General features: G+C 48.5%; 50 protein-coding genes and 1 tRNA gene. 10 read left to right on the top strand and 41 right to left on the bottom strand.

Annotated features, from left to right (window positions below):
- Positions 1-53: 53 nt before the first annotated feature.
- Complete coding sequence (locus HW447_RS14950) at positions 54-467, top strand: hypothetical protein (protein WP_176255930.1); 414 nt, start codon at positions 54-56, stop codon at positions 465-467.
- A 1,874-nt stretch (positions 468-2,341) separates the two neighbouring features.
- On the opposite strand, the gene HW447_RS14945 is transcribed toward HW447_RS14950, so the two are convergent.
- The 26 genes from HW447_RS14945 to HW447_RS14820 form a co-directional block, all read right to left on the bottom strand.
- A complete protein-coding gene (locus tag HW447_RS14945; RefSeq protein WP_176255929.1) occupies positions 2,342-3,823 on the bottom strand; it encodes a helix-turn-helix domain-containing protein in 1,482 nt (493 codons plus the stop codon).
- 20 nt (positions 3,824-3,843) lie between these two features.
- Entirely contained in the window at positions 3,844-4,191 is a 348-nt protein-coding gene (locus HW447_RS14940) for a hypothetical protein (RefSeq protein WP_176255928.1), read from the bottom strand.
- Between the two features lie 3 nt (positions 4,192-4,194).
- Positions 4,195-5,667: a ParB N-terminal domain-containing protein gene (locus tag HW447_RS14935; protein WP_176255927.1), complete on the bottom strand. Its 1,473-nt coding sequence runs from the start codon at positions 5,665-5,667 to the stop codon at positions 4,195-4,197.
- Positions 5,668-5,994: 327 nt separating this feature from the next.
- Positions 5,995-6,246: a hypothetical protein gene (locus HW447_RS14930; protein WP_243176315.1), complete on the bottom strand. Its 252-nt coding sequence runs from the start codon at positions 6,244-6,246 to the stop codon at positions 5,995-5,997.
- A gap of 23 nt (positions 6,247-6,269) precedes the next feature.
- Positions 6,270-7,145, bottom strand: a complete 876-nt coding sequence (locus HW447_RS14925; RefSeq protein ID WP_176255926.1) for a phosphoadenosine phosphosulfate reductase family protein — start codon at positions 7,143-7,145, stop codon at positions 6,270-6,272.
- Between the two features lie 15 nt (positions 7,146-7,160).
- Positions 7,161-7,313, bottom strand: coding sequence for a hypothetical protein (locus HW447_RS14920; protein ID WP_176255925.1), 153 nt, complete (start codon positions 7,311-7,313; stop codon positions 7,161-7,163).
- Between the two features lie 14 nt (positions 7,314-7,327).
- Positions 7,328-7,588: a hypothetical protein gene (locus HW447_RS14915; RefSeq protein WP_176255924.1), complete on the bottom strand. Its 261-nt coding sequence runs from the start codon at positions 7,586-7,588 to the stop codon at positions 7,328-7,330.
- Between the two features lie 40 nt (positions 7,589-7,628).
- Complete coding sequence (locus HW447_RS14910) at positions 7,629-7,865, bottom strand: hypothetical protein (RefSeq protein ID WP_176255923.1); 237 nt, start codon at positions 7,863-7,865, stop codon at positions 7,629-7,631.
- A 55-nt stretch (positions 7,866-7,920) separates the two neighbouring features.
- A complete protein-coding gene (locus HW447_RS14905) occupies positions 7,921-8,157 on the bottom strand; it encodes a hypothetical protein (protein ID WP_176255922.1) in 237 nt (78 codons plus the stop codon).
- A 262-nt stretch (positions 8,158-8,419) separates the two neighbouring features.
- Positions 8,420-9,274: a ParA family protein gene (locus HW447_RS14900; RefSeq protein WP_176255921.1), complete on the bottom strand. Its 855-nt coding sequence runs from the start codon at positions 9,272-9,274 to the stop codon at positions 8,420-8,422.
- Positions 9,258-9,497: a hypothetical protein gene (locus HW447_RS14895; RefSeq protein ID WP_176255920.1), complete on the bottom strand. Its 240-nt coding sequence runs from the start codon at positions 9,495-9,497 to the stop codon at positions 9,258-9,260. Before HW447_RS14895 ends, HW447_RS14900 begins: the two co-directional genes overlap by 17 nt.
- A 366-nt stretch (positions 9,498-9,863) precedes the next feature.
- The gene (gene lysS / locus HW447_RS14890) at positions 9,864-11,804 is read right to left on the bottom strand and encodes a lysine--tRNA ligase (protein WP_176255919.1); all 1,941 of its coding nucleotides are present in this window, start codon (positions 11,802-11,804) and stop codon (positions 9,864-9,866) included.
- Positions 11,805-11,848: 44 nt separating this feature from the next.
- The gene (greA, locus tag HW447_RS14885; RefSeq protein ID WP_176255918.1) at positions 11,849-12,331 is read right to left on the bottom strand and encodes a transcription elongation factor GreA; all 483 of its coding nucleotides are present in this window, start codon (positions 12,329-12,331) and stop codon (positions 11,849-11,851) included.
- Positions 12,332-12,666: 335 nt separating this feature from the next.
- On the bottom strand, positions 12,667-13,635 hold the full coding sequence (gene dusB / locus HW447_RS14880; RefSeq protein ID WP_176255917.1) for a tRNA dihydrouridine synthase DusB: 969 nt from the start codon (positions 13,633-13,635) through the stop codon (positions 12,667-12,669).
- Entirely contained in the window at positions 13,625-13,987 is a 363-nt protein-coding gene (locus HW447_RS14875) for a DUF6145 family protein (RefSeq protein ID WP_176255916.1), read from the bottom strand. Before HW447_RS14875 ends, dusB begins: the two co-directional genes overlap by 11 nt.
- A 70-nt stretch (positions 13,988-14,057) precedes the next feature.
- A complete protein-coding gene (gene pfkA, locus HW447_RS14870) occupies positions 14,058-15,032 on the bottom strand; it encodes a 6-phosphofructokinase (protein ID WP_176255915.1) in 975 nt (324 codons plus the stop codon).
- Between the two features lie 78 nt (positions 15,033-15,110).
- Positions 15,111-18,596, bottom strand: a complete 3,486-nt coding sequence (locus HW447_RS14865) for a DNA polymerase III subunit alpha (RefSeq protein WP_176255914.1) — start codon at positions 18,594-18,596, stop codon at positions 15,111-15,113.
- Positions 18,597-18,731: 135 nt separating this feature from the next.
- A complete protein-coding gene (locus tag HW447_RS14860) occupies positions 18,732-18,986 on the bottom strand; it encodes an HPr family phosphocarrier protein (protein ID WP_176255913.1) in 255 nt (84 codons plus the stop codon).
- 36 nt (positions 18,987-19,022) lie between these two features.
- On the bottom strand, positions 19,023-19,982 hold the full coding sequence (gene whiA / locus HW447_RS14855) for a DNA-binding protein WhiA (protein WP_176255912.1): 960 nt from the start codon (positions 19,980-19,982) through the stop codon (positions 19,023-19,025).
- Positions 19,983-19,991: 9 nt separating this feature from the next.
- A complete protein-coding gene (rapZ, locus tag HW447_RS14850) occupies positions 19,992-20,861 on the bottom strand; it encodes an RNase adapter RapZ (RefSeq protein WP_176255911.1) in 870 nt (289 codons plus the stop codon).
- 14 nt (positions 20,862-20,875) lie between these two features.
- Complete coding sequence (gene murB / locus HW447_RS14845; protein ID WP_176255910.1) at positions 20,876-21,787, bottom strand: UDP-N-acetylmuramate dehydrogenase; 912 nt, start codon at positions 21,785-21,787, stop codon at positions 20,876-20,878.
- Positions 21,788-21,811: 24 nt separating this feature from the next.
- Positions 21,812-22,744 carry an HPr(Ser) kinase/phosphatase gene (hprK, locus tag HW447_RS14840; protein WP_176255909.1) on the bottom strand — a complete coding sequence of 311 codons (933 nt, stop codon included), beginning with the start codon at positions 22,742-22,744 and terminating at the stop codon, positions 21,812-21,814.
- Between the two features lie 72 nt (positions 22,745-22,816).
- Positions 22,817-24,748: an excinuclease ABC subunit UvrC gene (gene uvrC, locus HW447_RS14835; protein ID WP_176255908.1), complete on the bottom strand. Its 1,932-nt coding sequence runs from the start codon at positions 24,746-24,748 to the stop codon at positions 22,817-22,819.
- Between the two features lie 36 nt (positions 24,749-24,784).
- On the bottom strand, positions 24,785-25,318 hold the full coding sequence (locus HW447_RS14830) for a DUF1653 domain-containing protein (RefSeq protein WP_176255907.1): 534 nt from the start codon (positions 25,316-25,318) through the stop codon (positions 24,785-24,787).
- A gap of 295 nt (positions 25,319-25,613) precedes the next feature.
- The gene (locus HW447_RS14825; RefSeq protein ID WP_176255906.1) at positions 25,614-27,233 is read right to left on the bottom strand and encodes a mannitol dehydrogenase family protein; all 1,620 of its coding nucleotides are present in this window, start codon (positions 27,231-27,233) and stop codon (positions 25,614-25,616) included.
- A 277-nt stretch (positions 27,234-27,510) separates the two neighbouring features.
- Positions 27,511-27,648 carry a hypothetical protein gene (locus tag HW447_RS14820; protein ID WP_176255905.1) on the bottom strand — a complete coding sequence of 46 codons (138 nt, stop codon included), beginning with the start codon at positions 27,646-27,648 and terminating at the stop codon, positions 27,511-27,513.
- Positions 27,649-27,884: 236 nt separating this feature from the next.
- On the opposite strand from HW447_RS14820, the gene HW447_RS14815 reads away from it, so the two are divergent.
- Positions 27,885-28,106 (top strand): helix-turn-helix domain-containing protein, encoded by a 222-nt coding sequence (locus tag HW447_RS14815; RefSeq protein ID WP_176255904.1) that lies wholly within the window; start codon positions 27,885-27,887, stop codon positions 28,104-28,106.
- A 99-nt stretch (positions 28,107-28,205) separates the two neighbouring features.
- Positions 28,206-29,078: a methionyl aminopeptidase gene (locus HW447_RS14810; protein WP_176255903.1), complete on the top strand. Its 873-nt coding sequence runs from the start codon at positions 28,206-28,208 to the stop codon at positions 29,076-29,078.
- A gap of 216 nt (positions 29,079-29,294) precedes the next feature.
- Here HW447_RS14810 and HW447_RS14805 read toward each other — a convergent pair.
- The 11 genes from HW447_RS14805 to HW447_RS14755 form a co-directional block, all read right to left on the bottom strand.
- Positions 29,295-29,367, bottom strand: a tRNA-Ala gene (locus HW447_RS14805).
- A 187-nt stretch (positions 29,368-29,554) separates the two neighbouring features.
- Positions 29,555-31,021: a glycoside hydrolase family 32 protein gene (locus tag HW447_RS14800; RefSeq protein ID WP_176255902.1), complete on the bottom strand. Its 1,467-nt coding sequence runs from the start codon at positions 31,019-31,021 to the stop codon at positions 29,555-29,557.
- Positions 31,018-32,943 (bottom strand): sucrose-specific PTS transporter subunit IIBC, encoded by a 1,926-nt coding sequence (locus HW447_RS14795; RefSeq protein WP_334296812.1) that lies wholly within the window; start codon positions 32,941-32,943, stop codon positions 31,018-31,020. Before HW447_RS14795 ends, HW447_RS14800 begins: the two co-directional genes overlap by 4 nt.
- Positions 32,944-33,218: 275 nt before the next feature.
- Positions 33,219-34,217, bottom strand: a complete 999-nt coding sequence (locus HW447_RS14790) for a LacI family DNA-binding transcriptional regulator (protein ID WP_176255900.1) — start codon at positions 34,215-34,217, stop codon at positions 33,219-33,221.
- A 182-nt stretch (positions 34,218-34,399) separates the two neighbouring features.
- Positions 34,400-37,936 (bottom strand): pyruvate:ferredoxin (flavodoxin) oxidoreductase, encoded by a 3,537-nt coding sequence (nifJ, locus tag HW447_RS14785; RefSeq protein ID WP_176255899.1) that lies wholly within the window; start codon positions 37,934-37,936, stop codon positions 34,400-34,402.
- Positions 37,937-38,213: 277 nt separating this feature from the next.
- Positions 38,214-40,037, bottom strand: coding sequence for a VanW family protein (locus HW447_RS14780; RefSeq protein ID WP_176255898.1), 1,824 nt, complete (start codon positions 40,035-40,037; stop codon positions 38,214-38,216).
- Positions 40,038-40,231: 194 nt separating this feature from the next.
- Positions 40,232-43,744: a DUF4132 domain-containing protein gene (locus HW447_RS14775; RefSeq protein WP_176255897.1), complete on the bottom strand. Its 3,513-nt coding sequence runs from the start codon at positions 43,742-43,744 to the stop codon at positions 40,232-40,234.
- Positions 43,745-43,749: 5 nt separating this feature from the next.
- Positions 43,750-45,885 (bottom strand): SWIM zinc finger family protein, encoded by a 2,136-nt coding sequence (locus tag HW447_RS14770; RefSeq protein ID WP_176255896.1) that lies wholly within the window; start codon positions 45,883-45,885, stop codon positions 43,750-43,752.
- Complete coding sequence (locus tag HW447_RS14765; protein ID WP_176255895.1) at positions 45,882-47,009, bottom strand: VWA domain-containing protein; 1,128 nt, start codon at positions 47,007-47,009, stop codon at positions 45,882-45,884. Before HW447_RS14765 ends, HW447_RS14770 begins: the two co-directional genes overlap by 4 nt.
- Positions 47,006-49,369, bottom strand: a complete 2,364-nt coding sequence (locus HW447_RS14760; protein ID WP_176255894.1) for a DUF5682 family protein — start codon at positions 49,367-49,369, stop codon at positions 47,006-47,008. Before HW447_RS14760 ends, HW447_RS14765 begins: the two co-directional genes overlap by 4 nt.
- Positions 49,357-50,469 (bottom strand): ATP-binding protein, encoded by a 1,113-nt coding sequence (locus HW447_RS14755; RefSeq protein ID WP_176255893.1) that lies wholly within the window; start codon positions 50,467-50,469, stop codon positions 49,357-49,359. Before HW447_RS14755 ends, HW447_RS14760 begins: the two co-directional genes overlap by 13 nt.
- A 278-nt stretch (positions 50,470-50,747) precedes the next feature.
- Between HW447_RS14755 and HW447_RS14750 the strand changes: the two genes are divergently transcribed.
- Positions 50,748-51,605 (top strand): PHP domain-containing protein, encoded by an 858-nt coding sequence (locus tag HW447_RS14750; protein WP_176255892.1) that lies wholly within the window; start codon positions 50,748-50,750, stop codon positions 51,603-51,605.
- A gap of 45 nt (positions 51,606-51,650) precedes the next feature.
- Entirely contained in the window at positions 51,651-51,887 is a 237-nt protein-coding gene (locus HW447_RS14745) for a polya polymerase (protein ID WP_176255891.1), read from the top strand.
- Positions 51,888-52,033: 146 nt separating this feature from the next.
- On the opposite strand, the gene HW447_RS14740 is transcribed toward HW447_RS14745, so the two are convergent.
- Together HW447_RS14740 and HW447_RS14735 are read right to left on the bottom strand one after the other, a co-directional pair.
- Positions 52,034-53,215: an AI-2E family transporter gene (locus HW447_RS14740; RefSeq protein ID WP_176255890.1), complete on the bottom strand. Its 1,182-nt coding sequence runs from the start codon at positions 53,213-53,215 to the stop codon at positions 52,034-52,036.
- Positions 53,216-53,231: 16 nt separating this feature from the next.
- On the bottom strand, positions 53,232-54,407 hold the full coding sequence (locus HW447_RS14735) for an alanyl-tRNA editing protein (RefSeq protein ID WP_176255889.1): 1,176 nt from the start codon (positions 54,405-54,407) through the stop codon (positions 53,232-53,234).
- A 194-nt stretch (positions 54,408-54,601) separates the two neighbouring features.
- On the opposite strand from HW447_RS14735, the gene HW447_RS14730 reads away from it, so the two are divergent.
- Positions 54,602-54,817, top strand: coding sequence for a hypothetical protein (locus tag HW447_RS14730; protein ID WP_176255888.1), 216 nt, complete (start codon positions 54,602-54,604; stop codon positions 54,815-54,817).
- Between the two features lie 177 nt (positions 54,818-54,994).
- On the opposite strand, the gene HW447_RS14725 is transcribed toward HW447_RS14730, so the two are convergent.
- Positions 54,995-55,156 carry a hypothetical protein gene (locus HW447_RS14725; protein ID WP_176255887.1) on the bottom strand — a complete coding sequence of 54 codons (162 nt, stop codon included), beginning with the start codon at positions 55,154-55,156 and terminating at the stop codon, positions 54,995-54,997.
- 146 nt (positions 55,157-55,302) lie between these two features.
- On the opposite strand from HW447_RS14725, the gene HW447_RS14720 reads away from it, so the two are divergent.
- Together HW447_RS14720 and HW447_RS14715 are read left to right on the top strand one after the other, a co-directional pair.
- Positions 55,303-55,728, top strand: a complete 426-nt coding sequence (locus HW447_RS14720) for a hypothetical protein (RefSeq protein ID WP_176255886.1) — start codon at positions 55,303-55,305, stop codon at positions 55,726-55,728.
- A 53-nt stretch (positions 55,729-55,781) separates the two neighbouring features.
- On the top strand, positions 55,782-56,060 hold the full coding sequence (locus HW447_RS14715) for a hypothetical protein (RefSeq protein ID WP_176255885.1): 279 nt from the start codon (positions 55,782-55,784) through the stop codon (positions 56,058-56,060).
- 105 nt (positions 56,061-56,165) lie between these two features.
- On the opposite strand, the gene HW447_RS14710 is transcribed toward HW447_RS14715, so the two are convergent.
- Positions 56,166-56,432, bottom strand: a complete 267-nt coding sequence (locus HW447_RS14710) for a hypothetical protein (protein WP_176255884.1) — start codon at positions 56,430-56,432, stop codon at positions 56,166-56,168.
- 219 nt (positions 56,433-56,651) lie between these two features.
- Here HW447_RS14710 and HW447_RS14705 point away from each other — a divergent pair, with 219 nt between their 5' ends.
- Complete coding sequence (locus HW447_RS14705; protein WP_243176316.1) at positions 56,652-57,005, top strand: ArsR/SmtB family transcription factor; 354 nt, start codon at positions 56,652-56,654, stop codon at positions 57,003-57,005.
- Between the two features lie 31 nt (positions 57,006-57,036).
- Positions 57,037-57,663, top strand: a complete 627-nt coding sequence (locus HW447_RS14700; RefSeq protein WP_176255882.1) for a nitroreductase family protein — start codon at positions 57,037-57,039, stop codon at positions 57,661-57,663.
- The last annotated feature ends 8 nt before the right edge of the window (positions 57,664-57,671 follow it).

The raw sequence follows: 57,671 nt of genomic DNA, 5'->3' as shown, positions 1-57,671 counted from the left end.
CTAAAAGGTTTTCCACATTTCCATGCCCCATAGCGAGGGGGGATAAGGGAGAGGTGACTTTCTCTTTAAACCCCGTAGGGGTGCTCTTTGGCTCTCCCTTGTCCCCCCTTGCGGATGGTCGGAAGTTGTTCCTGTTCTGGGGACAAATGGTATCTTCCGGCTCCTACTTCTATCTGATCGACCGGAACCAGTTACGGCCTCAATGGTTCCGATTCCGGCGGCGGATCGTATCTTCCGGCTCCTACCTGACCAACCGGAACCAGTTCCGGCCTACCAGTTCTTCCAATTCCTACTTCTACCTGATCAACCGGAACCAGTTACGGCCCCTCAGATATTCCTGTTCCTACTTCTACTACCTGATCAACCGGAACCAGTTCCGGCCTACCAGTTCTTCCAATTCCTACTTCTACCTGATCAACCGGAACCAGTTACGCCCCTCAGATCTTCCTGTTCCCACTTCTACCTGACCGACCGGAACCAGTTCCGGCCTCCCAGATCTTCCAATTCCTACTTCTACCTGATCAACCGGAACCAGTTACGCCCCTCAGATATTCCAGTTCCTACTACTCCTACCTGACCAACCGGAACCAGTTACGGCCTACCAGATATTCCTGTTCCTACTTCTACCTGACTGACCGGAACCAGTTACGGCCCTCAGATATTCCAGTTCCTACTACTCCTACCTGACCGACCAGAACCAGTTCCGGCCTCCCAGATCTTCCAATTCCTACTTCTACCTGATCAACCGGAACCAGTTACGGCCCCTCAGATATTCCAGTTCCTACTTCTACTACCTGATCAACCGGAACCAGTTACGGCCTACCAGTTCTTCCAATTCCTACTTCTACCTAATCAACCGGAACCAGTTACGGCCCCTCAGATATTCCAGTTCCTACTTCTGCCTGACCGACCGGAACCAGTTCCGGCCTACCAGATATTCCTGTTCCTACTTCTGCCTGACCGACCGGAACCAGTTCCACCCCTCAGATCTTCCAGTTCCTACTACTCCTACCTGATCAACCGGAACCAGTTCCGCCCCTCAGATCTTCCAGTTCCTACTACTCCTACCTGACCAACCGGAACCAGTTACGGCCTACCAGTTCTTCCAGTTCCTACTTCTACTACCTGATCAACCGGAACCAGTTCCGGCCTACCAGATATTCCTGTTCCTACTTCTACCTGACTGACCGGAACCAGTTACGGCCCTCAGATATTCCAGTTCCTACTACTCCTACCTGATCAACCGGAACCAGTTCCGGCCTACCAGTTCTTCCAATTCCTACTTCTACCTGATCAACCGGAACCAGTTCCGGCCCCTCAGATCTTCCAGTTCCTACTACTCCTACCTGACCGACCGGAACCAGTTCCGGCCTACCAGTTCTTCCAATTCCTACTTCTACCTGATTAACCGGAACCAGTTCCGCCCCTCAGATATTCCAGTTCCTACTACTCCTACCTGACCGACCGAAACCAGTTCCGGCCCCCCAGATCTTCCTGTTCCTACTTCTACCTGACCGACCGGAACCAGTTCCGGCCTTCCAGATCTTCCTGTTCCTACTTCTACCTGATCAACCGGAACCAGTTCCGGCCTACCAGTTCTTCCAATTCCTACTTCTACCTGATTAACCGGAACCAGTTCTGCCCCTCAGATCTTCCAGTTCCTACTACTCCTACCTGACCGACCGGAACCAGTTCCGGCCCCTCAGATATTCCTATTCCTACTTCTACCTGATCAACCGGAACCAGTTCCGCCCCTCAGATCTTCCAGTTCCTACTACTCCTACCTGACCGACCGGAACCAGTTCCGGCCTCTCAGATATTCCTGTTCCTACTTCTACCTGATCAACCGGAACCAGTTACGGCCCTCCCAGTTATTCCGATTCCGAGGGGTACTCCACGCATTCCACCTCTTACTTCTGTTGATTAGTTAAAACCAGTTCCAGCTTCAATTTTCTAAATGGTTTTGTTTATCTCTGAAGTCCCATTTTTTCTTAATATACAATTTCATAATTCGTTTATAGAGATTTTCATGTACAGAATGTACGGCTGTTAGAAAGTTTCTTTTTATGATATTTTCCTCAATTTACAAAGAATTTTAACACTTTAAAACTTATCGATTATTTAAGAAATTATTAATTTTATTATTGAATTTTTCTTAGTCTCTGTTATAATAAATTCCAGGAAAGGTGACATTATAATCAGACATTATAGTTATTTTGTCCTTCTATCTTCCTCCTTCCTGTATATCCTTTTATTATAAAACATTTCCCTGTGTCAAACAATCTCAAAACCACTATTTTTGCAGAATACGCTATGCCTGTTTATTTGTCCTTTTTATTGTCTAATAGTACACATCCTGTTTTAATTGCGCAAACATTCTGATACTTCCAGTCAGCATTGCATCCCAAATGCACGACTTCATATATTGGATTGGATTTTTTATGTTAAAGTTAACACACGCATTATAAAAATTATCCATAGCTGGCTCCGCAAATTCTGATATATCTATATGGTTCTCGTAAAAAATAGCACTCTGATTGATTTTGTCAATTACCTTCGCATAACTGATCTGACATCCTTTTAAGACCATCTTTTCCTCTGTGCACATTTGAATCAGTGCTTCGTTGAAGAGGTTATAAACACGCTGCATCAGAGGATCTTTGTATCCTTTTGGGTATAAAGTATTCCAATTTGACATAAAATGAATTGCTGCAGTTATGTACTGTTCATTTGTCTTATACCAATATGGTAATTTCCTCATGGATAATAATTCTTTTTCTACATCAGCCTGTATCTGCTCCTCCCTCTTTCTCTCGCTGTCAAGAGAGAGGGAAGGATTGTTTATAGTAGAATTGTTTATAGTAAGATTGTTTATATTAGTGTCCTGTTTTACCGTGTCCTGTTTTACCGTGTCCTGATTTCTACAGTCCTGTATCATATTATCCATATCTGCCGTGTCCTGATTCCTACAGTCCTGTATTCTGGTACACGTATCTGCCGTGTCCTGGTTCTTACAGTCCTGTATTCTGGTACACGTATCTGCCGTGTCCTGGTTCTTACAGTCCTGTATTCTGGTACATATATCTGCCGTGTCCTGATTCTTACAGTCCTGTATTTTGGTAGCAATATCTACCTTTTTTACAGCGTTGTCCTTATTTGGCATATCCATAAGGTAATAATCATTTACTTGTAGCCTACCCTCAATATGACGTTGTACGGCTGTGATATAGTTTAATCCGGTAAGTAATGTATAGAACTTGTAGTATGTCTTTTCTGTAATACCCAAGTGATATAGTATCGTTTCTTTCCGTGGAAATGCACTGTTTCCTGAGCCTGTAAAGCTGCAAAAGTACGCATATATTCCCTTAGATTTTATTGGTAAACGTGAGTCTAGCATAACTGCTCTTGGGATGATTCCAAATCCCATGGCCTTCAATCCTGAGAATCTGATCCTACTGTATGTCTGATTAGTATCCTTATCATCCTTTTTCTCAAACTTTTTCGGGTTAGATATGAGTGTATAAATATTTTTTCCAAATGATCCATTTGTGTTTTTTTCTTGATTGACAACAATATAACCATTATCAAGCAATTGCCGAAAATATTTATAGTATGCGTCTTTACTGATTTGTAAATCTGTAAGTATCCTATCTCTTGCTGGAAATGCAGTCTTACCATTTCCAGCAAGACTGCATATATATGCATATATTGTTTTCGCTTCGATTGCTAAATCGTTATCGATCATTACATACTTGGGGATAATTCCAAATCCTTTGCAATTAACTCCCTCTACTTGAAGCTGGTTACTTATTAAATCTCCCATCACGGTTCCTCCCCTTATGATTATTTTAAATCATTTTTTACAAGATTATATAAAATTGCTATGTATACCATCGCCTGTGAACGATATGAGGCTCCAGGTAATGTTTCAATCTGTGATAATGAAAGTTTTTCCAAGTCATCTCTTGACTTTACATTTGCATTTTCAAATATTTTACAAACATTCAAAGCAGTCTTGGATGTGGCTCCTAATTTGATCAATTCCTGATAAGGATACTTACAGAAGTTATCATTATTGCAGATCAAGCGAATGCGTTCTCTTGAAAGATGATATTCTTTGGCCAACATTGCCAATGTTGCTCCTTCTTTCTTTTTTTGGATAATCTCAAAATTTCTTTGCGAAGATATCATTTACTACTCCTCCTTCATCATTTCAACCAGCTTTATGATTCCTCTATTTTCTGTAACGCTTTTCATAACTTCATTCATCTGCTGATCAGTTGCAATGTTCTTATAGTGCTCCACTAACCTAATCAGCTTCTCCGTGATATCAGTAAGCACCGACATCTGTATGTCTATCTCAGTTCTCGCCCTCACTAATGCCGTCATATCATTGTCCTTTTTCGATAACGCCTCTACCCGTCTATTAGCTTCTTCCAATGCCTTTTTTGTATCCTTTAAAGACTTATTCGTCTCTGAAATCATCCGACCAGAACTTTCACGTTCATTAGCTAAATCTTCCTGTAGTTGCAGTATTAACTCCTCATTTTTATCATTAACCGCCCGTTCAATTTCACTTCTGATTGTCTCCTCTCTTTTTTTGGATTCCGATAAAATTTCCCGTATCTCTGTATCCTTTTTTTGTTTGATATCTTCCAATTCATTTTCTAAACGGTTTCTCTCAGCTTCCGCCTCATTACGTGCCTTTTCCGCCGCTTTTACATTTTCTTGATATAACCGGATCTGCTCTGAATCAAGATTTCTTCCCTGCTGAAGAAAATCGAGAACAATCATCTGTTCCTCTTCTGGAAGCGCCGCAATGCCAGGAACCTTATTTATATTGATCTTACCTGCTTCAAACTCTGTGCGGAGTTCCGGAATCAGGTTATCTAGGGCATTATATTTTCTAGCCTGCCTGTCTGAAATCCCTACTTTTGCTGCTATTTCTGTTAAAGCTGGCTCAGGAGCATTATGCCCATATAAAATTCTATTTCTTTCTTGCAACAATTCCTTGGTTTCAGCTAATTGAATAGCCCTTTCTTGTGGTGTAAGATCACGAACCTTCAGGTTCGCCTCCTTAAGGCGGAGTTCAGAATCTATTTCATTTAAGCGTGTTTGTTCAACTGTCTCATCATCACTATCCTGCTCATACCCTCTCTTCACATTGACTGCAAATCCTTTTTCAAAAAAAGGCTTGATATTACGAACATAGTTCTGGTACGCTGTTTTCTCCTCGTTATTATCTTGAAAAGCATTTATATTATCAATGCTACCATATTTTTCATGCAGCATATCGCACGCTCTTACACGACGTTCGCCAGACTCTAATATGTATTTATCTTGATCATCGTCATAATAAGCCACCAGGTTATGCAGCATACCATGCTGGAGCAAGCCGTTGGCTAATTCCTCTACTTCCCTGATATTAAAATTATTCTTTTTATTAAATACGATTTTCTCACGTGGAATGAATTTGAAATTAAAAGCAGAGTTTGATAAATTTGTACCGCCATTTACAGCCTGTCCTAATTCCAAAACAGAATTGGATAATGTATCTTTAGCTACATAGTCTACTTTTTCTTGAGTAGTCTGCATCTCCTGGCTCTTTACATCATCACCAGTAAACTCCGCTTTTTCAGAGTTAAAATTAAGTGTTTTAAATTTCATAATGCTCTATCTCCATTTCTTCTCTATTGGTCGGTTTTTTGACCAATCCAATCTTTGTCCGCAACTCCAACAATACCGCTGTTCCACTGGAACTGGTGCACTGCATATAGGGCAGTCTCCTGTCAATTTATATGTAGCAGTCTCTTTGACTTTGGTTGGATATACATTCTGTACCTCCTGTGCTATCTGTTTTTGCAATGCTTCGTTCGCAGCTTGCAGCGCCTCAAACAAATATTCATTATGAATATCTCTCCTTGCGTTTCCCATAAAATTTTTGATTGTGTTTATGTTTGTGACTGCGCCTCTCATTTATCACTCCTAAATTTTTCAGTTTTGCAAAACATTAAGGCTGTCATCAACCTTAAACAGCTTTTTCCCACAATCGGCACACATAGCATATTTACCAGTATTCTTATGTTGCAAACCGCTATGTAGTTCTGTTGCATCAATGTCTCCGGATTCTAGGTCAACATAGTATTCCCCAACTCCGAAAATTCTTTGTTTTATTTTTAAAGTTGTTCCTCCGCAATATGGACATTCATGCAGTGGAAATTTTGTCGCATCAACTTCACCCATCATTTTTCCTCCATCAAATCTTAATATTACATATCATCCAAAGATAACTGCCCTGGAATATTGTCATCTTCCATCCACCATAGAAATACATCATATCCAGTTTTCCACTTGCTGGGTTTTCCTGCTCTGTGAATTGCCTCCAGCATCTTGCCAAATGCTCTGATATATGCCCGCCTATAAGTCGGAAAATCTGCAAATTCTTTCCAGCGATGTTTCCCTGCCATTGGACACCCTATGCATCCCACTCTTTTATACCCCATGTCATATAGAGGATTGTACAGAACACGTTCTGATCTAATGTAATCCCAGATATCCTTATGTGTCCAATCTACGATTGGATTTACAGCACTTTTGGATTTCAACCGGCAATGCTCTATGAGCCGACGTTTCTCTGAATTATCATTCATTAGGATAATTTCATCATTAATAGCAATCTTGTTTTTCTTCTTTGCTGTAATTCCTTCGTATGCTGTCCTATCTTTACGTGCTGTACTCTCATCCCACCGTACGCCAGTTGCAATATATCTATTGGGGCATCCTGTTTCTTTCAAAACGGAACAGCAATACCGTTTCATTCTTGTTGGTGGAGTTTTCTTTTCAGGTATCAAAGTCCACATACTGCACCGTTGGCCCTTATATACTGGCTTTTCTACTGTAGCCTTAATCCCTAAATTCTCCAACACTCCAAACTTCTGGCGAATATGATATATCGTCTGGGGAGCATCAACCGTTGTATGACTGTTATGTACTTCATACGGTACACCAGAACGCCGAAATAATTCCAAAACTACATCACTGTCTTTACCGCCGGAATAGGTACATACAAGAGGTACCCCATAATGTTGTAATGACATTTCAGATGCAAGCTTGATCCGTTCGATTGCTTTTTTCTCTAAATCCATTTCTTTCTCCAAACCTTAATTTTGTTTAATTGAAAATGTGATATTCACTTTCAGTTCCAAATCTTCAAAAGTGAATTTTAAATCAACATTATCTGTATTATTTTCTTTGCAGCATTCCAACAAATCTGCAATGTCGTGCATAAATCCTTCTGAAAAATCTTTATCCATACTCTCCTCCAGACTTAATTATGTTGGTACGGACACGGAGACCCCAAATAGCACCTGTCCACCCATTCCTCTACCTCGCTGTTCTCCAACGCCTTAACGGCCATCTCATACGCCTGGATCTGTTTCTCTGCGTCTGCGCGGAATGCCAGTTTCTCGTATATGTTATTCCTGACAATTCCAGCGTGTACCATGCGTTCCCAGCCACTATCTGTGATCTGGTTTTTGTATGTGCTGATATGCTCCTGCAATATCTGGATCGCTGTTTTTTTCTCCATTCTCTTCACCTCCGCATTTTAGCCGGCTGCTCCCCAGTCCTTATTTTAATGCAAACCGCTCCAATGATTCTTTAAGCCATTTCATCGCTGTTGTACAGTTTTCTATTCCATATACCGTATGAAAAACTATATCCTGCTGTACATTTTCCAGTGTCAAGCCTTCCAGTGCATAGAATTTAATGAATCCCTGTACGATCTGCATTTCTGACATTTTTTTCGGGTCATGTGCCAGATCAAACAACCATACTTTGTGTAATTCACTGTACCTGTTCTTCATCTGCTCCCCTCTCTTTCCGCCTTATTTTACGGTTTCTCCTTATATCTTCATCATTCTATATCTCTAAAAGGTATTTCATAGTAAGCCTTGCTATATAATTTACCTCACTTGCTTTTTTCACATAGTTGTTGTATGCAGTCTCCACCTGATCACTCAAATCCTCATCTACATAATTCATGTGCTCAGATTGATTTATTAATGTCTTCCATCTATTCCACAACTCTTCTTCTTGCTTTAAATTGTCCCTGTACTCCTCACTTAGTTTCAAAATAATATAATTATTACTATACATTGTAATTCCTCATAGCTTCTACAAAATATGTATTAGCAGCCTCTTAATTCTCCCTTATATTGTTCATATGTGTCTATCATTCTAATAGCAATGTAGGAGTCCATAACTATCATCAGCACGGATATCCCCCCTTTCCAGACCAGGCTAAAGGAGGTTTAATTGGTGGCCTGGTCTGATTGGTCAGAAAGTATTGTGACATATCGCAATCTGAACCCATTGTTATTTATGTATCAACTTCTGTTTTATTTCAGAAGGTAATACCTCACTTATCTTCTCCCATACTCAATTTTAATTTTCTACTTGCATCCCCCTTTAAAACCCCCATCTCTAATAACAGGTTACAATAATCAATCAATGCATTACTGTCAAGGCTATACTCTAACATAGGTACAAAGCTGCTTTCAATCTGTGCAATCTTTGTGTCGCGTCGAATATATGTTTTAAAAATCAACTCTGGGATTGCTTCCTGATAGTCTCTGATCCGCTCCCTCACTGCTATTGTTCTTGGATCAACCTGTGTTAAAAAAGTCCCCAGAAACTTCACGTTCTCCAAATCATGCTCATCCTTGATTTCTCTTATAACATCAAGGATTTCTCTTAATCCTTTTTTTGAAAAACCATCTTCACGAATTGGCGTGATCACATAATTGCTGGCCGCTATGCTGTTGGTTGTAAACCAGTCTAGTGAGGGGGCATTATCAATCAGTACATAATCATAATCATCTTTGATTGACCGCAGTGCCTTATTTAGAACAAATGGCCCTTTATAGCATTCCAGCATTGAACTTTCAATACGTGCAAACCTTTTACTGGATGGAATGATATCAATACCTTTAATATTCGTAGGATATATGACTTTTAATAGTTCTTCCCGGCTTCTCAAACGTTCTACAAATACTTCAAATATATTTTCCTGGGCCGGTGCTGTTCGTCCCATAATGCTGCTTTCAGTTTCTTCTACATATGCGTGAAGTGCCATAGATATATTACTCTGTCCATCCAGATCAACAACCAACACTTTTTGCTCTAAATAGGCCAATAATTCTGCCAAAAGTAAAATTGATGTTGTTTTTCCAACCCCACCTTTATTATTGAGTGAACTAATTACGATACCCATTTTTCTCTCTTCCTTTCTCTCTGTAACCTTTTTCAACCGCTTGGCTTGGATCAATGGCATCGACATAAGCTTTCGGTATTTTCCCTGCAAATGTCAAATACCCATGTTCTGCCAGCTGTAAATTCATACTGCGAATACACCGATATGCCTGCGACTTTGACAATTCAAATTTTTGCATGATATCGTATACATTATAAAATTTACTCTCTTCCTGTTTCCCCATTCTTTTAAAATTCCCCTTACGATTTTCCTTGAAAATTTTTAAACAATATGTTATAATCAACTTGTTATATTTTTCATCACGGTAAGAGTTGCTTCCATTATCAATGGGGGCTTCTCTTTTTTTATCCGCCTCTCATAAGCTTTTCCCCTTTTTGGTGTATAAATAAAATAAAAAAGGATATTTTTTGAAAATACTGTTTCAAAAAATATCCTTTTCATTATTGTTATTACGTAAAGGCAGCTTCCACTTACCTTTACCTTATCCATCTTATATAGAAATTTTATTACATCCCGTTACATCCAATAATAAAAATTTGATGTAGTAAATGATGTAGTAGCACCAATCTCGACGTTTTTTGTTAGCACATCAATACAGTTTCGCACCCGCAGGAATCCGGTCATCCACCATCAGCAAATTCAGTCCTTCTTTGCCATTTTCCTCATGAACAGCAGAGATCAGCATACCGCATGACTCAATTCCCATCATGGCTCTTGGAGGTAAATTTACAATAGCAATGCACGTCTTTCCTATCAGTTCTTCCGGCTCATAATACTCGTGAATACCGCTTAAAATCACGCGTTCTGTGTCGGTTCCATCGTTTAAAGTGAACTTCAGCAGCTTCTTGCTTTTTGGCACTGCCTCACATCCCTTTACCTTTACAACACGGAAATCGGACTTGCTGAACGTCTCAAAATCGACGTTTTCCTCAAACAGCGGCTCGATTTTTACATTGGAGAAATCAATCATTTCAGCGGCTTTTCCGGCTCCAACAGCCATAGAAACAACTGTCTTTTCAGCCTTACCTTCACCCCGCTTTGCGTCCAGTGACTTCATCGTCGGGAACAATAAAACATCTCTGATCGCCGCTGAATCTGTCAGCAGCATACACATTCTGTCAATACCAAAACCGATACCTCCCGTAGGCGGCATACCAATCTCCAATGCATTTAAGAAGTCCTCATCCGTATGGTTTGCTTCCTCATCACCGGCTGCGAATTGCTCTTCCTGAGCCTTAAACCGTTCTCTCTGATCGATGGGGTCATTGAGCTCAGAGTAGGCATTTGCCATCTCCCAGCCGTTCATAAAGAACTCGAAACGCTCTGTATATTCCGGGTTCTCTGGCTTCTTTTTGGTTAACGGAGAGATCTCTATGGGATGATCCATAACAAAGGTAGGCTGAATCAGGTGCTCTTCTACAAAGGCCTCGAAGAACAGGTTTAAGATATCGCCCTTCTTATGGCGCTCCTCGAACTCTACGTGCTTCTCCTTTGCAGCTGCTCTTGCCTCTTCCAGCGTATGGATTTCATTAAAATCCACACCGGAGTATTTCTTAACGGCATCTACCATGGTGATACGCTCAAAAGGCTTTCCAAGATCCATTTCCACACCGTTGTAGCTGATCTTTGTGGTTCCAAGAACCTCCTGCGCCACAAAACGGTACAGGTTCTCGGTCAGATCCATCATGCCGTGGTAATCGGTGTATGCCTGATACAGTTCCATCAGGGTAAACTCAGGATTGTGTCTTGTATCCAGTCCCTCGTTGCGGAATACGCGGCCAATCTCATATACTCTCTCAAGGCCGCCTACGATCAGGCGCTTTAAGTAAAGCTCCAGTGAAATGCGAAGCTTGAACTTCTCATCCAGAGCATTAAAATATGTCTCAAACGGCCGGGCTGCCGCGCCGCCTGCATTGGACACCAGCATAGGTGTCTCCACTTCCATGAAGCCCTCTCCGCCCAGATATTTGCGGATAGCCGCCAGAATCCTGGAACGTTTGATAAAGGTATCCTTTACCTCCTCGTTCATGATCAAATCCACATAGCGCTGGCGGTAGCGCAGATCTGTGTCGGTCAAGCCATGGAACTTCTCAGGAAGAACCTGAAGGCTCTTGGAAAGAAGGGTAAACTCAGTGGCGTGTACGGAGATTTCCCCTGTTTTAGTAGTGAAAACCGTTCCCTTTACGCCTACGATATCGCCGATATCCAGCTTTTTGAATTCCTTATAGGACTCTTCGCCTACACTGTCACGGGCCACGTAGACCTGAATACGGCCTTTGAGATCCTGAAGGTTGCAGAAGGAAGCCTTGCCCATGACGCGCTTAAACATCATACGCCCCGCAATGCTTACCTCTTTCTCCTCCCACTGGCTGTAATTTTCCCTGATCTCCGTGCTGTGAGCGGTTACATCGTATTTTGTGATCTGAAATGGATCCTTTCCTGCTGCCTGAAGCTCTGCCAGCTTATCTCTGCGGGCCTTCAGCACATGATTTAAGTCCTGCTCTGTCTGATTTGCCTTCTGCTCTCCCACGTCTTTTCTGCTCCTTTGTGAAATATTTAACGGTTAAGTATTCCCTATGACACTCTCTGGATCTCCAGAACCTTATACTGGATGATGCCTGCCTGTGTCTCTACATCAACGACATCCCCTACGGATTTTCCGATGAGGGCCCGGCCTACAGGCGCTTCGTTGGAAATCTTGTTCTGCAGGCTGTTTGCCTCAGTGGAGCCTACAATGAAAAATTCCATCTCCTCGTCGTACTCAACATCCAGAAGCTTTACCTTACAGCCGATATTGATCTTGTCTACATCGATCTCGTCCTCGACTACTACCTCTGCGTTCTTCAACAGTTTCTCTAACTCCTCGATACGGAGTTCAATATCTCTCTGTTCATCCTTTGCAGCATCGTACTCTGCGTTCTCGGATAAGTCACCCTGCTCTCTTGCCTCTTTGATCTTCTGAGCTACTTCTTTTCTTTTTACGACCTTCAGATTCTGAAGCTCATCCTCATACTGCTTTAATCCGGCATAGGTCAAAATATGTTTCTTGTCTGCCATGTTTCCTGCTTCCTTCCTTTTTCATTGTGGACTGCTCTTACCATCAGTCTATTTCCCGGGCAGACTCCCCGTCCTGCCCGGATATCCCAAAAAAATTCTCATCTATAGTGTATTTTTATCTCTGTCTGTGTTGTGTAAGATACCCTGACATTCAGTGTATTATATAAGAAAAAATACCCATTGTCAAGTGCGCAGCCAGGGTTTTAACTGGCGTTTCGGTCCGTCCAAAGCCCTGGTTTAGCTGAGTTTTTCACCATACAAACCTCTGAGTCCGATTCCCGGCACCTGGGAGCACGCCTCCTGGCGGCATTTTGCTGCTATAAGCCAGCAATTCTCTATGCCTGGGCCATCCGTTCATCCAGCAGCGCCGCCAATCCTTCCAGAGTTTCCACCTGATTGATCTCGCATCTAAGAGCCGCTGAGTGTTTCATTCCCTTTGTGTACCAGGCCATATGACTCCTCATCTCCCGCATGGCCACATTTTCCCCCTTGTACTCTGTAAGCATCCGGCCGTGACGCAGGATCATCTGCCGGATCTCCTCTGCGGCGGGGCGGGGAAACATTTCGCCTGTTTCCAGATACCTGCGGATCTCACGGAAAATCCAGGGATTTCCCTTGGCTCCTCTTGCCACCATAATTCCATCGCAGCCCGTCTCCTTTAACATCCGGGCCGCGTCCTCTGCCCCGAAGATATCTCCATTTCCGATTACCGGTATCTTTACCGCCTCTTTTACCCGGCGGATCACCTCCCAGTCTGCTGTGCCGGAGTAATACTGTTCCCTGGTCCGGCCATGGACTGCCACCCAGGCTACGCCGCAGCTTTCAGCCATTTTGGCAAATTCCACTGCATTCAGGCACTGGTCGTTAAATCCCTTCCTGAATTTTACTGTCACCGGCTTTTTTACTGCCTTTACCATAGCGGTCAAAATCCGTTCTGCCCGCTTTATATCCTTCATAAGAGCCGAGCCCTCGCCGTTGTTTACAATCTTCGGCACCGGACAGCCCATGTTTACATCTATGGCCGCAAAGGGGCCGTCCTCAATCTGAGCCGCGATCTCCGCCATAATTTCAGGATCCGATCCAAACAGCTGCACAGCCACCGGTCCCTCTGCCGGATCTACCGCCATCAGTTCCCTGGTGTTTTTATTCTTATATAAAATGGCTTTGGCGCTGACCATCTCTGTCACCGCCATCCCCGCACCCTGTTCCCTGCACAGGAGTCTGAATGGCAGATCCGTCACTCCTGCCATGGGCGCCAGTATGATATTGCTGTCTAATACCGTATCTTTAAGCTTAAGCTTCATCCTGATCTCTCCCGCTTTCTTCCCAGTCCACGTCCTCTTCCAGAAAAAAAGTCCGGTAGTACAGCTCCAGAGCCTCCAGCAGATCCCTTTTTTCCTCCTGATACTGCTTGATCTTCAAGACGCTTCCGATCTCATCAAAAAGGTAGTCCCCTTCCTCTGAGGTCACCTTAAATTCCAGATTCCCCCTGTCGTCAAACTCCAGGGTCAGAACACCGCCCACGTCCTCAGTAAACAGAACGCACATAATATGCAGTTCGTTCTGAACTGACTGAGGGAGACTCTTAAATTCTTCATTAAAATAATATTTCTGCTCATAAGAGCTTGCCCCGCAGAGCACCACTGTATCCATCATCCTATTATCTCCACAAAAGTCCGCTGCCCATACACAGACAGCGGACTTTTTCTCTTTGCACCTTTCCTTCTTATCTCACAAGAAGCTTTGCGATATTGAACTGTTCCTCCGAGATATCCTTCGTCATATTCAGCGCTTCCTGAATATCAAAATCAACAAACTCACCGTTCTTATAAGCCACCAGACGATTGCTCTTTCCCTCAACCAAAAGCTCCGTTGCCTTTGCACCCATGATGGAAGCATATACGCGGTCTTTACAGGTGGGAGTACCGCCGCGCTGCATATGGCCCAGAATCGTAGCTCTGGTTTCAATGCCGGTTGCTGCTTCGATGCGCTTTGCCATGGAACCGGAATGGCCGATACCCTCCGCGTTTATGATGATGTTGTGCTTCTTGCCTCTCTTACGATTTTCAATGATCCGGTTGATCAGCGCCTGCTCATCTCCGTCATAACGCTCCGGAAGAAGAATGTCCTCCGCGCCGTTTGCAATGCCGCACCATAAAGCGATATAGCCGGCGTTGCGCCCCATTACTTCCACGATACTGCAACGCTCATGAGAAGTGGAGGTGTCGCGGATCTTATCGATCGCTTCCATGGCTGTGTTTACCGCCGTGTCAAAACCAATGGTATAATCGGTACAGGCAATGTCCAGGTCAATGGTTCCTGGAAGGCCAATGGTGTTGATCCCAAGGGCGGAGAGTTTTCCTGCACCTCTGAAGGAGCCATCGCCTCCGATGACTACCATACCGTCAATGCCGTGCTTGCGGCAGATCTCAGCGCCTCTCTGCTGGCCCTCAGGAGTGGTAAATTCCTTGCATCTTGCGGTATAAAGAATGGTGCCGCCCCGGTTGATGGTATCCGAAACGCTGGTGGATTCCATATCCACGATCTCCTCCTCCAGAAGACCGGCATATCCTCTCATAATGCCCTTTACCTTCAGTCCCTTATTGATCGCTGACCGCACCACTGCGCGGATGGCTGCGTTCATACCCGGCGCATCACCGCCGCTGGTTAATACTCCAATGGTCTTTACTGCCTTTGCCATAGCAATTTACCTCCTTATAGTAAGCACATACATATCTATGCCTGTTTTTCCTCTTTCTAAATCACACACAACGCTATTCTAATGCATTTTCCATGATTTATCAAGACTCTTTTCCACGACTTTGACATTTTTTTCACCAACTTTACAATACAGAGCCTTTAATAGCTCCAAATGTGCTTCCACGTTCCAGTTGGGAGGAAGAAGCTTTTTAGCCCTTTCCTTTTTAAGATAAATCACAACCTGATCCTTCCCCTCGTTTAAGCGGAGTACATCCATTACCTCTTTCTCTCTGGACTGGTACGCTTCCATGTCCTCAAACTGGAGCCACAGCTGCCTGGGTACGGCGTCAAAGGGGATCACCTGCTCGCAGACCAGCTTTCCCACCGGCTCGTCTCCCAGGGAAACGCGGCCCCGGATAAAAAGCTTCGCATCTTCTGTCAGCAGATCCCGGTTGGCCTCATAATCCCTTGGAAACACAATAACCTCCACAGATCCCATAAGATCCTCCAGAGTGATAAATGCCATCAGCTGGCCGGTTCTCGTAGTTTTTACGGTCTTTCCTGTCACCAGACCGCCGATCACCGCCTTCACGCCGTCCCTTACCACAGCCTCTTCCGTATCCTCGTCTACGATAAAATCAGAGGCGGCAGCCGTGATATTTTTCCGCCACAAAGGTTCATAATCATCCAGAGGATGGCCGCTGATGTACACGCCCAGAATCTCCTTTTCAAAAGCCAGAAGTTCCGCCTTGGCGTACTCACCCACATCGGGAAATGTAACCTGAAATTCCTTTTTTTCCTCTTCTCCCGCAATATCAAAGAGGCTTAACTGGCCCTCAAAGGCATTCCTGCGCTCCTTGGCCTTGTTATCCAGCAGAACAGGAGCCACTGCCATTTTCTGGCGTCTGGTTCCGGGAAGGGAATCCAACGCCCCGGATTTGATAAAATTCTCCAGGGTACGCCGATTGACTTCCCGATGGGTCATACGGTTGACAAAATCCTCCATGGTAAGAAATACGCCGTTTTTGCCCCGCTCCTCCAAAATTGCATCCACCACCGGCTTGCCCACGCTCTTAATTGCGGACAGGCCGTAGCGGATACCGCCGTCTGAGACGGAAAAGCCGCTCTCTCCCTCATTGATATCAGGAGGAAGGATGGCAATATTCATCATACGGCGGCAGTTTAAAATATATTCGGAAAACTTGTTTACATTCTCCATCACCGAGGACATGAGCGCCGCCATGAATTCCTTCGGATAGTAATATTTCAGATAAGCCGTCTGATAAGATACAACGGCATAAGCCGCGGCATGGGATTTATTAAAGGCGTACTTTGCAAAGTCGATCATTTCATCGTAAATGTGATTGGCCGTCTTTTCATCGATGCCGTTGGCAATACAGCCCCTTACTCCTTCCGCCTCATTGCCATAGACGAAATTCTGGCGCTCCTTCTCCATCACAGCCGTCTTTTTCTTACTCATGGCGCGGCGCACAAGATCGCTTCGGCCCATGGTATAGCCAGCCAGATCCCGGACAATCTGCATGACCTGCTCCTGGTATACAATGCACCCATAGGTAGGGCTTAAGATCGGCTCTAACTGAGGGCATTCATAGGTAATGGAGGTTTTATCATTTTTTCCCTTTAAATACCTGGGTATAAAATCCATAGGGCCCGGACGGTACAGGGAAATTCCGGCGATGATGTCCTCCAGATTCTCAGGCTTCAGCTCCTTCATAAAGCTCTTCATCCCGCCGCTTTCTAACTGGAACACGCCCTCTGTCCTTCCGGTTCCAATGGATTCCAGCACCTTCTTGTCGTCAAAATCAATATGGTCAATGTCTATGGAGATGCCGTAATCCTTTTCTGCCAGACGCACGGCGTTCTGGATCACCGTCAGAGTACGCAGACCCAGGAAATCCATTTTTAAAAGGCCCAGTTCCTCGATTGTGGTCATGGTAAACTGGGTGGTAATGGTGCCGTCTGCGGCCCGTGAAAGAGGCACAAATTCATCAATGGAACGGCTGCCGATCACAACTCCCGCTGCGTGCATGGAGGTGTGCCTTGGAAGCCCCTCCAGACGTTTCGACATATCGATGAGATACTTCACCTGCTGATCCTCATGGTACAGCTTTCTCAGATCCGGATTGGCTGCTATCGCCTTATCCAGCGTCATTCCCAGATCGTTGGGGATCATTTTGGCAATGGAATCGCAGAGCGCATAGGGCAAGTCCAGCACGCGGCCCACATCCCGGACCACACCCTTGGCCGCCAGTGTACCAAAGGTAACGATCTGCACCACCTGGTCTTTTCCGTATTTTTCCACCACATAGTCGATGACCTCCTGCCGCCGCTCATAGCAGAAATCCACGTCAATATCCGGCATGGATACACGCTCCGGGTTTAAAAACCGCTCAAAGAGCAGGCTGTAGCGCACAGGGTCGATATTTGTGATTCCCAGAGTATAGGAGACAACGCTTCCCGCGGCAGAGCCCCGGCCTGGCCCCACCATGATATCCTTAGAACGGGCATAGTTGATAAAATCCCACACGATCAGAAAATAATCCACATACCCCATGGTGCGGATCACATCCAGCTCATAATCCAGACGGCTGCTTAAAGTACCGTCATCCTCCGGATACCTTGTCCGAAAACCCTCCCGGCACAGATGGTTCAGATACGTCCAGGAATCAAAGCCTTCGGGCACCTCATACTTTGGCAGTTTGGTGACGCCGAACTCGATCTCTACATTGCAGCGCTCCGCAATTTTATGAGTATTGTCCACTGCCTCCAGCGCATAGGGGAATAAGGCCCGCATCTCTTCCTCGGATTTGCAGTAATACTGACCGCCTTCATAGCGCATCCGATCCTCGTCTGCTGCCTTTTTGCCAGTCTGGATACAAAGCAGGATATCATGTGCCTTTTCATCCTCAGCAAAGGTATAGTGGATATCGTTGGTAGCCACCAGCTCGATCCCAGTCTCCCTGCTCAGACGCAGAAGTCCCTGGTTTACCATCTTCTGCTGAGGCAGGCCGTGATCCTGCAGCTCCAGAAAGAAATTGTTTTTTCCAAATATCTCCTCATACCGTCTGGCAGAACGCATGGCCTCCTCATACATTCCGCGGGCCAGATATTTCTGAACCTCTCCCGCCAGGCAGGCACTGAGAGCGATGATTCCCTCGTGGCAGGCTTCAAGAACCTCGTAATCCACTCTTGGCTTGTAGTAAAATCCCTCCACAAATCCTTTGGAAACGATCTTCATGAGGTTTTTGTAGCCCTCATCATTTTCCGCCAACAGCACCAGATGGTAGTAGCGATCCTCTCCTCCCGTGCTTTCCCGGTCAAAACGGGAGCCGGGAGCCACATAGACCTCGCAGCCCAGAATAGGCTTGATCCCCGCTTCCCTGGCTGCCCGGTAAAAATCAATAACGCCGTACATAACGCCGTGATCCGTAATGGCCAGGCTGTCCATTCCCAATTCCTTTGCCCTGGCCGTCAGCTCTTTTATCTTGGATGAGCCGTCTAACAGACTGTATTCTGTATGGACGTGCAAATGTGTAAACGCCATAAAACGCCATTTCTCCTTTCTGCTGCAGCCGGCTCCAAAGCCAGCTTTCTTTTCTATCGTAAAAAAACCAGGCAGCCTCTTATACCGCCTGGTTTCCAATCGTCCTTTTTGTCTCTCCGGAATGCACTGAGGGGCTTATGCGTTGATCAGATACTTCTCGATCTCAGACACTGCCTGATCCTCATCTGCGCCGTCAGCCTCCACCGTGATGGACTGACCTGCGATCAGACCTAAGGTCATCATACCCATAATACTCTTTGCGTTCACACGCTTGGAGCCTGACTCCAGATAGATCCTGCTGTCATACTGGCTTGCAACCTGCACCAGCATAGCGGCGGGCCTTGCTTCTAACCCATCTGCCAGTTCAACCGTGATTATTTTTTTCTTCATCATTATCCTCCTCATTTCTGCGGATGGAGCGTTTCCTTACTGTTCCGGGAAGTTTTCCCTTAAATCCTCCGCCATAAGGCTGAGCTTTCTCAGCCGGTGATTTACACCCGACTTTCCAACCGGCGGCTCCAGAGCCTCCCCAAGCTCCTTAAGCGTAGCCTCCGGCCGTTCCAGCCTTACTTTTGCCATCTCCTGAAGATTCTCAGGAAGCGACTCCAGCCCTATGGTATCACGGATATATCGTATGTCCTCCATCTGCTTTACTGCTGCCGAAACCGTCTTGTTAATGTTCGCAGTCTCGCAATTTACCTGACGGTTCACACTGTTGCGCATCTCCTTGACGATCCGGATATTTTCAAGTTCCATTAAAGCCACCGGCGCTTCCATGACCTGAAGGAGCTCTACGATCTGGCTTCCCTCCTTCACATACACCACAAAATAGCGCTTGCGAAGAACGATCCTGGCTTCCACATCAAAGGAAGCCATCAGCCCCTGAAGCTGCTTCGCTTTTCTCATAGAGGCGCAGGCGATCTCAAAGTGATAGAACTTCTCAGGATCGCTGATAGAGCCAGCCGCAAGGAAGGCCCCGCGGATAAATGCCCGCCTGCAGCAGACATTCTGCACCACAACATTGTGTACCGGCGAAAGATCCTCGGCAATCTCACCATATGGGTCTAAGAGTTTGGCCGCCTGCAGGACCCGAAGAGCATCCTCATGCTCCCGCACTGCTACTACATATGTCCGGCTCCGTGCGGGCACCATGCCCTGCCGGATTGAGACATCCGTATTTATATTAAATGTTTTTTTCAATAATGTAAAGTATTTTCTTGCAACTGCCAGATTTTCTGTGTGAATCTCAATGGCATAGCGGTCTGCGGCCGAGATCTTCACCCGCCCGCAGAGGCTTAAGACAGCCGCCGTTTCCGCGATCTGGCAGTGCCTTGCAGGAGACCACTGCCTGGACAGTTCCTCCTTAACTCTGGAAGAAAATGACATGGCGCCCTCTTACTTTCGTTTGTTATCCTTGTCAATATCCCGGTGATCCATGCGGATCCCATACTCGCCATGGCTCTTTAAATGCGCATAAAGTGCCTTTGCCACAGTGACAGAACGGTGTTTTCCGCCGGTACAGCCTATGGCGATAACCAGCTGGTTCTTGCCCTCATTGATGTAATTCGGGAGAAGAAAGTCAATCATATCCTTCAGCTTACAAAGAAAAAGCTCCGCCGTATTTCCCTGCATCACATAATCCCGCACCGACGAATCCTCTCCTGTAAGAGGGCGCAGTTCCTCCGCATAGTAGGGATTTGGCAGGAATCGCACGTCAAAGACAAGATCCGCGTCCTCAGGAATCCCGTACTTAAAGCCAAAGGACATGACGGTGATAAACATATTTTTGAAGTCTTCCTCTTTCTGGAAGATCTTCTCCAGCTCCTGGCGCAGCTCTCTGGTCAAAAGCATACTGGTATCGATGATAAAATCGGCTTTTTTCTTTAAAAATGTCAGCCGGTCCCTCTCCTTTCCGATTCCCGTTTCCAGCCGTCCTCTGCCTGCCAGAGGATGTGTCCTCCTGGTTTCCTTATAGCGCTTGATCAGGGCTGCATCGCTGGCGTCTAAGAAGAGGATTTTTATGTCCATCTGCTGAGAACGCCATTTTTCTGTCACTTCCTCCAGCCCGTCAAGGCCTTCGCCGTTTCGGATATCGATTCCCAGAGCCGCCTTTTTTATATCGCCGCCGTCTGAGACCAGCTGTACAAATTTGTCCACCAGGGAAACCGGAAGATTGTCCACACAGTAAAAGCCCAGATCCTCCAGCATTTTTAAGGCTATGGTCTTTCCCGCGCCGGACATTCCCGTGACGATCACAAGTTTCATTTTATCCACCTCTGTCAAAATTCCCCCAGCGTTTTTACTTCCATCTCCAGCTCTACCCCTGAACGCGCCTTTACCTTCTCCCTTACCTGCCTGCAAAGCTCCATCACATCCGCAGCCGTAGCACCGCCCCGGTTGATCACAAAGCCGCTGTGCTTCTCTGATACCTGTGCTCCGCCTACGGTCAGCCCCTTTAAGCCTGCTTCCTCGATGAGCTGTGCCGCAAAATGGCCCTGAGGCCGCTTAAAGGTACTGCCGGCGCTGGGATACTGAAGGGGCTGCTTTTCCCGGCGTTTCTCTGCCAGTTCCTTCATGGAGGCCTCAATAGACTCCTTATCCCCCTTTTTCAGGAGAAAGCAGGCTTCCAGCACCGTATATTCCCTGAATGGAATACAGCTGGTGCGGTAGCCAAGGCAAAGTTCCCCCGGCCCCAGCGTCAGGATCTCTCCCTCCGGCGTCATAACTCTGGCAGATTCCAGTATATCCTTCATCTCAAAGCCGTACGCTCCTGCATTCATCACAAGAGCGCCTCCCACGGTTCCAGGGATCCCGGCCGCAAATTCAAAGCCCGTAAGCCCCTCCTCCAGAGCCCGTCTGGCCGTGCGGCTAAGGAGCTGCCCTGCTCCTGCAAAGATCCTCTCCCCCTCTGTCCTTAAACTCTGCCAGCACTCGGTCATGGAAATAACCACGCCCTTAAATCCGGCGTCACTGACAAGAAGGTTGCTTCCGTTTCCCAGGATCCGGTACGGGATCTGCTCCCTGCGGCAGAAATCAATGACATTTTTAAGGTCTGTCTCTCCCTCAGGGCAGACAAAGGCTACAGCCGGCCCCCCGATGCGGAAGGTGGTATGGCTGCTCATGGGTTCCATAAAGCGGCACACAGAGCCTTCCTGCGCAAGAAGGGCCGTCAGTGTTTCTCTCAATTCCATCTGATTCCTTTCCTCCGGTCAGCCTCAGTCATTCTGACCGTTCTTTAAATTGGCCTGCACGCGGTTGTACAGCTCCTGAGCCGCGTTATAGCCCATCTTCTTCTGGCGGTAGTTGACGGCCGCAGACTCCACGATAATCGCCAGGTTCCTGCCGGGATGGATGGGAATGGTATGGCAGACAACCTGATTGCCTAAGAATTCCGTATACTGATCCTCTAAGCCCAGCCGGTCATACTCCTTATCCTTGTTCCAGTCCTCCAGCTTGATCACCATATCGATAGACTGGGTATCCTTTACGCTCTCTACGCCGTAAAGGGTCTTTACATCAATGATCCCGATGCCCCGAAGCTCGATAAAATGCCTCGTAATATCCGGCGCGCTTCCGATCAGGGTCTCATCGCTGACCTTGCGGATCTCCACCACATCGTCCGTTACAAGACGGTGCCCTCTTTTAAGAAGCTCTAACGCCGCCTCGCTCTTTCCGATGCCGCTCTCGCCCATGATCAGCACGCCCTCGCCGAACACGTCTAACAGCACGCCGTGAATACTGATACAGGGCGCCAGCTTTACATTGAGCCAGCGGATGATCTCAGCCATCAAAGAAGAGGTGGTCTTATCGGATACAAGACAGGGAACACCGTAATAATTGCAGTATTCCAGCAGATCATCATCGGGATTCTGGCCCCGGCTGAATACAAGGCAGGGAATCTGACTGGAAGTCAGCTTATCATACATCCTGCGCTTAACTTCCCGATCCATGGTGTTGATATACGCCTGCTCCACATATCCGATGATCTGTACTCGCTCTCTGTCAAAATGGTCGAAAAAACCGGTCAGCTGCAGCGCCGGACGGTTCACATCCGGATGGGTCAGAACGATCTTGTCTGTGTCGATCTCCGGCGTGGTATTGCGAAGCTTCATTTTCTCAATGAGCTCACTGATAGTTACTCCATGCATGGTACAATTACCCCCTTGTGTTTACCCTCCGCACATGGATGCGGAGAGACTGTCTGGTTAAGATACATACTATCATAAATTCTGTGGGTTGTCATGTGTTTTTGCAGAAGGCGGCCCGCCGGCAGGGAAAGTTTCCCTTTCCTTTCCGCGGAAAAATCCGTAAACCGCTTCCGCTGCCCTCCGGTTCATCTGGGGCGTATCTGCCAGTTCTTCCATGGAAGCATTTCTTACGGCCTCAATGTCCTTAAACCGGCGCATCAGCGCTTTTCTCCGGGCCGGCCCGATTCCGGGAATATCATCCAGCACTGATTTTACCTGTCCCTTCCCCCTGAGACTTCTGTGATACTCGATCGCAAAACGGTGAGCCTCATCCTGGATGCGGGTGATCAGCCGGAACCCCTCGCTGTGGCGGTCAATAGGCACCTCTGCATTGTTAAAATACAGTCCTCTGGTACGGTGAAAATCATCTTTTACCATTCCGCATACGGGAATGGTAAGACCTAAACGCGTGAGCACGGAAAGGGCAATGTTCACCTGCCCCCGGCCGCCGTCCATCATGATCAGATCCGGGAATCTGGTAAAGCTTCCCAGGGAAACATCTTTTCCATTTTCTTCCAGTTCTTTTGTTTCCTCCATTCCATGAGAAAAACGTCTGGTAAGCACCTCCTCCATGGAGGCATAGTCATTTGGCCCCTGGACGGTGCGGATCTTAAACTTTCTGTAATCGCTGCGCCGGGGTTTTCCATCCTCATAGACCACCATAGAGCCTACTGATTCCACACCACTGGTATTGGAAATATCAAATGCCTCCACACGGCGGATGGCACCGATTCCGATCAGTTCTCCGATCTGGTTCATGGCTCCGATGGTGCGCAGCTCCTCTCTCTTGATCCGCTCCTTATCCTGTGACAGCACCAGGGCCGCGTTTCTGGCCGCCAGCTCCACCAGCCGTTCCTTGTCCCCTTTCTGAGGCACCACCAGCCTTACCTTCTGCCCCCGTCTGGCGGTAAGCCACTGGCCGATGACCTCGCCGTCCGCCAATGGATACTGAAGCCACAACTCCCTGGGGATAAAGGGCGTGCCTGCATAAAACTGCTTCACAAAGCCGTCTAAAATCTCCTCCTCGCTCTCCGCTGCTCCGGCTGATATATGGAAATGATCCCTTCCGATCAGTTTTCCTTCTCTTATGAAAAACACCTGCACCACCGCATCCCGGTCGTCTCTGGCCAGAGCCACGATATCCCGGTCCTCCATACTGCTGCTTGTGATCTTCTGCTTCTGGGCTACTTGTTTTACGCTGTTTAACAGTTCCCTGTATTCAATGGCCTTTTCAAACTCCATTTTTTCAGAGGCCTCTTCCATTTTTCCTTTTAAAGTGCGCAGCAGTGGGTCATAATGACCTCCCAGAAAATCCAGAGCCTGACCAAACGATTTCTGATATTCTTCCTTTGAAATATATCCCTGGCAGGGCGCATCGCACTGCTTTATATGGTAATTTAGACAGGGCCTCTCCTTTCCTGCATCTCTGGGGAGATTCCTGCTGCAGGTGCGCACCCGGTACAGCTTGTGGATCAGTTCCAGCGTATCCTTCACCGCCCCGGCGCTGGTATAAGGGCCGAAGTACCGGCTGCGGCCGTCCTTTTTCATATCCCTGGAAAACAACAGTCTGGGAAAATCCTCTCCCACTGTGGCTTTAATATAGGGATATGTCTTATCGTCCTTGAGCATGGTATTATACCTGGGCCGGTGCTCCTTGATCAGGTTGCATTCCAGCACCAGAGCTTCCAGTTCCGAATCTGTAAGAATGTACTCAAACCAGGCGATATGAGACACCATCTGCTCAATCTTGGCCGTCTTATTCCGGCTGCTCTGGAAATACTGGCGCACCCGATTTTTCAGACTGATTGCCTTTCCCACATAGATGATCTCATCCCTGTCATTGTGCATCAGATACACTCCGGGACTGGAGGGAAGCTTTTTTAACTCTTCTTCCAGATCAAACATTATTTCGTTCTCCTTTTGAACGTGTATAAACAGTTGCTAGCGCAGCCGCGTGCCGTCATACCGGCGCAGCAGCTGGACATACCGGCGAAGGGCCTGGATCTGCTCCTTCACATCCTTTTTGGGCTCCGGCTGTAAGTCCATGGAAAGAAACATACAGTCCAGCTCCCGCCTGGTAACGGTTCCCTCCATCTGTTTTAAAACAGCCAGCTTGTCCTCCGGACGGTCTGCATCTAAAAAACGCTCCAGCCAGGGGCCGGGAAGTTCTTCTTCCTCCGGCAGGCTTTCCCCGGCACCTTCTTTCTGTGTCTGAAAACTAGGGCTTTCACTCCCCGGCCACACGCGTTCAAACCGATACTGCTGCTTTACATTCGGGTATTTTTCCCGGTCCACCGGACTCATAAACATATCCAGAGGCCGGACGTAGACCCCATAATCCCCATACAGAGCCTGATACACCACCATGGGTTCCCCCGTTTCTGAGTGGGCTGCTACTGCAACGATCTGATACAGCTTATTCTTAAAATGCCTGTAAAATGTCCCCGGCACTGGTACAGATTCTCTTTGATCCAATCTTTACACACCTCTTTCCTGCCCGGACAAAGCCGGATCTATTGTGTTCATCTATAGAGTATACCATATCTCATTTTACAGTCAAAGGGCTTTTCAGTTCCCGCTTACCAACTGTAAGAGCAGCCGCCAGGAAAGCTTTTTTCTGCATATAAAACGGCCGGACAGCATCACCTGCACTGTCCGGCCAGCCTTTCTGACAGCAGACGCTTAGACTGCCTGCTGTCATTGTCATATATTTATGATGTTAAGATCCAATGGCCCTAAACTCTCCTGGGAGAAAATTTTACAGCCCGCCTTATACCTTTGCCAGATGCTTTTTAAGGGTTTGTCTTACTGCACCCTTTCCTGCAATCAGTTCTGCAAAGACAGCCTCTGCGTACTCCCCCAGACCTGCCTCATAAAGGTTTACGCCAAAGATTGCGGCATCACTGAAGATCGGCTCCAGAACCGCGTGGACGTCACAGTTCTCTCCCACCTTTACACCTGCCAGCTTAGCCGCCAGTTCCCCGTACATAGGATCGGGACTAACAGTAAACGGATTAAGCTCATCATCCACTCCCAAGAGATAACGGCACCATCCTGCCTGTACCATGGGGATAAACTTTAAGGACTTTACATCCAGCTCGCTGCTTGCCAGGTATGCCTTGATGGTCTCGCCGAAACGAATGGACAGTTTCTGAGAGGTATCGCAGGCAATACGCTGGGGGGTGTCAGGCATAAACGGGTTAGGCACACGAACCTGAAGCACCTCATCGATGAATTTTTTCGGAGAAAGGATGCCGGGATCGGTTACAACAGGAAGTCCCTCCCTATAGCCGATGGTTTCTACCAGCTTTACAAGATCCTCATCCTTCATCTCGTCGCTGATCTTTGTATATCCTAAAAGGCAGCCGTATACCGCCAAAGTAGTATGAAGGGGATTTAAACAGGTGCATACCTTCATGCGCTCTACGCGCTCAACCGTCTCTCTCTCCGTAAACATAACCCCTGAATTTTCCAGCGCAGGGCGGCCATTGGGGAAGGCATTTTCAATGACAAGATACTCTGCCTCCTCTGCATTTACAAAAGGAGCCACATATGTGTTTTTGCTGGTAACAATATTTTCCGTGTCTGTAAATCCGCACTCCTCCAGCATCTTCTTTACACTGTCATCCGGACGCGGGGTGATCTTGTCGATCATGCTCCAAGGGAAGGATACGCACTCCGGATTCTCAATATAAGCCAGAAAACCGTCCTCTGCCTTTCCATTCTCAGTCCAGGCCTTCGCATAGGCATCTACCGCCGCAAAAAGCTTGTCCCCATTGTGAGAGCAGTTATCCATACTTACCAGAGCAACCGGAGCGGCGCCGTGGGTATATCTCCAGTAGCACAGAGCTGCCAGCTTTCCGATATAGCTGTCTGCGCCCTCAGGTCCGGCCTCAAAGTCAGCCGCTACATCGCTGCGGAAGGAGCCGTCCGGCCCTGTGATGCTGTAGCCCTTTTCCGTGATGGTAAAACTTACCATCTGAAGGCTGTCTGCGGCAAAGATCTCCTGAAGGCGGTTCCAGTCCTCAGCGTCATGGCGGTCTACGGTAAGAGATTCAGCAAGGCTTCCGATCACGGTCTTTTCAATGGTGCCGTTTGCTTTTAAGGTTACTAAAAGGCTCAGATCATCCTGAGGGCGGTAAGCTCTTCTGATGATCTCATAGTCATATCCCTCTGCCACGATAATGCCCGTCTTTTCGATTCCTTTGTTTAACAGGTTCTGCTGCAGGGCGGCCGGGAACGCGCGGAAAATATTTCCGGCTCCAAAATGGATCCACTGAGGGGTTTCCCTTGTCTTTGCCTTCATCGCCTCTCTGTCAAATTCCGGCAAGGCGATCCCTGCCTTCTCCCACTGCTCTTTGTTTTTTAATTCACTGTCAAGTAAATGCATAGCCGATTCCTCCTCGTTGATTGCGTGTACCAAAAAAGCCTGTAAGGCACACCATGATAGTTCATGCTGCACGTAAACCTATGGCTTCATCTTACCACGTCCATCTGAAATAATCCATATGCGTTTTTGTTTATTGTATTGCAAAAGTTGCGGTGAAAATCATAGGACTGCCAATGCTGGTTCTTTGTTTTTGAGAACATGAAAATATGCCCCGCACCTTTGCTCTCTGCTCTGGTACGGGACATATCTTCCTGCTCTGAAAAGGTATCTTTTTTGCCTATCTTACTGTTTCCTTCACTGCATACTGCTCCTGGATGGAAAACTCCTCTGCATTCGCCGCGGCAGCATTGATAAGGATCAGCGCGGCAGCCAGAATCACCCATGCAAAGCTTCCTAATACTTTTTTCAGTTTCATATTCCTCTTTTCCTCCTGTGGAGCACAGGATGTATGTCCATATGGCTATACACTGTGTTCCGATTCACATTATACCTTTTTTTTACAAAAATGCAAGGCTTTTGAGCATTCAGGAAAGTGCCCTGTCCTGAATCGTTACATAATTTCATTTTTTTTACAAACCGGCGGGGAATTTTCTTTTTTCAAACGTTTATAAAATATACGGTCATATACTTATTGATAAAGGGGGATTTTTTATGATCAGCTACAAACCGTTCTGGGAAACTTTAAAGAAATCATCTGAAACTACCTATACCCTGATCCACAAATACAATATTTCCAGTGCTACCATTGACCGCCTGCGCAGGGACAAACCCTTAAGCACCATTACCATTGACGACCTGTGCCGGATCCTTCACTGCGGCATTGAGGGTATTGCCACATATGTGCCCCAGAAAGAGGATGCCGGTCCGGCTTAACGATAAAAAGCAGACTGGCCTTTCCCCTGCTACCGTGCTATACTTACATACAGCCCCAAACGTCTTTGGGCGCGCAACAAACAAGAGGAGGCCTTCGTTATGCCAAAAATCGGAAGAAATGATCCCTGCTGGTGCGGTAGCGGTAAAAAATACAAAGACTGTCATCTTTCATTGGAAGAAAAGCTGGCGCAGTACCGCCGAAACGGCGTGAAAACGCCGGTCCGGTCCATGCTCAAAACAAAAGAACAGATTGAAGGAATCCGACAGAGCGCTAACATCAATGTGGCAGTCCTTGATTATGTGGCTGAACATATTGGCCCCGGCGTTACCACGGAGCAGATCGACCAGTGGGTCTATGAGCAGACTACCCATCTGGGAGGGATTCCTGCTCCCCTGGGCTATAACGGTTTCCCCCGAAGCGTATGCACCTCCTTAAACGATCAGGTGTGCCATGGCATCCCCTCCGCTGATGATGTGCTGAAAGAAGGGGATATCATCAATGTAGATGTTTCTACTATTTACAAGGGATATTTTTCCGACTCCTCCCGTATGTTCTGTATCGGAACTGTCTCTGAAGAGAAAAGAAAGCTGGTGGACACAGCCAGACAATGCCTGGAAGTAGGCTTAAAAGAAGTTCGTCCCTGGGGATTTTTGGGAGATATGGGGCAGGCCATCCACGACTTTGCCCGTGAAAACGGCTATTCCATCGTAAGGGAGATCGGCGGCCATGGCGTCGGCCTGGAATTTCACGAAGAGCCATGGGTCAGCTATGTATCGAAAAAGGGATCTGAGATGCTCATGGTGCCCGGTATGTGTTTTACCATCGAGCCCATGGTCAATATGGGACGCCCTGATATATTTGTGGATGCTGACAATGACTGGACCGTCTATACCGACGATGGCCTTCCCTCCGCCCAGTGGGAGATTCAGGTGCTGATCACAGAAAATGGATACGAAGTACTGGCATGGTAGCATTGGCAGCGCTTTGTATGCGGCGGAAGGACTGCATCCATACAGATGGGCCACTTCTGTAAACAAAATGCGCTCTCCCGGAAAAGCAGTACGGGAAAGTGCATTTTTTCGCTAACCTTTTCTGATAAGTACAAAAAGACAGTTTTTACAGCAGACACCTATTCTGGCAGGCTATACAGCACACAAAAAAGTCCCGTAGATACAGGACTTTTAACATGGAGATAGTGGGATTCGAACCCATGACCTCTTGCATGCCATGCAAGCGCTCTCCCAACTGAGCTATACCCCCATTGGAATAAATTATCAGCAACTGCTGACTTGATGATAATACCATATTACCAGAAATAAATCAAGCATTTTTTACTTTTTGGCCCGTTTTTCAAAAATCCGAAAGTACGGGATGCCGTATGCCCTTTATCCGGCACATTTTTGGCATCCCGCCTTCCGTTTACAGCAGTACTTCAAAAGGCAACTGCCTAAGAAGTTGCTTTCCTGTATTCCAGGCCTGCCAGATCATATACAACCACCTGTACCTTTCCATCGCAGTCCAAAGACAGTCCGCTTTCCTGGCCATACACTCTGGTGGTAAAAACTTCTCTTCCTTCGTTTATAAATATTTCCAAAGAAGTTGTGTCTGAAAAAATATGCAGCTTGTTTAAACGCTCTATTTCCACCTTTCTGGTGTCTCTTCCGCTTCCGCAGACTCCCAGCTTCAGGGAAAGAATATGGTCTTCCCAGGTGAGCCATACCCCTTTTCGCAGTTCCAATTTCATATAAGTGCAATCTGTAAAATCTGCAAGAATTTCACAGCAGAGCGCGTGCTCCTCTTTCAGGCTCTTTCCGTTTTCGTAGCTGCGGCAGCCTTTCCGAAGCGCTTTCAGCTCTTCCATGGGTTCCTGGATCAGGCGGTCTCCTTCCAGATGGAGCTGCCTCGGCAGAGTCAGGGCGTGCTGCCAGCCCTTTTTCACCGTGGGATTGGTATAAGAGGCATCGGGAATCCCCATCCATCCGATCAGGATCCGCCGCCCCTTCTCATCCTCAAAGGTCTGAGGGGCATAAAAATCAAAACCCCGATCCAGCATATGAATCGCTGTCCTGTCTGGAAGCTCCCAGGTTCCCGGTCTGAAATCATAGTCTAAAACCACAGCGGTACACTGATGCACATTCCAGAAATCCAGTCCGCTCTTCTCTACTCCCTGAGGGCAGCAGATCAGACACAGTTTCCCGTCCAGCAAAAAGAGATCCGGACACTCCCACATATAGCCAAACGCCTCTTTTGTCACGATACGTCCATGGTATTCCCAGCGTTCCAAATCCTGAGAACGGTATACCAGCACCAGACCCCGGCTGTCTTCATCTCTTGCGCCAAGAACCATATAGCAGCCGTCCTCCCGGCGAATAACCTTAGGATCCCGGACATGAGCGCTGATATCGGAAGGATAATCCTTATTGCTCATAAGAAGCTGCTTGGGGGAGAAATGAAAGCCGTCCCTGCTGGTCACATGAAGGGTATTGCTTAGCCGCCCGGCCATGATGTAATCGTAGTCCGGCCGATCAAACAGCTTTACATTGCCTGTGTAGAAATAGTGGATTGTATCTCCTTCTGAAAAAGCAGATCCTGAGTAAACTCCATGGGCATCCTCATCGCTGTCTGGAAACAGCACCGGCTCGCAGCTGTCAAAGTGAACGAAATCCCTGGTGCGGTAATGCCCCCACAGCTTTAATTCCCCTGTAGGTTCAAACGGGGTATACTGATAGTAAATATGATACTCTCCCTTAAACTGGCACAGGCCATTGGGATCATTGAGCCAGCCGGTTTCCGGCATCAGATGGTAGGAAAGACGGTCGGGATCTGCCTTAACTTTATTCCGATAGGCCTCATTTGCGCGATACCATTTCTCATAATCTTCCCGAAATACTTTTTCATATTTCTTAAATGTCATCTCTGCGTTCTCCTTACCTTGGCAGCCATTGTTTTCTCATCTCCCTGCTCGTTGGCATATACGGTCACTTCCAGATCCTTTCCCTCAGGAAAGATCATCATAGTCTGAGGATTATAGCCTTCTGCATGAATCCGGTCAAGATCTGCACAAATGAGCCGGTCGCCCCGGCAAACCCTTGCGCCCTGCTCTGTAAACGCTTCAAAGCCCTCTCCTTCCATCTGAACTGTATTGATACCGATATGTATCAGTACCTCCACCCCCGTATCCGCTTTAATGCCGATGGCATGGCGGGTGGGGAACAGAAGGCTTACGGTGCCGTCACAGGGTGCGTATACCGTGCCGTCCTCCGGATCAACGGCAATCCCGTCTCCCAGCATCTTTGCAGCAAACATTTCATCGGCCGACTGCTCTACCGGCATCACCCGGCCCTTCATAGGAGAAACAAACACGGAAGCATCCGGGACATCGGACTGTTTTTCTGCCGGCTGCGTTTGATCAGCTTTATCCTTTTTTTCTGCCCGTTCTGCTTTATCCAGTCCAAACTTTTTCCAGAATATTACAGTCAATAGAAAAGATACGCCCATGGAAAGAACCAGTCCAATGGCAAAATGTCCGTATTCCTCCGGCTTCATGGAGATAAAGCCTGGAAGGCCTGCAGCGCCCAGGGCCTGCGCCAGTGTCTTTGTCCACGCCAGATAGGCACTTCCCACGCCGGAACCGATGATAGCCGCATAAAATGGATATTTCAGTTTTAAGGTTACGCCAAACATAGCCGGCTCTGTGATGCCAAGCAAAGCGGAGATTCCTGAAGCGGAACAGATAGATTTCATTCTCTCATTCTTCGTAAGCAGTAAAACTGCCAGAACTGCCGCGCCTTGAGCCACGTTATTCATACTGGCCGTAGTGAAGATAAAGCTTCCGCCTGTGTGTACACTGTCTGCCAGAAGCTGTGTTTCAATGGCAATAAAGCTGTGATGCATCCCTGTCATGGTAATCGGCGCATAGGTCAGTCCGAAAAGGGCTCCGCCGACAGGTCCAAGGGTATTGTACAGCCAGGTAATGCCTGATGCCAGAAGATTTCCTGCCTCCCGTAAAACCGGTCCCACAAAGGCAAAAGTCAGAAAGGAGGTGATCAGGATCGAAAGCAGAGGCGTAGTCAGATTGTCCAGCCAGGACGGGGTAACCCTGCGGAGCCGTTTCTCAATGTTGGCGATGATCCACGACACAGCCAGCACAGGAAGAACGGTTCCCTGATAGCCGATGGCAGCTATTTTAAATCCCAGAACGTTCCACACCGGCGGCTCTGCGACACCGATCTGATAGGCATTTAACAGATCCGGATGAACCATGATCATCCCCATAGCAGCTCCGAGGAAGGCGTTTCCGCCAAACTTCTTTGCCGCACTGAAGCCGATGAGCACTGGCAGGAAGGTAAACGGTGCGCTGGCGAAGGTATTGATCGCCGCTGCAAGCCCCTGCCACTGTGGATATGTCTGTATCACAGACTGTCCATGAAGAAGAGGCGAGGTCAGCAGATTATTTAGTCCCATCAAAAGACCTCCTGCTACAATGGCCGGAATGATGGGCACGAAAATATCACTGAGCATCTTGATAAACCGCTGGAGCGGATTGCCTTCCTTTTCTTCCCGCTCATCCTCTTTCACCTCCAGTGTCCCCAGCTGCTTCTGCACCTCGGCAAACACAAGATTTACGGTGCCTGAGCCAAAAATAATCTGAAACTGAGACTGCGTAAGGAATACGCCCTTTACGCCCTCTAAGCCGCTTATGGCCTCTTCATCGCGCAGATCGTTATTTCTTAACTGGAAACGAAGGCGCGTAGCACAATGGGCCACTGACTTGATATTGTCTTTTCCGCCCACATATTTGATTATCTGTTCTGCTGTCTTTGCGTAATCCATGATTTTCCCCTTCCCTTATTATACTGCAGCACTCTGTCCGGCCTCTCTCATCCATCCCTTTCCCTCCGTGGGGGACAAAAACCAGGATTCCATTCAGAACGAACTGCATTTTGTGCAAATATTCCAATCCGGCGCCTTTTGGTCCACACATAGCCTTTTTTGTTTTGACACCGGTTCCACGCATTAATCTTACACCTTGTGTCCACTTTTGTCAATATATCATTGGCACCGGTTCCATTTTTGCTTGTAAAAATTCATTCGAGATTTTTGTGTATAACTCACAATCCTTCAGCTAATTTCCGAACACTCCCCCCCTCAATCAGCTGATATCCCACAATCTGTTTTTTCGGCACCGGTTCTTTCCGTATTTCTTTTAAAAGCGTCTCTGCACCCAGATATCCCAACGCATAGGAATCAAACCGCAGGGTAGTCAGCTGAGGATGAAGCAGTTCGCTCTCATCATAGCCTCCAAAAGCTGCTACAGACACCTGATCCGGGATCGAGATCCCATGACTTCCCAGAACCCGATAGGCTCCAAAAGCCAGCCGGTCTGTAGCGCAGATCACAGCGTCCACCTTTCCCTGCCTTAAAACCTGTTTCATCATATCCTGGCCGCTCTGATAGCTGTAATCCCCCAAAAAGGTGATCACGTCACGGATCCCTCTTTCTTTCAATCCGTCCATGACACCTTGTTTTCTCCATATTCCCACAGCAGCGTCCCTCACATCTACGCCCAGATAAGCCACCCGGCCTCGGACGCGTTCTCCCACATACCGTCCCATGAATCTTCCGGCCCCGTAATCATCTACCATTACCGCAATCCCGTCTTCAAATTCCTGAGCCAGCACTACCACCGGTACCGGGCTGGACTGGATAAGCCTGCGCAATTCTTCCGTAACAGAGATGGCGCTGCAAAGAATACCGTCTACATTCCGCCCCATAAGCCTCTGGATATTCCGAAACTCCAGTTCCGGACTGTGATCGGAATCCTTGATCAGTGCCTCATAACCCTGGTTTCTCAGATACCGTCCGATGCTGGTGACGACCCGGCTGGTAACCTTGGAATTCAGAGTAGGAACTACCACTCCGATCACATTGCTCTCTCTGGCCTTTAGCCTCGCGAACGTATTGGGTTCATAATTGTGTTTTCGGATCACAGTCTGTATCTTCTCTCTGGTTTCCTCCTTGATGCTCCCTCCGTTAAAGTACCGGGATACAGTGCTTTTTGTTACGCCCGCCATCCTGGCAATATCCGCCATGGTAATTTTTTCTGTCATAGTTCCTCTTTCCCCTCTCGGCTTTCGCGGCATCCGGAAGCCTTCCGGCATTGCCCGACTCTTTTGCTTTTTCTGTTATTCTATATAGTTTACCACATTTTCCCAAATACGCAAAGGCTCCCGGAATGCTTTCACATTCCAGGAGCCCTTCTATCATTCAATATACATTTTCACTGCAGAAATTAGTCATTTCCATACAGAGCAACCAGCTTGGAAAGGTACTCATAACGTTCCTTAGCCTCCTGCTCGTTGCGTGCGAACAGCTCTGCTGCTCTTGCAGGGTTCTTCATGGTCAGAGACAGGTAACGAACCTCGCCCTTTAAGAATTCCTGATAGTTCTCCATCTTAGGAGCCTTGGAATCCAGAGTGAACTTCTTCTCTGCTGCCGGGTTGTAACGGAAGTTATTCCAGTAACCGCACTCTAATGCCAGCTTCTCTTCTGTCTGAGCCTTATTCATGCCCTTCTTGATACCATGGTTGATACATGGAGCATACGCGATGATCAGAGATGGGCCCGGATATGCCTCAGCCTCAGCCAGAGCCTTAACAGTCTGCTGCATATCGCCGCCCATACAGATCTGTGCAACGTATACATAGCCATAGCTCATGGCGATGCCTGCAAGATCCTTCTTCTTTGTATCCTTACCGCCAGCTGCGAACTGAGCAACTGCACCGGTCTTGGTAGACTTGGAGGCCTGACCGCCGGTATTGGAGTAAACCTCAGTATCGTATACCATGATGTTGATATCCTTACCGGAAGCCAGAACGTGGTCTACACCGCCGAAACCGATATCGTAAGCCCATCCGTCACCGCCGAAGATCCACTGAGACTTCTTAGCCAGGAAATCCTTGTTAGCTACGATGTCCTTGCAGGTTGGGCAGTCAACGCCGGATAATACAGCAACCAGCCTGTCAGTTGCAGTTCCGTTTAATGCGCCGATTCCATAGGTATCTAACCACTCCTTGCAGGCAGCCTTGATCTCTTCTGTTGCCTGGTCATTTGCCATTACGCTCTCAACCTTGGCCTTTAAACCGTCTCTGATTGCATTCTGAGCCAGCAGCATACCGTAACCGAACTCAGCGTTATCCTCGAACAGAGAGTTGTCCCATGCAGGACCCTGGCCCTTAGCGTTCATGGTGTATGGTGTGGAAGGTGAAGAGTTGCCCCAGATAGAGGAACATCCAGTTGCGTTTGCGATGTACATTCTGTCACCGAACAGCTGAGTAATCAGCTTTGCGTAAGGAGTCTCGCCGCAGCCTGCACACGCGCCGGAGAACTCAAGCAGAGGCTGCTTAAACTGGCTGCCCTTTACAGTGTTCTCCTTGAACTTTGCAACAACCTCATCCTTGATGGATACCGTCTGGCCAAAGTCAAAGATTGCCTGCTCGCTGAGGCTCTCTTCCAGAGGCTTCATATCCAGAGCCTTGTTGCCCTTCATACCTGGGCAGACATTTGCACAGGAACCGCATCCGGTACAGTCAAGTGCGGAGATGGTCATGGCAAACTTGTAGCCTGGCATACCGGTCATATCCTTCATCTTCATATCGGCAGGAGCCTTCGCAGCTTCATCAGCTGTCATGGCTACTGGACGGATAACAGCGTGAGGACATACATAGGAGCAGAAGTTACACTGGATACAGTTGTCAACATTCCATACAGGAACATTTACAGCAATACCGCGCTTCTCGTATGCGGAGGAACCGGATGGAGTAGAACCGTCAACGTAATCCTTGAATGCGGATACAGGCAGGTTGTTTCCTTCCTGAGCATTTACCTTGGACTGGATATTGTTTACGAAGTCAACAACATCTTTGCGTCCCTCAGTAACTACCTTGTAGTCAAGGCCTTCATCCTCGCAGTCAGACCAGCTTGCAGGAACCTCTACCTTGTGAACGCCCTTAGCGCCGGCATCGATTGCTGCCCAGTTCTTCATAACAACATCCTCGCCCTTGCGGCCGTAGGTTGCCTTTGCAGCTGCCTTCATCAGTTCATTTGCCTTCTCAGCAGGAATGATGCCTGTCAGCTCGAAGAATGCAGACTGAAGGATGGTATTGATACGGGTCGGGCCCATGCCGGTCTCGATACCGATCTTAACGCCGTCAATGGTGTAGAAGTTGATCTTGTGGTCTGCGATGAACTTCTTAACCTGTCCAGGCAGATGCTTCTCAAGGCCTTCCATATCCCATGGGCAGTTTAACAGGAAGGTACCGCCGTCAACCAGCTCCTGAACCATGTTGTACTTGCGTACATAGGAAGGATTATGACAGGCAACGAAGTTTGCCTGACGGATCAGGTAAGTGGATTTGATACGGCTGTGTCCGAAACGCAGGTGAGACATAGTAACACCGCCGGACTTCTTGGAGTCGTAATCAAAGTATGCCTGAGCGTACATATCTGTGTTGTCGCCAATGATCTTGATGGAGTTCTTGTTAGCGCCTACGGTACCGTCAGCGCCAAGGCCCCAGAACTTACAGTTGGTTGTTCCCTCTGGAGTGGTAACTAACGGAGCACCGATCTCCAGGGACAGATTGGTAACGTCGTCCACGATACCGATTGTGAATGGGCTCTTTGTCTCATTCTCAAATACGGCTACGATCTGAGCAGGTGTGGTATCCTTGGAACCTAAGCCGTAACGGCCGGTCTGGATCTTAACCTGATCGAATCTGCTGCCCTTAAGAGCTGCAACAACGTCCAGATACAGAGGCTCGCCCATGGCGCCTGGCTCTTTGGTTCTGTCTAATACAGTGATGGTCTTAACAGACTCGGGAATTGCGTCGATCAGCGCCTGTGCGCAGAATGGTCTGTACAGACGAACCTTGACAACGCCAACCTTCTTTCCCTGTGCAGCCAGGTAATCAATGGTCTCCTCAATGGTATCATTTACAGAACCCATGGAAACGATGATATGCTCTGCATCAGCAGCGCCGTAGTAATTGAACAGCTTGTAGTTCGTGCCGATCTTGGCGTTTACCTTGTCCATGTACTCCTGAACGATAGCAGGAAGAGCATTATAGTAAGGATTGCAGGCCTCTCTTGCCTGGAAGAAGATATCTGGGTTCTGAGCGGAACCTCTGTGGCATGGATGGTTTGGATTCAGAGCGTTCTTGCGGAATGCTGCAATGGCATCCAGATCAGCCATATCCTTCAGATCCTCGTAATCCCAGGTCTCGATCTTCTGGATCTCATGAGATGTACGGAAACCGTCGAAGAAGTTGATGAAAGGAACTTTGCCCTTGATTGCTGCCAGATGAGCAACGGGAGTTAAGTCCATAACCTCCTGTACGCTGGATTCACACAGCATAGCACATCCGGTCTGACGACAGGCATAAACGTCGGAATGGTCACCGAAAATAGATAACGCATGGCTTGCCAGTGCACGGGCGGATACGTTAAATACGCCTGGCAGCTGCTCGCCTGCGATCTTGTAAAGGTTGGGGATCATCAGTAACAGACCCTGGGAAGCAGTATAGGTGGTGGTCAGCGCACCTGCTGCCAGAGAACCGTGTACAGCGCCTGCTGCACCAGCCTCAGACTGCATCTCTGTAATCTGAACCTCATGACCGAAGATGTTGGTTCTTCCGTCTGTTGCCCACTCATCTGTGGCTTCAGCCATAGGTGAAGATGGGGTAATCGGATAAATAGCCGCTACATCAGTAAATGCATAGGAAGCATGAGCTGCTGCATGGTTACCATCCATGGTTTTCATTTTTCTTGCCATTTTGATTTCCTCCTGCAATTAGTGAAATATGTATATGATAGTATACATTTAAGTCCGCCTGTAGGTCTTAGCCCCACGCAAACTGACCTGTATACTATTATAATCAATTATTTAACAAATTGCAAATGCTTAATTGCCATTACTGCAAAAAATACAATGTATACAGTATAATTTGTGCAGGTAGCAAAGAAACAGTCTCCCAACCGCTCTTATCCGAGAACGGTATGGGGACTGTTTCTTATTTTTTCATGATTTTTTATTGTTTTTCACTAAAACCCTATTCTGGTTTCACCGGCACTACTACCGGTGCCTCTCCTGGACCGGAAGCGGCTGTTGTAGCCGCCGTTTCTGCCTGGGACGTGGGGGCCGGGGCCGCCGATGACTCTGACGGCTTGGTGCTGCCCGGTCCGCCCGAAGAGGCTGCCGTTGTCCCGGTACTGCCTCCCGGCTGAGTTTCTGCAGCGCTGGAGGAGGGGGTATAGCCGTCAGGCATTCCGTCCACAGTAGGAGTAACTGTAGTCGCCTGGGTAGTGGTCTCTGCGGGATTTAACACTACGCCGCTGGTATTGCGGTGAACCACAGGCTTATGCCCCTTATAGGTAGTCTTGTGATCCAGTTCTCTGGAAATCTCCTTGCCATCCTTATAGATCACCTTATAGGTTTCCCACCGGCTGCCGGAACTTCCGCTGCTGACCGTTTTCTCTACTCCGGGTTCCAGTGTCTGATCCTCTACATACTCCGGCTCCGGCACTCCCAGATCCTCTACCTTTTTGGATTCCAGATCCCAGGTGATGCCATCATCCAGAATAGGAATACCGTATACGGATACGGTCACCTTCTGATCTGCGTAGCTTGCACGCAGGCCGATGGCTGTACTTGAGTTATTTATAAACTTAAAATCCGGCTGATCCCAGCTGACCGTAGCATCCCGTCCCGGTGTCACATAGCTGGGCTCAAAGGTGTGAGATCTGCGGGAGCTGATCTTCAGGCCGGCCTTGAACACGGCATTATAGAGGGTGGTGGAAACCTGACACACGCCGCCGCCGATCTCCTGAACCACCTCGCCGTTATTATAGGCGGCCGCACCCTTATAGCCCTTTGCCTCCGTACGCTGGCCAACCGTGCCGTTGAAGGAGAACTCCTCTCCCGGCTTCACTACTGTTCCGTTAAGTGCCTCCGCTGCCAGACGGATGTTGGTATTGCGGTTCTTATTTGACGTAGTCGTAGTAGTAAATGTACCGATGGTCTTATACTTCTCTTTTGCGCTTGCCGCTGTAATCTCCGGGGCCGTAACACTGCCGGAAGCTTCGATGCTGGCGTCAAACTTCTTTTCTGACAGGGCTTCTAAAATGTCGGAAGCCAGCTTATCCTGGTCAATGGCAAAGCCATTTTCCTCGCCGGAAAAAATAAACTTGCCGGAAGATGCATCAAATTTGTCAATGGAACCATTTTTTGCCTTTTTATCCCACTTGGCTGCGCAGGCTGCGGCCTCCGCTTTGGCCTGTTCCTCCAGTCCAGCAGTGTCAAGACTGTAGCTTTCCTGAGGTTCTCCGCTGTAGATCTCTTCTAACAGAGCGTCCACCTTGGCCTCCATCAGGTCGTTTACCTCATAAACATCTGATCCATAGGAAACAGTCATGCTCCATGGAAACTGCTTTAAAATTGCTTCCCTTGCCTGGCTCTTTGACATACCTGTAATGGAAACGCCGTCTACCGACACCTCCTTTTCCATCTCCGTCTCAGTCACAGATTCGGTCTGGCTCTGGGTCTCGGTTCCTCCGGTTTTCTTTTCCTTGAACGCCATGGCAATACAGGTAATGACTACAATCAGAATCACACCGGCAATGGCAATGACCTTGTAATTAGGCCCTTTTCTTCTGTGATGGCTGTTGCGCCTTGCGTTCTGCATGGCATTCATCCTGCCTGCCTGGCCGGAATGATAGGATGATGAGCTCCGTGAACTGCCGCGCCCTGCGTTTCCCGCCCCAGTGTTTCTTGAGGTGGTTCCCCGTGAGGCGCCGTGCCCTCTATCTGAACCTTTCGCGCGGCTTCTGCCTGCAGAAGAGCTGCGGTTCCTGCTGTTGTTTTCTAACTGATTCATTTTCCTCACACCTTGTTTAAAATACTTTTTCGTTATTCACAGCTTGTAGTATAACATACTTTACTCAAAATGGAACCGCCTTTTTATATTTTTTTCCTGCGAGTTTCTTCATTTATGAATTTACTGTTACCATATATAAATGAAATATTATGAAACTGTTACCAAAGTATTTCGGAGACTTTTTAACGCTTGATTCATCCCTTGTTTCCATCTGTTTCCAGGCGGCTGCCGGACGCCGTCGCCTTTGACAGCTGCAGCACGATCTCGCTGAAATACCGGGCAGGAACATGGTCCAGAAAAAGCGCCTTGTTATCATCCGCTTCATCGTACACATAACTTCCCCGCTTCACCTCTCCCGCACGGTAAAACCGGACGCTCTCTACCGTAACCTCCTCGTTCTGCCCGGCTATATAGGTACCTGAAAAGTGAAGCTCTGCTCCCAATTCTCTGTCCTCCCGGTAAAATTCAAAGAAGCAGCCTGCATCCTGAACGGAACCTGTATACCAGCCAAGAGACTGCATTTTTCCTATCAGAGAAAGGTCGTTCATCTGTATGCCCTCAAAGCGCTCCAGAGATTTTTTCCCTTTTTCTTCCTCTTCCAGCCGGTACACCGGCCGGTCTAACTGGGAAATAGGCTGAATGATCTCATAGTCCTCCAGCTGCCCCTTCCATGCCTCCAATTCCTCCTTCGTAAGTTCCACGGGATGAACCAGGCCGATCCTTGCCTCCTTCGGCAGCTCATATTCCTCCTCATCTGCTGTGTTTAGGGATCCGTCCTCCATGTAGCGGAAACTGTCGGTCAGCGTTTCTTCCTTATATATTCCCCAGATCAGGCCAATGGCAAAGGGGTGCATCACAGGCTTTTTCGTAAAGAGAGCCAGCCAGTCTTCCTTCTTCCACAGACGCTTGGCAGAAAGCGCCTGTTCCAGCCGCTGTTTCTGATTGGAAACCACAGCTTTCATCTGCTTTTTCATGGATTTAAATTCCTCATAGGCCAGCGCCGCTTTCTCCTGCTCATCACGCTTACCGGGAGCCGGCATATTTTTAAGCTTTTTGCCTTCCTGATCTCTTACCTGTATCTCCAGCTCCGGGGTAATGGTTACAATAAATGACCTTGACCCATAGTCAAACTGCCGTTCCATCCGCTCATCAAATCCCAGATCCGGCACAATCCGGTCAGAGAGTTCCTCTCTGGTCATCCCAAGCTGGGAAGCGGCAAAATCCAGGGCATTGGAGGCCGCGGCCCTGATCTGGCGGAATTTAAATTTTGAAGCGATGCTGTCTACCTTTAAAAGCGCCTCCGGTTCTGGACTCAGGGCAAGTGCGCGGACGGCTTCACAGGCCATGGCTCCTCGTGCATTCGCCGGCCATTCCTGGATCTGATGGGACAGTTTTTTAACCATCAAACTGCCGCCATGGACAGATGCTGCATACAGAACCCATTTTTTCTTGGCCTCCGCCCCCTGCTCCATCCAGCGGTCGAACAGCTCATTGACATAAACAGCAAGCTCTGTTTCATTTAAATCCTCTGCCAGAAAAGCGGCGTCCTGGCTGACTCCAGGATTCGATCCCATACCGGCATAGCTAAGAAGGAACGCCTGAAGGTACTCATCCCCGGCGGTTTCTCCATTCTTTCGGCGCACCTGAGGAAAGGGGGTCTCAAACGCCCAGGACAGCGTCCGTTTTTTGCCGCCTTTATGAAGATTTTTCACCAGTTCCTCCTTCTTTAACGTCCCGCCTGCGGCTGCACCTGTGCCGTTCTCCTGCCCGTCTTCCTGAGCCAGAACCTGAAGCAGAAGCTTTCGCACCTTGGCATTTTTTTCCTTTTCCAGGGCCGTTTCCAAATCAGGACGGTCCTCCGGGTCGTTCCAGGCTGCCAAGGTGCAGACGGCCATTTCCCTTGGCCCTGCTTTTTTATCGGAAAGAAGGGCTTTTATATCCTCTCTCCACTCTCTCTTTTCTTCCAGAATATGTAAAAGCTCTGAACGGACGGTTTTGGCCGTATCCTGGGTATAGGAAAGAATCTCTCTGCGGCAGGTTTCCGGCAGCAGGGCCATGGTCATCAGGCCCAGACGGCGTCCCTCTGCCTCCGACCGGCGGAACGCCTCAGCGACAGCCTGGGGATCTTCCTGAAGCTTTGGAAGAAATACCTTGCGGGAAGCCATATCATAACAACGCGTCTTTGCATCCTCACTGTAAAGTGATTTTAAATTCAGGACAAAGGTCTTGATCAGATGCAGAGCGTCCATTCCGGCATCCTCCATATCCTTGAAAAATTCGGCAAAAGCGGCCTCATCATTTCCCAAAAAAGGATTGCCTGATGATCCAGATGCAAAATAATACCCCTCCTGCCGCAGGAAAATGCAGGCCATACAGCGTTTCACAAACGCCCTGTTTTCCGGTTCCGCTTCACATTGTGCTATCTTATCCCTTAAGCGGTAGCCCCGGTAATAATTTGCATTTTTTACCATATCTTCCTCATAGGGATACAGCGCAGACAGCGGGGCGCTGCCCTGTAAGTATTCCCTCAGCACTGCCGTCTCCGGGCCGTTATCACCTGTCAGCGCCTCTATAACCTCAGCGTTTCTTTGGCGGTTCACCTCAGGCTGGAGCTGCCTATACAAGGCTGTGTCCTTTTCGCGGATCACCTGCATTAAACGGCCAAGCCTGTCCATGTCTGCCCTTTTCAGATATTCCAGATATACTTCCCTGTTCTGCCTGAACTGATATTTTAAGATATTACTGTAATTTTTTAAAGCAGCCCAGGCAATATATGCGCCTGTATCCAGATGAAAGACCTGGTCAAAATCACCGCCCCGCTGTCTGAGGTCTCCGCGGATATCCATTTCCTCCATAGCCATAAGAGCCTGCTCCATATTGGAAGCGAGAAACAGTTCTGCCGTTCTTTTTAAACAGGGAGAGCATTTCATATTTACAAACGCTGTGCCGCATATGATCCGGGTCAGAAAATCATCTTTTGCTATGGGACCGGCCATGGAGCAGACCGCCTCGGTCAGCGGCCCCTGCTCTAAGGCTGTACAAACCTGATTTTTCTGGCTTTCCGAGAGGGACGGGGGGAGCATACTTTCCACCGTTGATACTGCGATTCTCTCATAACGCCTCATAAGCTCCCCGTCCTGCTCATCCATTTCCTCTGACTCTGTTTTCGGATACCGCATTATGAAATAGATTGCTAAGAGAATCAGGCTGCCATTGCTCCATTTTCCTGTGCAGAAATCCAGGGCTGTTTTGATTATTTCAGCAGTTTTTGCCTCCTTCCGCATCCGATCCATCCAGCGGGATGTGAGCATATATTTGTTTCTTCCGATCACTTCCCCTGCCACAGACAGCCATTCTTCCTGCTTAAGTCCCCAGTAATAGCCGTATGTCTTCATAAAGTCGATACCCCAGTAATTTATGGCTGCCATGGCTGCGCAGGTCGACTGTCCCAAAGCAAAAAATACGCGGATCAGCTTTTCGGCTTCTTCCTTCCGTTTTTCACTGATACTGCAAAACAGCTGGCTGCCGGGTCTTACACACTCAGAAGGGAGAGTATAAAAATCCCGTTTTTCCAGGTCATCCAGGACTTCCTGCCCCTTTTCCCCGGAAAGGTATGCCTCTACCTGCTCCCTTTCCTTTTCAGACAATCCGATGGGTTCCAGACTCTCCATGATCTTATCCGTATAGGATTTCTGTGAATGTATCATAGTATTTATCCTCCTTCGCCCGCTTCATAACCTTTGAAGCGTTTTTTCCTGATGTAATAGGCTTCTGCCAGGTCAAAGTCTGTTTTCTGCTTTGCCAGATACAGGTATTCCGTCAGTTTCGTGTATATTTCCATATCCGGGCCATGTTCCGGGTGAAGGCTGTGTCTGAGGGCTTCAAGCTGAACCTCCAGTTCCTTCAGCTGTTCGCCAAGAACGCTTAACCCGCTCTGTTGCGCCTGTTTCTCCCAGCGTTTCAGTCCTTTTATAGTGCTGTCGTGGACGGTGTCAAACCCGCTCTGATAGAGATCTTCCAGCTGCTGGCGGACATTATCTAAAAGTTCCCTTGTCTGGTGAATGGCCTGCATCCTGAGCAGGGCCTTTGTATCCGGCGGCGCTTCTGTATCCGATATCTCCCCTCCTTCCATTCCTTCGCTGTCCGGCGGTTCTTCAGAAACCGGCTCCCACCAGAACAGCTCCAGCGGATGCAGGCACAGCCGTCCGTCCTTCAGATACAGTTTTCCCGCGATCACAGGCGGGGCTGATTCTCCCTGTCTTTCTACCTGTGCAGCAGTCCGTTCCAGATAACGGATGTTGGCATCCTCCTGTTTATCATAAGCCAGTTCTACCAGAAGCTCCCGGCCCGCCTGATCCATAACTGCCATGGAAAATTTCTGTTCTGTCCCGGAAAACTCTGCCCGGCCCCAGATGGCGGCGCGGATCAGCACTACCCGTACCCGCTCTTCCTCCGGCTGCAGCCAACCGCCCCGAAACGGACACTGTTCTTTAAAAAGCCGGCCAAAATCATCGTAAACCCAGGATTGGCCATCCGTGGCCTGAAACCCGTTGTTTCCAGTAATCCGGGCCTGAGTGTCCTGGCTGGATGAAAGACGCCCCGTTTTTCCTGCTTTGGCCTGTTCCAGACAGAGCCTTGCGCCTGCCAGCTGTTTCAAGGTCAGGGGAAGCCCCCAGGGAACGGCTGCTTTTTCCTCTCTCCCCCGCTTTTTCCCACTGTCATAAAAAACAGGACGGGCGCTGGTATAGGTGTACCACTCCTTTGTTTTCTCCTCCAGAAAATATATGGTTTCTCCCTCATATCCGTTTTTACTCTTAAAATATTCCGCCGTAAGCCCAACCAGATGCAAGGTTCCTGCAGGTTCATACTCCATTCGGAACACTCCCCCCAGCTCCTGCGCCTCCCTGGCTGTCCGGACCCGGCTTAAACGGCAGAGACGGCTATACAGGCGGGCGCTCTCCTCCATGAGGGCGGCAGCACTTACCGATGCCCGGCGGCGAAAGTATGCCTCATAGCCCGTGTGCAGGCTTCTAAAGCTGTCCTCAAAGGATGCCAGATCCTCATTATGGCTGATTACAGCCAGCCGTTCCAGAGAGTCCGCACTCTGAAAAGCGGTGCGGGAAAGGCCGGATGCAAATATATCCTCCAGCACTTTTTTCATTTCCAGCGCCCGCTCCCGGATGCGCTCCAGATCCATCCCTTCCGTCTCCTTCTGCTCAAACTCTTCCTCATGAAACTTCTCCGCTTCCAGACGGCACCAGATGGCTGCTGCTGCTCTGTGGGGACAGAAATCCTTTTTCCGGCAGCTGCAGGACGAATATTCAAGCGGCCAAAGAAATCTGACCCGGATATCGGAGTCGGGAAGCTCTACCGTCACCACACTTGAACGAGTGATGTGAGCCCGGACTCCCGTCCGAATTTGCCCCAGTACCTCCTTCAGGCGGCGGGGGCCTAATGTGCGGATGAGTCTGGCGGGGGGAATATCTATGACGGCTGACCAGACCCGCTGTGAGGAAACGTCCGGCGTCTCAGAAGGTTCTTTGGAACTGTCTTTCTTTTCTCCCCCCTGGGCATCCGAACTATAGAGTTCCCTCAGAGCCAGCACTGCCTGCACCATATGCCTGCATACAGACCGCGAAGGACAGCTGCAGCTGCTTTCTGCAAGCACCGGCTTTACCGCCACCTCTTCTTCCCCTGTTTTTACCCGTATTTCATTTTCCCCGGTTTCCAGAACCTGAACCGGGATGGTTTCCATATCCTTATGAGCCCGTTTGACGGTGCCCCTGTTGCTGATGCCGGACAGATATTCGTCATCTGCCCCGGCCAGTATCGTCTTCCAGTCTGTCATGCTATGATCTTTCCCATCCATTCTGCCAGCTGCTCCGGCGTCATGGCTCCTACATGAGCCCCCAGCCGGGCCATATGTTCTGCCGCATTTCTGTCATATACAGGCTCTGCTTCATGATCCAGCGCAGTCAGGGCAACAAACTTCGCCCCGCTTTCCACGATATCTTTTACTGCGCCGAGCATATTCTGATAGCTGCCGCCCTCATAGAGATCGGATACCAGCACCATCACTGTCCTTGCAGGACTTTCCATCAGCGTCTCGCAGTAGCGCAAAGCCCCTCCAATGTCCGTTCCTCCCCCCAGCTGGACGCTCATTAACGTTTCTACCGGATCCTCCACATATCCGCTTAAATCCACCACGCTGGTATCAAAAATCACCAGCCGCACATCCATTACCGGCAGTCTGGCAAAAATTCCGGCCATCACGGCGCTGTGGATCACGCTGTCCAGCATGGAGCCGCTTTCGTCCACACAGAGAATCACCCTCCAGGGGCTGTGGCGTTTGAGCCTGCCGTAAAAATATACATCTTTTAAGAGCAGCTGTTTTTTCTCTGTATCATAATGCTTCAGATTCATCCGTATGGTCCTTTTTATATCCAGATTGCGCACAGAGCGCACCGGGCTGCCGGACGAACGGTCAATGCGTCCCGTAAGGGCGGGGCGGATCTCCTGCTCCATCTGCTTTGCAAGCTCCTGCGCCACTTTTCTTACCACTTCCCTTGCCATCTCAAGAACCGGCCCCTTCATCATGGATTTCAGCTCCAGAACCATTTTCAGGAGTTCTCTGTTGGGCTCCATGCGCTTTAATACCTCAGGATCTGTGAGAAGTTCTGTCATTCCATATTTTTCCAGAGCATGGCGCTCCATGATTTCTGCGGTTGATTTCGGAAAGAGACGACGCAGCTTTTCGATCCAGGAAGGCACCGTAAGCTCCGACGCTCCGGTTCCTCCCCTCCGCTCCTTTCGTATGTCCTGATCTTCCCCATATTCTCTGGAATAGAGAAAATCCAGAACCTGATCCATTTCCTCATAGGGCAGCTTTCCCGGCGTGAAGCCTACGGCCCCGTCAGAATACCTCCCCAGGGCCAGACGCCACCGGTTCAGTATCTCCTTTTCATCCCTCATCCTGTTTTTTCCTCCATGGCCGTTTTTACATATTGTTCCAGTTCCTTTCCATAGGATAATACTCCGGGAAGCACCGGCTGTCCGCCTGTTTCCAGTCGTTTTTCACCATGAAGTCCGGCTGCAAGGCTGCCGATCCGGCGCAGCTCCCCTGGAGTAAAGCAGCCGAAAGCCAGACGCAGCTGGGGAAGCAGTTCCATAAATTCGCCATCTTCAACCTCTCCGAAAAAATAATCCAGCATAGCGATAAAACCATTTTCCGCAAATACAAGATCCCTGGCCGTGAAGAAAACACCTCTGAAAAAAAGCGCCGTCTTAAGAAGCCTGTCGCGGGTACCTGACAGGTATCCTCTTGCAGCCTGCTCTGCCTCCCCGGCCTCCTCTCTCCCGCTTCCGTACAGGATTCCGTGAATACAGCCTTCCAGCCCCGGATGAAGGTCTCCATCCTCTCTCATCCGTCCCAGCGCATCAAAATAGTCCTCACGGCTGCAGCCAGGGCGTCCTCCGGTCTGGTACAGCAGCTTCAGGGCTTTCATGGTCATATCCAGATCCTCTTCCCTGATTCGGGTCATAGAGGGAAGAAGAATCACCAGCTTTTCATAGCAGCCCTCGATCAGCTTCTCAAAGGGGAGGAACACACGATAAAGCCCCTGCAGTTCCTGCAGCATACGCAGGCGGGACAATGCCTCTGCCACCGCATAAAACCGGGTGTCCTCCAAAATAATCCGGCTCACTGTCTCATAAACCGGCTCCATCTCCCGCTCCAGCCCCATTTCAAAGGCAGACGTTAAAAGGAGCGCCGCCTTTTCGGCATCCTGTTCCTGCTTCAGCCGTTCTCTTGCCAGGCTGACCGCCGCCTCTTCTATGGTGGCTCCATGAACCGATACGTCCATAAGGGCCGCCCCTGTGGAAGGCCGCCAGCCATAGACCCAGGTTTCCCGCATCATATTCCGGTCGCGATTCAGGCGCAGATCCGGCCCTCTTGTCTTTCTGGCAAAATCAGCCCCAAGAAACAGAAGGCGGTTGAAAAACTTGCTCTCATCTCTGTGCTTTTGATTGGAGAAGGGTGTCAGGATCCGTTTGGCCTCCAGAGCCGACCGGCTGCGGATCCCAAAGCCGGCGCACTGGCGCTCAAAATCCCGGATCAGAGGCGGAACCTGCGCCTGATCGCAAAGCTTTCCCAGACGTGTGCCGGTCATACGTTTTTTAAGAATCCTCAGCGGCCGATCCGTGGAAAGCGTACATTCTCCCTTTATAAAAGAAGCCAAAACAGCGTCCTTCAGTTCCCAGGCTCCCGGCTCTTTCTTTTCGCGGAGCATGGCCAGACCTCTGGCCTGTTCTAAGGCGCAGATCTCGTCATAAGCAGTAGGAACGCCCTCCTTTTGCCTTCCCTCCCGACCGGTCTCGATCAGAAAGTCCAGAACAGCCTCTTCATAGACGCCGTTTTCAGGGCCGATATGTTCCAGTTTTTCCCATATTTTCTGATAAAATCCGGGAAAAGGCATACCGCTGGCATATCCGCTCCAGGCATCGGTTTCCTCCATGGAATAGGGCATAAGGTAAACGCCTTCCTCCCCGTTCAGACCAGAGGCAGCACGGTCGGAAGTTTTTCCTGTCAGGGCTGCCGGTTCCGTTTCTGATACCCTTTCCTCCCTGGATTTTCTAATGTATTCCTCCAGGCCTGGCGTATGGAATCCGCCCGTTACCGCCAGCACCCGTCCATTTTCTCCCAGTTCCCTGGCCTTCTTTAAAAGCTTTCCTGCCATGAAGCGTTCTCTGGCTTCACAGCCTTCGCTCCTTATCTGTTCTGGGGGCGTATCCTCCCGGATGATCCTGCAATAGCCAAGGAGCATTTGAAACCATTTCTCATCCTCCATCCTAAGGCCGCGGATCTCAAAATACTTCTCCCAGAATTCCTCAAAGGAACGCAGTCCCGTCCGCTCACAGAGCCGGTCCCAAAACTGACTGCCCGATAACAGCCTGTCCCCGCTGCTTCCCTTTGTGCGGCTTTCTTCACAGGCTGCCAGGATCTCCCGGTAGGGCAGATCCATAAAACAGCTCTCGATCCCCTGTGTCTTACATTCCCGCAGGGCCGCCAGTTCCGGCGAGTAGTCCAAAAAAGGGTAGTAGCATTTATAATATCCCTCTTTGTCCCCGATCTCCCCTTTTATATCCTGGTAGGAACAGTACACCGCAAAAGGCGCTTTTGTTTCTTCATGGGTCATCACAGGAATCAGGGACTGTGCATTTTCAGGCCCTTCGATCAGCACCGCATCCGGTTTCAGCCGCCGGATCATCCTTCTTATATGCCAGGCACAGGCGGGACTGTGATGCCGCACAGGAAGAAGGATTATTTCAGCCATTTCCTTGCTTCGTAGTATCTGCTCCATATTCCGCCCTCTCTGCTGCTCTTATCCCGGATCACGGTAGAAAAATATGCTCTCACCTTCTCCAGGTCGTCCTTATTTTCCTTGGAAACAGCGCCTGTCAGGTTCTGAACCAGACAGTCCACATCCATCGTACCGTCCCCGTAATAGTACCCGGAGATCATGGTCTGATAATACACGGATACCGCCTCTGCCGTACTCATCACAGCTGCCGGCCGGTCGATACGATGACCTAAAGACGAAACGCCCTCCCGCAGTTCATGATAGGTAGACGCTAAAAGTTCCGCCGCATCCTCATCAGGCTCCATTTCCACATGATTTTCCCTTGCAAGGCTCTCCACTTCATTTAAAATAATCTGTTTTTCCATGGCAGCCTCGCGGATCGGCTGAACGGTTTCAAAATTGAAACGGCGTTTTAACGCGCTGCTCATCTCATTGACGCCCTTATCCCTGGTATTGGCCGTTCCAATTACGTTAAAACCGGGAGCAGCAAAGAGGAACCCCTCGTCTCCCAGCTCCGGGATATTTAACAGCTTGTCGCTCAGTACACTGATCAGGCTGTCCTGGATTTCCGCCGGTGTACGGGTGATTTCCTCAAAACGGGTGATGATCCCTTTTTCCATCCCCGTATAAAGAGGCGCAGGAACCAGCGCCCTGCGATCCGGCCCATTTGCCAGCAAAAGGGCGTAATTCCAGGAATATTTGATCATATCCTCCGTGGTTCCGGCAGTACCCTGAATGGTATTTGTACTGACACCGCTGATAGCCGCAGAAAGCAGTTCCGACAGCATGGTCTTTGCAGTACCCGGCTCTCCTACCAGCATAAGGCCCCTGTTTCCGGCCAAAGTAACGATGCTCCGTTCCACCAGGGCATCATTGCCGAAATACTTCCTGCAGATCCGGCAAACGCCGCCGGAATAATGGATTTCCTTCTGGCTTCCCAGAATAAACGTCCGTACTGCTTTTGGGGAAAGTTTCCAGTTCTCAGGGCGGAGGCCGCTGTCATTTTCCCTCAGTGCCTTGAGTTCTTCCTGATACCGGGTTTCTACCGGCGGTTTGATCCATTTCTGCTCCATCTGTCGTGTCCTCCATCTAAACTGTAAGCAACGATTCAGCCATGCCGTCGTCTTGTTTTCAAAAAGCATGAAAGCAAGAAGCTTTGGCTATCCTCCCTATGTCAATTTGTACAGAAATATGCTTATGTAAGCCAGCTTGCAGCACATAGTTTTGCACAGATTGCCCCATGGCTGAACAGTTACAACGGTAATAGGAAATATATGTCTCAGTATAGCAAATTTCTCCATACTGTGCTACTATATAATAAGTAAAAGAAACAAAAAGGAAGGGAAAACCAATGGGGCTTATTGATCTGCACGTTCACTCTGACGCTTCTGACGGAAGCTTTCCCCCAGCCCAGGTAGTGGCTCTGGCGAAGGAGGCCGGCCTTAAGGCCATAGCTTTAACAGACCATGATACTACGGCTGGGATCCCGGAGGCTTTAAAGGCTGGAGAAGAGTCAGGGATAGAAGTAATACCCGGCATCGAGGTATCCAGCCATTATGAGGGGCATGAGATCCATATTCTGGGATTGTTCGTAGATCCATCGGATCAGGGACTGGCGGATTTTCTCCAGGAGATGCGCAGCCGCCGCGGCTGCCGCAACGAGGAAATGCTTCACAGGCTGGCAGCGGACGGCATTTCATTCACAGCCTGCGAGCTTTACGGGAACAACCCTGATACCGTAATCACAAGAGCGCATATTGCCCGGGCCATGGTTCAGAAGGGAATCTGCTCATCCGTGGAACAGGCGTTTAAAAAATACCTGAATTATGGCGGCCCCTACTGTCCGCCCAAGGAGTACATGGAACCGGAAGCCGTGGTAAACATACTCCTGAAAAACGGAGCATTTGCAGCTTTGGCCCATCCGTTTTTATATAAGCTGGGGGATAAGAAAACCGAGGCTCTCATCGCCCGCCTGGCAGACATGGGTATGAAAGGCCTGGAGGTCTACCACTCCTCCAACCACAGGTCAGAAAGCCGCAAGCTTCAGGAAATGGCGTATCGATACAGTCTTTTTCCCACCGGCGGCTCTGATTTTCACGGAACCTGCAAACCCGATATCGCTATTGGAAAAGGCCGGGGCGGACTGCGGGTATCTGAACTTCTTCTTAACGACATCAAACATTGTATTTCTTGTAACGGTCTGGTATAATCGGGCTGTGGGGCATATTACCCGGACAAAAAAGGAGGATGCTGTATGAAAGTCCAGAATGTTACAGATGTAGAGAAATTTTTTAAAGTGATCGACGAATGTAAGGGAACCGTAGAGCTGGTATCTCCTGAGGGCGACCGCATAAACTTAAAATCAAAACTGGCCCAGTACCTGTCCATTGCCTCCATCTTCGCCAACGGCTATATCAGAGAGCTGGATCTGGTGGCCCATGAGAAGGAGGATATTGAACGGCTGATCAAATTTATGTATCAGGGCGAGTGAAAAAACGAGCAGGATTAAACCCCAAAGGCGATACTGTCAAAGGTATAAGCCTTTGGGGTTTTATATATCAAAAACAGACCTCCATCAGCCAATGCATGGATTAAATACATACTTTTTTCGGCTGATAAAGATCCGTTTTTAAATTCCTATCCTATATTATGCTCCCCGTCTTCACTCACCGTTACAGGACATTGTGTCTCTTCTTTTTCTTTCCGCTTCAGTCGTTCATTCACCTCATCCCTCAAAAGGGTATAAAGCACTGAACAAAGGGGGATAAAGATCAGCATACCGGGAACTCCCATCATGCTGCCGCCCAGGGTAACGGCGGCAAGAACCCAGATGGATGGAAGTCCTACTGAGTTTCCTACCACATGGGGATAAATCAGATTTCCTTCGATCTGCTGAAGTACGAAAAATACCACGCTAAAGAGCAGAGCATCCATAGGGGAGGTGATGAGCATTAAAAAAGCTCCTATTCCCCAGCCGATAAAAGCTCCGAACACCGGGATCAGCGCCGTAAAGGCGATGAGAACACCGACTAAAAGCGCGTAGGGCAGATCCAGAATCATAAGGACAGCAAAAAACATTGAACCCAGGATCACCGCCTCCACACACTGGCCTGCAAGAAAACTTGAAAATGTCTTTGAGGTCAGAGCGGCGATCCGCAGAGTCTCTTCTACTACCGATTCCGGCAGAAACGCCCTTAAAAGCTTCTTCATCTGACGGCTTAAATTTTCCTTTTGAAGCAGAATATACATGGAAAAAATAAAGCCGATCAGGAAGGTAGACATCCCGCTTACAATGGAAACAGCGGCGGAAACAGTGGTATCCAGCATGGAACTGGCGCCATTCTTCAAAAACAAAAGGGTCTCATTCAGAATCTTTGGCCAGTCAATATGCACCTGTTCAATCTGCGTCAGTATCTGAGGATTTTCCGCAAAAAGCCGTTCCAGCTGTTCCCTGACCTCCACAAAAAATACGGGGATGCTGTTTTGGAGGCTCCAGAGCGTCCGAACCAGCTGGGGCATCACAACAAACATGACCAGAAACAGCACACCTGCTACGAAGAGGATCGAAGCGATCAGGCTGAGAGGGCGTTTTAAGCGGCTGTTCTTTTTAAACACCCGATCCAGGCTTGTCTCAATCCAGCGCATGGGCACATTCAGGATAAAGGCAATAACTGCGCCAAGTATGAAAGGGGCGGCCATGTGTACGGCAGAAGCCAGAAGCTCCAGCACTCTTGTATAATTGATGCCTACAATGACTGTTACCACAGTAAAAAGGATCAGTCCCCGAATTTTATTGATAGTATCACGATTAAATTCCATTCTTATTTCCTTTTCTTTATAATTTTCCTGTTTCTTCCAGGAAAACAAGGCGGATCTGCTCTCTTGTTCCTTTAAAGGTTCCCTGAGCCATCAAGGCGCTGCCCCCGCCCCGGCCGTCAAGCCTTGCATTCATGGCTTTGCTCAAAGCCCTCATATCCGCCTGACTGCTGCCAAGAGCATACTGATAAATGCCATCGGAGTCATTTCCGGAAAATACCCCTGCGATCTTCCCCTTATTCTGCTCATAAAGCAGAGTGGCAAACTGACGCAGCTGCACCGGCTCCATGCCTTCCTCAAAAAACTCCTCGGCCCCCTGGCTCTCAGGACATACCGCCAGCTTTAACCGGAAGATCTTCTGCCACATTTCCCCAATCTGTCCATCTTTGTGCTGACCTTCATTTTTCAGCTTCTCCACTGCCTCCGGCACCAGCGCTACCTTGGCGGAAAGCAGGTTGGAAATGCGGATCTCATCCTTTAAGCGCTCTCTGTAATCAAGAAGGGCCAGACGGCCGCAGAGCATGGAAATGCGCACGCCGCCCTTATAGTGGATCATAGTCCTTGTCTTAATTATACCCACCTCGCCGGTGTTTTCTACATGGGTGCCGCAGCAGGCGCATACGTCCGCGCCGGGGATCTCTACAATCCGCACCTGGCCTGTGAGCTCTTTTTTGCTTCTGTAATCCAGTGCATCCAGCTCCTTTGATTCGGGATAGAGCGCCTTAACCGGCACGTTGGCATAGATGATCTCATTTGCCTCGTCCTCCAGCGCTTCCAGCTGCTTTTGAGTGAGTACGCCGTTAAAATCAATGGTGACTTCCTCTGTCCCCATATGGAACCCCACATTGTCATAGCCATAATGCTTATGCACAAGGCCGGACAAAATATGCTCCCCCGTATGCTGCTGCATCAGGTCATAACGTCTTTGCCAGTCGATCACTCCCTCGGCCAGAATCCCTGTCTCAATGGGAGCCGCCAGTTCATGTATAATCTCCCCTCCGCGCTCATGTACGCTTAAAACAGGGATGCCGTTGACTGTTCCCGTATCATAGGGCTGTCCGCCTCCTTCAGGATAAAAAGCGGTCTGGTTAAAGACGGCTTCCCAGGTGCCTTTCTTTGAAGCTGTGCATTTTAACACGGTACACATAAAACTTTTTACATAAGGTGATCCGTAGTATAAACGGTTTTGGTCCATTTTTCCTCCTCCGGTCCGATCTGTTGTTCCGGTTTCTTTACACTTTTGCCCGGAACAGGACTCTAACCGATTATACTACATTTTGTCAGGCTCTTCCATTTAATTTTTTCTAAAATTTTTCCTTCTGATCAGAAACATGAGCAAGCTTTCCTACATATGATACATTGTAATCAAACCTTTATGGAGGAACAACAATGAGTGATGTAGCAGCAACAAATTGCGGATGCGACTGCGGGTGCGGATGCCAGTCGGGAGGCGGCTTTAATATTATCTGGCTGATCCTGATCCTGTGCTGCTGTGGCGGCGGTGGCTTTGGAGGCGGATGCTGTGACAACAACCGCGGCGGATGCGACATCATCTGGATCCTTTTGATCCTGTGCTTCTGCGGCGGCGGAAACAGTTTCTGCTGATTCCACAGTATGTCCTAAGCCAGCACCGGAACCTTTTGTTCCCCGAACATAAGGCCGACGGCCGACGGATGCGGGTATGCGTCTGAAGGCCGGCGGCCTTGTTCTTTTGCCTTACCAGGAACTGTCAAGCAGTTTCCTCAAAAAAAAAGCCGGCGCAAGTGCCGGCCTTTTTCATTCCTACTCTCCCATAGTCTCTGCCGGCCACGGCCCTGCCGATCCAGGGTTTTTCCTGTCCCGGTTTTTCCCGCCCCGTTTTTTCTTATCCTGATTCTGCCTTAAAAGACAGGCCTCATCGATTTCATAAACTGCATTTCCATCTATAATAAGCTTTGCATACATTTTCCGTCTCCCCTTTTCTTTTGCCGGATGCGCACGTTCGCTCCGGCACATCAGGGCCAAAGCGGCTGCCCTGCTATAATATATGCATGGGACACAAGAGAGCCGCATATGTTTAAAACAAAGTATGGAAACAGGTGAAAATGCTTATGGTTTCCTCTGAGGAAAACAGCGATTATAAACTGACCGATCTGGACTATCTCATCGGCGACCACCATCTTCAGATGATAAAAGCGGCTCTCCCCTTTTTTGACGTGCCGCAGCAACGGGCCGTATCTGTATTTGTAAAGTTTCAGGAGCTGAAAAAAACGTTTGAGCTTTTTGAGACAGAGGAAGTGGCTTCCATGGGAATCTGCTCTCTGGAACAGCCTCAGTCCCGCGGCTCCGTCCGGGATCTTTTAAAGGCCATCCGCCCTTATGCCAATCCCATGGAGCAGGATCTGATCGATATGACCGGAGCGTTTATGGAAGGGCAGACGCCCATGGAACAGCTGCGCCGTTTTTTATCTCCGGAGCAACAGTCCCGCTTTGAGACCATGCAGATGGTGATCACAGCTCTGCAGGCCATGGCATAGCAGTATAAACGATTAAGGTTTGGCACTATCAGCCGGAAAGGATTACATAGCCTATGGATAACAGTTGGAAAAATGATCCGAGACTAAAAGCCATGGATAAGGAAAAACTGGATCTTCTGACCCGCTTTGCAGATCAGGTAAGCCAGTCAGAAAAAGAGCAGCTTCCCCAGGCTCTCATGGCCATCCATAGCGAGGCCAGAAAGCAGGGAATCCGCTTTAACGACAAGGAAACCGCTCTCCTTGTCAATATTCTCAGTGCCCATATGGCGCCCCAGGAGAGAAAGAAGATCGATCTCTTAAAAATGCTGTCAAAGAAAATAGTTGGAAAATGAGTGCTGCAGGAAATAACGGACGGCAAAAACAGATGCAGCCGCCCGTTATTTCCCTGCGCCCTTTCATTCTCCATTTTTCGGGCAGGCACCGTCTCCTGCAACGCCTCATTTTTTGGTTCCATGTAAGGCCTGACGTATAATATAGGATGCCTGATCCGCTTCCTTTTTGTCCGCATAAATATAATATGTGTCCAGCCGTCTAAGCGTATCTCCCCACGCCGTGGTTCGCCCTCTGCCCATCACATTCATACTGGCTCCATTTTCCAGTTTAGTTTTAAACGGAATCCCCTGCTCTCTCAGGGCTGTCACTGCGCGAAAATACTGTTCCTGATCCATTGTCACAAAAACTTCTTTCTTCTGAAATCCAAACATGAAAACCTCCTTTTCCGATTTTGTTTCTGCGCTTATATCCTTATATTATATCATGTCTTTTTTATAAAGTCTCTTATATTCTCCTTTTGAATATCCATGTATATTTCCTTTGAAACCGTCTCGACTTTCTTTACGGATGTGCCGCCCGGCAAAAAACATGATATAATGCCATATGTTTAAGCGCTTAAACAGACCGGAGGTAAAATAATTTTGGAACATATGAAACAGGATATCTCACGACTGCAGTATGAATTCAAAGAGTGTCAAAAACTGTTTACTGCATTGGGAGATGAAACGCGCCAATATCTCTTATGCGTTCTGCTTAACTGTGACTGCCAGGGAAGCAGGGTGATCGAGCTGGCGGAAAAGACCCATTTGTCACGGCCGGCCATTTCACATCATATGCAGATCTTAAAGGATGCAGGCATTGTAAAGTCCCGAAAGGATGGAACGTGTATTTACTACTATTTAGATCCTGATAAGCAAAAAATAGGGCAGATGGAGCACCTTTTTTCTGAAATCAAACGGATCGCAGGACAGGCTCCTGACAGGAGCGGAACGGACAGGTTATAGCCTGTAAACAAGCAAGGAGGAATCAGCTATCATGGAATTGTTAGAAGCCATTGAGAAAAGACATTCAGTACGTTCATACGAGGATCGGGAAATAGCCCCAGCCGTCAGGGATGAATTATCCGCTTTTATACAGCAGTGCAATCAGGAAAGCGGGCTGCATATGCAGCTGGTTTTAAATGAACCCAAAGCCTTTGGCAGTTTTAAGGCACATTACGGAACCTTTTCGGGGGTAAAGAATTATATTGCGGTAATCGGAAAGAAGTCTGCCTCTCTGGAAGAGCGATGCGGCTACTACGGGGAAAAGGTTGTTTTAAAGGCCCAGCAGCTGGGATTAAATACCTGCTGGACAGCCATGACTTACAGTAAAATCAAATCAGCATTTCAAATTGATCCCGGCGAGAAGCTTTGTCTCGTGATCGCAGTCGGCTACGGAAAGAACCAGGGAACCGGACATAAAATTAAAGAGCCTGCAGCAGTAGCCCGGTCTGAAAAACCCTGGCCGGACTGGTTCTCCAAAGGCGTACAGGCAGCACTTCTCGGAGAATGTGAAACTTTTTCTGTAAAATTAACTACGATAAGGTCCTTCTATGATAAAATAAATATCATTAGGAGGGCTTTTTACTATGGCAAGACAAAAGAAACCGGTTCACAGAGTTGAAATGACAG

The organism is Enterocloster alcoholdehydrogenati, assembly GCF_013282095.1.
Taxonomy (GTDB): Bacteria; Bacillota; Clostridia; order Lachnospirales; family Lachnospiraceae; genus Enterocloster; species Enterocloster alcoholdehydrogenati.
This window is presented reverse-complemented; position numbering and strand designations above follow the sequence as displayed.

Bases quoted from the DNA above. Each gene is read 5' to 3' on its own strand.
- HW447_RS14915 (WP_176255924.1), bottom strand. From the start codon at position 7,588: ATGGAGAAAAAAACAGCGATCCAGATATTGCAGGAGCATATCAGCACA.
- HW447_RS14705 (WP_243176316.1), top strand. From the start codon at position 56,652: ATGAAACAGGATATCTCACGACTGCAGTATGAATTCAAAGAGTGTCAA.
- HW447_RS14710 (WP_176255884.1), bottom strand. From the start codon at position 56,432: ATGTTTGGATTTCAGAAGAAAGAAGTTTTTGTGACAATGGATCAGGAA.
- HW447_RS14700 (WP_176255882.1), top strand. From the start codon at position 57,037: ATGGAATTGTTAGAAGCCATTGAGAAAAGACATTCAGTACGTTCATAC.
- rapZ (WP_176255911.1), bottom strand. From the start codon at position 20,861: ATGAAACTTGTGATCGTCACGGGAATGTCCGGCGCGGGAAAGACCATA.
- HW447_RS14755 (WP_176255893.1), bottom strand. From the start codon at position 50,469: ATGGAGCAGAAATGGATCAAACCGCCGGTAGAAACCCGGTATCAGGAA.
- HW447_RS14905 (WP_176255922.1), bottom strand. From the start codon at position 8,157: ATGTATAGTAATAATTATATTATTTTGAAACTAAGTGAGGAGTACAGG.
- HW447_RS14775 (WP_176255897.1), bottom strand. From the start codon at position 43,744: ATGATACATTCACAGAAATCCTATACGGATAAGATCATGGAGAGTCTG.
- greA (WP_176255918.1), bottom strand. From the start codon at position 12,331: ATGGCAGACAAGAAACATATTTTGACCTATGCCGGATTAAAGCAGTAT.
- hprK (WP_176255909.1), bottom strand. From the start codon at position 22,744: ATGCATGGAGTAACTATCAGTGAGCTCATTGAGAAAATGAAGCTTCGC.
- HW447_RS14750 (WP_176255892.1), top strand. From the start codon at position 50,748: ATGGGGCTTATTGATCTGCACGTTCACTCTGACGCTTCTGACGGAAGC.
- HW447_RS14945 (WP_176255929.1), bottom strand. From the start codon at position 3,823: ATGGGAGATTTAATAAGTAACCAGCTTCAAGTAGAGGGAGTTAATTGC.
- HW447_RS14725 (WP_176255887.1), bottom strand. From the start codon at position 55,156: ATGTATGCAAAGCTTATTATAGATGGAAATGCAGTTTATGAAATCGAT.
- HW447_RS14740 (WP_176255890.1), bottom strand. From the start codon at position 53,215: ATGGAATTTAATCGTGATACTATCAATAAAATTCGGGGACTGATCCTT.
- HW447_RS14940 (WP_176255928.1), bottom strand. From the start codon at position 4,191: ATGATATCTTCGCAAAGAAATTTTGAGATTATCCAAAAAAAGAAAGAA.
- HW447_RS14810 (WP_176255903.1), top strand. From the start codon at position 28,206: ATGCCAAAAATCGGAAGAAATGATCCCTGCTGGTGCGGTAGCGGTAAA.
- HW447_RS14875 (WP_176255916.1), bottom strand. From the start codon at position 13,987: ATGATGGATACAGTGGTGCTCTGCGGGGCAAGCTCTTATGAGCAGAAA.
- HW447_RS14730 (WP_176255888.1), top strand. From the start codon at position 54,602: ATGAGTGATGTAGCAGCAACAAATTGCGGATGCGACTGCGGGTGCGGA.
- HW447_RS14910 (WP_176255923.1), bottom strand. From the start codon at position 7,865: ATGAAGAACAGGTACAGTGAATTACACAAAGTATGGTTGTTTGATCTG.
- HW447_RS14900 (WP_176255921.1), bottom strand. From the start codon at position 9,274: ATGGGTATCGTAATTAGTTCACTCAATAATAAAGGTGGGGTTGGAAAA.
- HW447_RS14765 (WP_176255895.1), bottom strand. From the start codon at position 47,009: ATGAGGGATGAAAAGGAGATACTGAACCGGTGGCGTCTGGCCCTGGGG.
- HW447_RS14760 (WP_176255894.1), bottom strand. From the start codon at position 49,369: ATGGCTGAAATAATCCTTCTTCCTGTGCGGCATCACAGTCCCGCCTGT.
- HW447_RS14820 (WP_176255905.1), bottom strand. From the start codon at position 27,648: ATGAAACTGAAAAAAGTATTAGGAAGCTTTGCATGGGTGATTCTGGCT.
- HW447_RS14925 (WP_176255926.1), bottom strand. From the start codon at position 7,145: ATGGATTTAGAGAAAAAAGCAATCGAACGGATCAAGCTTGCATCTGAA.
- murB (WP_176255910.1), bottom strand. From the start codon at position 21,787: ATGGAATTGAGAGAAACACTGACGGCCCTTCTTGCGCAGGAAGGCTCT.
- HW447_RS14770 (WP_176255896.1), bottom strand. From the start codon at position 45,885: ATGACAGACTGGAAGACGATACTGGCCGGGGCAGATGACGAATATCTG.
- nifJ (WP_176255899.1), bottom strand. From the start codon at position 37,936: ATGGCAAGAAAAATGAAAACCATGGATGGTAACCATGCAGCAGCTCAT.
- HW447_RS14825 (WP_176255906.1), bottom strand. From the start codon at position 27,233: ATGCATTTACTTGACAGTGAATTAAAAAACAAAGAGCAGTGGGAGAAG.
- HW447_RS14780 (WP_176255898.1), bottom strand. From the start codon at position 40,037: ATGAATCAGTTAGAAAACAACAGCAGGAACCGCAGCTCTTCTGCAGGC.
- dusB (WP_176255917.1), bottom strand. From the start codon at position 13,635: ATGAAGCTTAAGCTTAAAGATACGGTATTAGACAGCAATATCATACTG.
- pfkA (WP_176255915.1), bottom strand. From the start codon at position 15,032: ATGGCAAAGGCAGTAAAGACCATTGGAGTATTAACCAGCGGCGGTGAT.
- HW447_RS14930 (WP_243176315.1), bottom strand. From the start codon at position 6,246: ATGATGGGTGAAGTTGATGCGACAAAATTTCCACTGCATGAATGTCCA.
- HW447_RS14920 (WP_176255925.1), bottom strand. From the start codon at position 7,313: ATGGATAAAGATTTTTCAGAAGGATTTATGCACGACATTGCAGATTTG.
- HW447_RS14745 (WP_176255891.1), top strand. From the start codon at position 51,651: ATGAAAGTCCAGAATGTTACAGATGTAGAGAAATTTTTTAAAGTGATC.
- HW447_RS14860 (WP_176255913.1), bottom strand. From the start codon at position 18,986: ATGAAGAAAAAAATAATCACGGTTGAACTGGCAGATGGGTTAGAAGCA.
- HW447_RS14895 (WP_176255920.1), bottom strand. From the start codon at position 9,497: ATGGGGAAACAGGAAGAGAGTAAATTTTATAATGTATACGATATCATG.
- HW447_RS14720 (WP_176255886.1), top strand. From the start codon at position 55,303: ATGGTTTCCTCTGAGGAAAACAGCGATTATAAACTGACCGATCTGGAC.
- HW447_RS14790 (WP_176255900.1), bottom strand. From the start codon at position 34,217: ATGACAGAAAAAATTACCATGGCGGATATTGCCAGGATGGCGGGCGTA.
- HW447_RS14935 (WP_176255927.1), bottom strand. From the start codon at position 5,667: ATGAAATTTAAAACACTTAATTTTAACTCTGAAAAAGCGGAGTTTACT.
- uvrC (WP_176255908.1), bottom strand. From the start codon at position 24,748: ATGTTTGATCTGGAAGAAGAGTTAAAAAAGCTTCCCTCCAGTCCCGGA.
- whiA (WP_176255912.1), bottom strand. From the start codon at position 19,982: ATGTCATTTTCTTCCAGAGTTAAGGAGGAACTGTCCAGGCAGTGGTCT.
- HW447_RS14715 (WP_176255885.1), top strand. From the start codon at position 55,782: ATGGATAACAGTTGGAAAAATGATCCGAGACTAAAAGCCATGGATAAG.
- HW447_RS14815 (WP_176255904.1), top strand. From the start codon at position 27,885: ATGATCAGCTACAAACCGTTCTGGGAAACTTTAAAGAAATCATCTGAA.
- HW447_RS14735 (WP_176255889.1), bottom strand. From the start codon at position 54,407: ATGGACCAAAACCGTTTATACTACGGATCACCTTATGTAAAAAGTTTT.
- HW447_RS14800 (WP_176255902.1), bottom strand. From the start codon at position 31,021: ATGACATTTAAGAAATATGAAAAAGTATTTCGGGAAGATTATGAGAAA.
- HW447_RS14865 (WP_176255914.1), bottom strand. From the start codon at position 18,596: ATGGCGTTTACACATTTGCACGTCCATACAGAATACAGTCTGTTAGAC.